The 54,638-nt window shown below is 68.8% G+C and carries 59 protein-coding genes (1 of these 59 running past the window's edge); 32 read left to right on the top strand and 27 right to left on the bottom strand.

Translation table 11 applies throughout. The features are described from left to right. The 6 genes from AO398_RS15760 to polA all read left to right on the top strand — a co-directional run. Positions 1-920 carry the 3' portion of a putative DNA modification/repair radical SAM protein gene (locus AO398_RS15760; protein WP_058193063.1) on the top strand. 292 nt of this gene lie to the left of the window's left edge, so only the last 920 of its 1,212 coding nucleotides appear in the window; its start codon lies beyond the left edge, outside the window; the stop codon is at positions 918-920. Between the two features lie 143 nt (positions 921-1,063). Then, positions 1,064-2,536 (top strand): UdgX family uracil-DNA binding protein, encoded by a 1,473-nt coding sequence (locus AO398_RS15755; RefSeq protein WP_201025779.1) that lies wholly within the window; start codon positions 1,064-1,066, stop codon positions 2,534-2,536. Between the two features lie 85 nt (positions 2,537-2,621). Further along, positions 2,622-2,918 (top strand): nucleotidyltransferase domain-containing protein, encoded by a 297-nt coding sequence (locus AO398_RS15750; protein ID WP_058193062.1) that lies wholly within the window; start codon positions 2,622-2,624, stop codon positions 2,916-2,918. After that, positions 2,899-3,120, top strand: coding sequence for a HepT-like ribonuclease domain-containing protein (locus AO398_RS29820; protein ID WP_348272363.1), 222 nt, complete (start codon positions 2,899-2,901; stop codon positions 3,118-3,120). Before AO398_RS15750 ends, AO398_RS29820 begins: the two co-directional genes overlap by 20 nt. After that, positions 3,105-3,257, top strand: coding sequence for a HepT-like ribonuclease domain-containing protein (locus AO398_RS29815; protein ID WP_243958798.1), 153 nt, complete (start codon positions 3,105-3,107; stop codon positions 3,255-3,257). The genes AO398_RS29820 and AO398_RS29815 overlap by 16 nt, the downstream gene beginning before the upstream one ends. Before the next feature lie 22 nt (positions 3,258-3,279). Next, on the top strand, positions 3,280-6,420 hold the full coding sequence (gene polA, locus AO398_RS15740) for a DNA polymerase I (RefSeq protein ID WP_058193061.1): 3,141 nt from the start codon (positions 3,280-3,282) through the stop codon (positions 6,418-6,420). On the opposite strand, the gene AO398_RS15735 is transcribed toward polA, so the two are convergent. Beyond that, positions 6,317-6,979, bottom strand: coding sequence for a GrpB family protein (locus AO398_RS15735; protein ID WP_058193060.1), 663 nt, complete (start codon positions 6,977-6,979; stop codon positions 6,317-6,319). The genes polA and AO398_RS15735 overlap by 104 nt on opposite strands. A gap of 95 nt (positions 6,980-7,074) precedes the next feature. Here AO398_RS15735 and AO398_RS15730 point away from each other — a divergent pair, with 95 nt between their 5' ends. Both AO398_RS15730 and AO398_RS15725 read left to right on the top strand, forming a co-directional pair. Beyond that, a complete protein-coding gene (locus AO398_RS15730; RefSeq protein WP_058193059.1) occupies positions 7,075-9,162 on the top strand; it encodes a PAS domain-containing sensor histidine kinase in 2,088 nt (695 codons plus the stop codon). A gap of 55 nt (positions 9,163-9,217) precedes the next feature. After that, positions 9,218-10,189, top strand: coding sequence for an NADPH:quinone oxidoreductase family protein (locus tag AO398_RS15725; RefSeq protein WP_058193058.1), 972 nt, complete (start codon positions 9,218-9,220; stop codon positions 10,187-10,189). Between the two features lie 75 nt (positions 10,190-10,264). Here the strand turns inward: AO398_RS15725 and AO398_RS15720 are convergent, their stop codons facing one another. Together AO398_RS15720 and AO398_RS15715 are read right to left on the bottom strand one after the other, a co-directional pair. Continuing rightward, entirely contained in the window at positions 10,265-11,278 is a 1,014-nt protein-coding gene (locus tag AO398_RS15720) for an adenosine kinase (protein WP_058193057.1), read from the bottom strand. Positions 11,279-11,475: 197 nt separating this feature from the next. Further along, positions 11,476-12,885 (bottom strand): MFS transporter, encoded by a 1,410-nt coding sequence (locus tag AO398_RS15715; RefSeq protein WP_058193056.1) that lies wholly within the window; start codon positions 12,883-12,885, stop codon positions 11,476-11,478. Positions 12,886-13,045: 160 nt separating this feature from the next. On the opposite strand from AO398_RS15715, the gene AO398_RS15710 reads away from it, so the two are divergent. Both AO398_RS15710 and AO398_RS15705 read left to right on the top strand, forming a co-directional pair. After that, the gene (locus AO398_RS15710) at positions 13,046-13,369 is read left to right on the top strand and encodes a type II toxin-antitoxin system RelE/ParE family toxin (protein ID WP_058193055.1); all 324 of its coding nucleotides are present in this window, start codon (positions 13,046-13,048) and stop codon (positions 13,367-13,369) included. Next, complete coding sequence (locus tag AO398_RS15705) at positions 13,369-13,686, top strand: hypothetical protein (RefSeq protein WP_058193054.1); 318 nt, start codon at positions 13,369-13,371, stop codon at positions 13,684-13,686. Before AO398_RS15710 ends, AO398_RS15705 begins: the two co-directional genes overlap by 1 nt. A gap of 13 nt (positions 13,687-13,699) precedes the next feature. On the opposite strand, the gene AO398_RS15700 is transcribed toward AO398_RS15705, so the two are convergent. The 4 genes from AO398_RS15700 to AO398_RS15685 form a co-directional block, all read right to left on the bottom strand. Continuing rightward, positions 13,700-14,629 carry a glutaminase gene (locus AO398_RS15700; protein ID WP_058193053.1) on the bottom strand — a complete coding sequence of 310 codons (930 nt, stop codon included), beginning with the start codon at positions 14,627-14,629 and terminating at the stop codon, positions 13,700-13,702. 24 nt (positions 14,630-14,653) lie between these two features. After that, positions 14,654-16,423: an ABC transporter ATP-binding protein gene (locus AO398_RS15695; protein ID WP_058193077.1), complete on the bottom strand. Its 1,770-nt coding sequence runs from the start codon at positions 16,421-16,423 to the stop codon at positions 14,654-14,656. Between the two features lie 203 nt (positions 16,424-16,626). Further along, on the bottom strand, positions 16,627-17,997 hold the full coding sequence (locus AO398_RS15690) for an MFS transporter (protein ID WP_201025778.1): 1,371 nt from the start codon (positions 17,995-17,997) through the stop codon (positions 16,627-16,629). Then, positions 17,994-18,743 carry a PRC-barrel domain-containing protein gene (locus AO398_RS15685; protein ID WP_058193052.1) on the bottom strand — a complete coding sequence of 250 codons (750 nt, stop codon included), beginning with the start codon at positions 18,741-18,743 and terminating at the stop codon, positions 17,994-17,996. Before AO398_RS15685 ends, AO398_RS15690 begins: the two co-directional genes overlap by 4 nt. 320 nt (positions 18,744-19,063) lie before the next feature. Here AO398_RS15685 and AO398_RS15680 point away from each other — a divergent pair, with 320 nt between their 5' ends. Beyond that, positions 19,064-19,465, top strand: a complete 402-nt coding sequence (locus tag AO398_RS15680) for a hypothetical protein (RefSeq protein ID WP_058193051.1) — start codon at positions 19,064-19,066, stop codon at positions 19,463-19,465. A 58-nt stretch (positions 19,466-19,523) separates the two neighbouring features. Here the strand turns inward: AO398_RS15680 and AO398_RS15675 are convergent, their stop codons facing one another. Together AO398_RS15675 and AO398_RS15670 are read right to left on the bottom strand one after the other, a co-directional pair. Beyond that, positions 19,524-19,958, bottom strand: a complete 435-nt coding sequence (locus AO398_RS15675; protein ID WP_058193050.1) for a PRC-barrel domain-containing protein — start codon at positions 19,956-19,958, stop codon at positions 19,524-19,526. 85 nt (positions 19,959-20,043) lie between these two features. Next, positions 20,044-20,529 carry a DUF2721 domain-containing protein gene (locus tag AO398_RS15670; protein ID WP_058193049.1) on the bottom strand — a complete coding sequence of 162 codons (486 nt, stop codon included), beginning with the start codon at positions 20,527-20,529 and terminating at the stop codon, positions 20,044-20,046. Between the two features lie 415 nt (positions 20,530-20,944). Here AO398_RS15670 and AO398_RS15665 point away from each other — a divergent pair, with 415 nt between their 5' ends. Beyond that, on the top strand, positions 20,945-21,304 hold the full coding sequence (locus AO398_RS15665) for an SWIB/MDM2 domain-containing protein (RefSeq protein ID WP_058193048.1): 360 nt from the start codon (positions 20,945-20,947) through the stop codon (positions 21,302-21,304). 98 nt (positions 21,305-21,402) lie between these two features. On the opposite strand, the gene AO398_RS15660 is transcribed toward AO398_RS15665, so the two are convergent. The 5 genes from AO398_RS15660 to AO398_RS15640 form a co-directional block, all read right to left on the bottom strand. Beyond that, entirely contained in the window at positions 21,403-22,200 is a 798-nt protein-coding gene (locus AO398_RS15660) for an SDR family NAD(P)-dependent oxidoreductase (protein ID WP_058193047.1), read from the bottom strand. A gap of 85 nt (positions 22,201-22,285) precedes the next feature. Beyond that, positions 22,286-23,680 carry an MFS transporter gene (locus AO398_RS15655; RefSeq protein WP_058193046.1) on the bottom strand — a complete coding sequence of 465 codons (1,395 nt, stop codon included), beginning with the start codon at positions 23,678-23,680 and terminating at the stop codon, positions 22,286-22,288. Between the two features lie 162 nt (positions 23,681-23,842). After that, a complete protein-coding gene (locus tag AO398_RS15650) occupies positions 23,843-25,189 on the bottom strand; it encodes a hybrid sensor histidine kinase/response regulator (protein ID WP_058193045.1) in 1,347 nt (448 codons plus the stop codon). Continuing rightward, positions 25,186-26,403 (bottom strand): FIST N-terminal domain-containing protein, encoded by a 1,218-nt coding sequence (locus tag AO398_RS15645; RefSeq protein ID WP_058193044.1) that lies wholly within the window; start codon positions 26,401-26,403, stop codon positions 25,186-25,188. The genes AO398_RS15650 and AO398_RS15645 overlap by 4 nt, the downstream gene beginning before the upstream one ends. A gap of 148 nt (positions 26,404-26,551) precedes the next feature. Beyond that, positions 26,552-27,133: a c-type cytochrome, methanol metabolism-related gene (locus tag AO398_RS15640; protein ID WP_058193043.1), complete on the bottom strand. Its 582-nt coding sequence runs from the start codon at positions 27,131-27,133 to the stop codon at positions 26,552-26,554. Positions 27,134-27,394: 261 nt separating this feature from the next. Here AO398_RS15640 and AO398_RS15635 point away from each other — a divergent pair, with 261 nt between their 5' ends. Both AO398_RS15635 and AO398_RS15630 read left to right on the top strand, forming a co-directional pair. Then, positions 27,395-28,087 (top strand): transglutaminase-like cysteine peptidase, encoded by a 693-nt coding sequence (locus tag AO398_RS15635; RefSeq protein WP_201025777.1) that lies wholly within the window; start codon positions 27,395-27,397, stop codon positions 28,085-28,087. Positions 28,088-28,255: 168 nt separating this feature from the next. Further along, the gene (locus tag AO398_RS15630) at positions 28,256-28,573 is read left to right on the top strand and encodes a hypothetical protein (RefSeq protein WP_058193042.1); all 318 of its coding nucleotides are present in this window, start codon (positions 28,256-28,258) and stop codon (positions 28,571-28,573) included. A 52-nt stretch (positions 28,574-28,625) separates the two neighbouring features. Here AO398_RS15630 and AO398_RS28350 read toward each other — a convergent pair whose 3' ends face one another. Further along, positions 28,626-29,123 carry a hypothetical protein gene (locus AO398_RS28350; protein ID WP_152997537.1) on the bottom strand — a complete coding sequence of 166 codons (498 nt, stop codon included), beginning with the start codon at positions 29,121-29,123 and terminating at the stop codon, positions 28,626-28,628. Positions 29,124-29,302: 179 nt separating this feature from the next. Between AO398_RS28350 and AO398_RS15625 the strand changes: the two genes are divergently transcribed. Further along, on the top strand, positions 29,303-29,803 hold the full coding sequence (locus AO398_RS15625; protein WP_058193041.1) for a DUF1203 domain-containing protein: 501 nt from the start codon (positions 29,303-29,305) through the stop codon (positions 29,801-29,803). Here the strand turns inward: AO398_RS15625 and AO398_RS15620 are convergent. From AO398_RS15620 to AO398_RS15605, 4 genes are read right to left on the bottom strand one after another with little or no spacing between them, the layout of a single operon-like run. After that, on the bottom strand, positions 29,781-30,251 hold the full coding sequence (locus AO398_RS15620) for a low molecular weight phosphatase family protein (protein WP_058193040.1): 471 nt from the start codon (positions 30,249-30,251) through the stop codon (positions 29,781-29,783). The genes AO398_RS15625 and AO398_RS15620 overlap by 23 nt on opposite strands. A gap of 24 nt (positions 30,252-30,275) precedes the next feature. Continuing rightward, a complete protein-coding gene (locus AO398_RS15615; protein WP_058193039.1) occupies positions 30,276-30,758 on the bottom strand; it encodes a UPF0262 family protein in 483 nt (160 codons plus the stop codon). Between the two features lie 10 nt (positions 30,759-30,768). Further along, positions 30,769-32,064: a histidinol dehydrogenase gene (gene hisD, locus AO398_RS15610; RefSeq protein ID WP_058193038.1), complete on the bottom strand. Its 1,296-nt coding sequence runs from the start codon at positions 32,062-32,064 to the stop codon at positions 30,769-30,771. A 19-nt stretch (positions 32,065-32,083) separates the two neighbouring features. After that, a complete protein-coding gene (locus AO398_RS15605) occupies positions 32,084-32,530 on the bottom strand; it encodes a DUF2948 family protein (protein ID WP_058193037.1) in 447 nt (148 codons plus the stop codon). Positions 32,531-32,843: 313 nt separating this feature from the next. On the opposite strand from AO398_RS15605, the gene AO398_RS15600 reads away from it, so the two are divergent. Further along, positions 32,844-33,272 (top strand): hypothetical protein, encoded by a 429-nt coding sequence (locus AO398_RS15600; RefSeq protein WP_244498791.1) that lies wholly within the window; start codon positions 32,844-32,846, stop codon positions 33,270-33,272. A 6-nt stretch (positions 33,273-33,278) separates the two neighbouring features. On the opposite strand, the gene murA is transcribed toward AO398_RS15600, so the two are convergent. Next, positions 33,279-34,568: a UDP-N-acetylglucosamine 1-carboxyvinyltransferase gene (gene murA / locus AO398_RS15595; RefSeq protein WP_058193073.1), complete on the bottom strand. Its 1,290-nt coding sequence runs from the start codon at positions 34,566-34,568 to the stop codon at positions 33,279-33,281. 85 nt (positions 34,569-34,653) lie between these two features. After that, on the bottom strand, positions 34,654-34,833 hold the full coding sequence (locus AO398_RS29425; RefSeq protein ID WP_058193036.1) for a hypothetical protein: 180 nt from the start codon (positions 34,831-34,833) through the stop codon (positions 34,654-34,656). Between the two features lie 334 nt (positions 34,834-35,167). Between AO398_RS29425 and hemA the strand changes: the two genes are divergently transcribed. The 8 genes from hemA (at position 35,168) to AO398_RS15555 (ending at position 42,190) form a co-directional block, all read left to right on the top strand. Further along, the gene (hemA, locus tag AO398_RS15585) at positions 35,168-36,448 is read left to right on the top strand and encodes a 5-aminolevulinate synthase (RefSeq protein WP_058193072.1); all 1,281 of its coding nucleotides are present in this window, start codon (positions 35,168-35,170) and stop codon (positions 36,446-36,448) included. A 361-nt stretch (positions 36,449-36,809) separates the two neighbouring features. Then, positions 36,810-37,607, top strand: a complete 798-nt coding sequence (locus AO398_RS15580; RefSeq protein ID WP_058193035.1) for an inositol monophosphatase family protein — start codon at positions 36,810-36,812, stop codon at positions 37,605-37,607. Positions 37,608-37,688: 81 nt separating this feature from the next. Continuing rightward, positions 37,689-38,234, top strand: a complete 546-nt coding sequence (locus AO398_RS15575; RefSeq protein WP_058193034.1) for an adenine phosphoribosyltransferase — start codon at positions 37,689-37,691, stop codon at positions 38,232-38,234. A 169-nt stretch (positions 38,235-38,403) separates the two neighbouring features. After that, entirely contained in the window at positions 38,404-38,538 is a 135-nt protein-coding gene (rpmH, locus tag AO398_RS27550; RefSeq protein ID WP_082643292.1) for a 50S ribosomal protein L34, read from the top strand. A 138-nt stretch (positions 38,539-38,676) separates the two neighbouring features. Then, complete coding sequence (gene rnpA, locus AO398_RS15570; protein ID WP_058193033.1) at positions 38,677-39,288, top strand: ribonuclease P protein component; 612 nt, start codon at positions 38,677-38,679, stop codon at positions 39,286-39,288. After that, complete coding sequence (gene yidC, locus AO398_RS15565; RefSeq protein ID WP_058193032.1) at positions 39,278-41,137, top strand: membrane protein insertase YidC; 1,860 nt, start codon at positions 39,278-39,280, stop codon at positions 41,135-41,137. The genes rnpA and yidC overlap by 11 nt, the downstream gene beginning before the upstream one ends. 22 nt (positions 41,138-41,159) lie before the next feature. Next, complete coding sequence (gene yihA, locus AO398_RS15560; RefSeq protein WP_058193031.1) at positions 41,160-41,813, top strand: ribosome biogenesis GTP-binding protein YihA/YsxC; 654 nt, start codon at positions 41,160-41,162, stop codon at positions 41,811-41,813. After that, positions 41,810-42,190 (top strand): DUF423 domain-containing protein, encoded by a 381-nt coding sequence (locus AO398_RS15555; RefSeq protein ID WP_058193030.1) that lies wholly within the window; start codon positions 41,810-41,812, stop codon positions 42,188-42,190. The genes yihA and AO398_RS15555 overlap by 4 nt, the downstream gene beginning before the upstream one ends. Before the next feature lie 46 nt (positions 42,191-42,236). Here AO398_RS15555 and AO398_RS15550 read toward each other — a convergent pair whose 3' ends face one another. The 3 genes from AO398_RS15550 to AO398_RS15540 form a co-directional block, all read right to left on the bottom strand. Beyond that, positions 42,237-42,914, bottom strand: a complete 678-nt coding sequence (locus tag AO398_RS15550; RefSeq protein WP_058193029.1) for a metallophosphoesterase family protein — start codon at positions 42,912-42,914, stop codon at positions 42,237-42,239. Positions 42,915-42,965: 51 nt separating this feature from the next. Beyond that, on the bottom strand, positions 42,966-43,613 hold the full coding sequence (locus AO398_RS15545; protein WP_058193071.1) for an RraA family protein: 648 nt from the start codon (positions 43,611-43,613) through the stop codon (positions 42,966-42,968). Positions 43,614-43,737: 124 nt separating this feature from the next. Further along, a complete protein-coding gene (locus AO398_RS15540) occupies positions 43,738-44,232 on the bottom strand; it encodes a pilus assembly protein N-terminal domain-containing protein (RefSeq protein ID WP_058193028.1) in 495 nt (164 codons plus the stop codon). A 299-nt stretch (positions 44,233-44,531) separates the two neighbouring features. Between AO398_RS15540 and AO398_RS15535 the strand changes: the two genes are divergently transcribed. The 3 genes from AO398_RS15535 to AO398_RS15525 all read left to right on the top strand — a co-directional run bounded on the left by AO398_RS15535 (position 44,532) and on the right by AO398_RS15525 (position 46,227). After that, positions 44,532-44,696, top strand: coding sequence for a Flp family type IVb pilin (locus AO398_RS15535; protein WP_058193027.1), 165 nt, complete (start codon positions 44,532-44,534; stop codon positions 44,694-44,696). A gap of 147 nt (positions 44,697-44,843) precedes the next feature. Continuing rightward, the gene (locus AO398_RS15530; protein WP_058193070.1) at positions 44,844-45,386 is read left to right on the top strand and encodes a prepilin peptidase; all 543 of its coding nucleotides are present in this window, start codon (positions 44,844-44,846) and stop codon (positions 45,384-45,386) included. A 94-nt stretch (positions 45,387-45,480) separates the two neighbouring features. After that, positions 45,481-46,227 carry a SprT family zinc-dependent metalloprotease gene (locus tag AO398_RS15525; RefSeq protein ID WP_058193026.1) on the top strand — a complete coding sequence of 249 codons (747 nt, stop codon included), beginning with the start codon at positions 45,481-45,483 and terminating at the stop codon, positions 46,225-46,227. Positions 46,228-46,252: 25 nt separating this feature from the next. Here the strand turns inward: AO398_RS15525 and AO398_RS15520 are convergent, their stop codons facing one another. Continuing rightward, positions 46,253-46,627, bottom strand: coding sequence for a hypothetical protein (locus AO398_RS15520; RefSeq protein WP_058193025.1), 375 nt, complete (start codon positions 46,625-46,627; stop codon positions 46,253-46,255). 224 nt (positions 46,628-46,851) lie between these two features. Here AO398_RS15520 and AO398_RS15515 point away from each other — a divergent pair, with 224 nt between their 5' ends. The 4 genes from AO398_RS15515 (at position 46,852) to AO398_RS15500 (ending at position 51,682) form a co-directional block, all read left to right on the top strand. Further along, entirely contained in the window at positions 46,852-47,358 is a 507-nt protein-coding gene (locus AO398_RS15515; RefSeq protein WP_058193024.1) for an invasion associated locus B family protein, read from the top strand. A gap of 23 nt (positions 47,359-47,381) precedes the next feature. Continuing rightward, the gene (locus AO398_RS15510; protein WP_058193069.1) at positions 47,382-48,014 is read left to right on the top strand and encodes a hypothetical protein; all 633 of its coding nucleotides are present in this window, start codon (positions 47,382-47,384) and stop codon (positions 48,012-48,014) included. 154 nt (positions 48,015-48,168) lie between these two features. After that, positions 48,169-50,049: a glycosyltransferase gene (locus AO398_RS15505; RefSeq protein WP_201025776.1), complete on the top strand. Its 1,881-nt coding sequence runs from the start codon at positions 48,169-48,171 to the stop codon at positions 50,047-50,049. A gap of 10 nt (positions 50,050-50,059) precedes the next feature. Further along, positions 50,060-51,682 (top strand): glycosyltransferase, encoded by a 1,623-nt coding sequence (locus tag AO398_RS15500; RefSeq protein WP_058193023.1) that lies wholly within the window; start codon positions 50,060-50,062, stop codon positions 51,680-51,682. Positions 51,683-51,688: 6 nt separating this feature from the next. Here AO398_RS15500 and purC read toward each other — a convergent pair whose 3' ends face one another. Together purC and nth are read right to left on the bottom strand one after the other, a co-directional pair. Next, positions 51,689-52,483: a phosphoribosylaminoimidazolesuccinocarboxamide synthase gene (gene purC / locus AO398_RS15495; protein WP_082643291.1), complete on the bottom strand. Its 795-nt coding sequence runs from the start codon at positions 52,481-52,483 to the stop codon at positions 51,689-51,691. A gap of 210 nt (positions 52,484-52,693) precedes the next feature. Continuing rightward, positions 52,694-53,485: an endonuclease III gene (gene nth / locus AO398_RS15490; protein WP_244498790.1), complete on the bottom strand. Its 792-nt coding sequence runs from the start codon at positions 53,483-53,485 to the stop codon at positions 52,694-52,696. A 20-nt stretch (positions 53,486-53,505) separates the two neighbouring features. Between nth and AO398_RS15485 the strand changes: the two genes are divergently transcribed. Continuing rightward, positions 53,506-54,027, top strand: coding sequence for a DUF2244 domain-containing protein (locus AO398_RS15485; protein ID WP_058193021.1), 522 nt, complete (start codon positions 53,506-53,508; stop codon positions 54,025-54,027). Positions 54,028-54,638 lie beyond the last annotated feature (611 nt).

The following is a 54,638-nucleotide window of genomic DNA, read 5'->3' as shown; positions in this document are numbered from 1 at the left end:
ATTTCTACCGGCGCAACTACATCGAAGGCCTGTTCCTGTCGTCCGGCATCATCAAGTCGCCGGACCACACGATGGAGCTTCTGACCCGGGTGGCGAAGTCGCTTCGGCGCGACCATGGATTTGCCGGCTACATCCATCTGAAGTCGATCCCGGAGGCGAGCCCCTGGCTGATCGAGGAGGCCGGCCTCTATGCCGACCGGCTCTCGATCAATGTCGAGCTGCCGACCGAGGCGAGCCTGGAGCGGCTAGCCCCCGAGAAGGATGGCGCCGCGATCCAGAACGCGATGGCGCAGATCGGCGAGCGCATCGTCGAGGCCAAGGCCGAGAAGCGGCGCTTCTCGCCGGCCGGGCACTCGACCCAGGTGATCGTCGGCGCCGACGCCACCACCGACGAGGCCCTGATCCGCAAGAGCGCGCATCTCTACGGCAGCGTCGGGCTGAAGCGGGTCTATTACTCGGCTTTCAGCCCGATCCCGGACGGGTCGGCGATCCTGCCGCCGAAGCCGCCACCGCTCCAGCGGGAGCACCGTCTGTACCAGGCCGACTGGCTGCTGCGGTATTACGAATTCACCCCAGATGAGGTCGCCGACGCCTCCGAAGGGGGTATGCTCGCCCTCGATATCGACCCGAAGCTCGCCTGGGCGCTCAAGCACCGCGAGAAGTTTCCCGTGGACGTGAACAAGGCGGACCGGGAGTGGCTCCTGCGTGTACCGGGCCTCGGGGCCAAGGCCGTAGACAAGATCATCAAGGCGCGCCGCCATGCGACCCTGCGCCTCGACGATGTCGCTCGGCTGACCTCCGGGCTGAAGCGCGCCCGCCCGTTCCTGATCGCAGCCGACCATCGCCCGGTCGGGCTCACCGACCGCCTCGACCTGCGCGAACGCCTCGTCGAGCCGGTCCGGCAGCTGAGCCTGTTCTGATGAGCGGCCTCCGTGCATTCCCTCCCCCCTCTGCGGGGGAGGGTGGCCCGCGAAGCGGGTCGGGAGAGGGGAGCGACGGTGCCGTACAGGGCGCGGCGGGAGATTTATCCACCAACGTCGCGCTGCCCCTCTCCCGACCCTCGCTGACGCGAGGCCCACCCTCCCCCGCAGAGGGGGGAGGGAATGCGCGCCGACTGCAGAGTATTCTTCTGCGTCCGGGCGCCGATCTCGCGGGCTTCCGCGATGCCGCGCGCCGGCTCGTGGCGCTGAGCGTGCCGCCCGAGGCGATCACGTGGTCGGTGACGGAGTCGCCCGGCCTGTTCGGTGCCGAGCCGGTTCAGGCTGAAAGCGCGCCGCTCGCCCTGCCCAGAGCAGTCGCCAGCCTGATCCCCCAGGTGATCCCGCATCGCGATCCCGAGCGCTACGGCCTGCTCTACGCCCTGATCTGGCGGGTCTGCCACGGCGAGCGGCATTTGATGGAGGTCGGCAGCGATCCCCTGGTCCACCGCCTGCACCGGATGGCGAAGGCGATCGGGCGCGACCTGCACAAGATGCACGCCTTCCTGCGCTTCCGCCGCGCCGAGGATTCGGGCGGCGAGCATTTCGTGGCCTGGTTCGAGCCCGATCACCACATCCTGGAGGCGGCCGCGCCGTTCTTCGTCGCCCGCTTCCGCGGCATGCGCTGGTCGATCCTGACCCCCGACGGGTCGGCGCATTGGGATACCGACACCCTGACCTACGGGCCGCCGGGAGACCGGGCGGCTTTGCCCGAGGGCGACGGCTTCGAGGCCGGCTGGCAGACCTATTACGAGAGCACCTTCAACCCGGCCCGAACCAATCTGAAGGCCATGCGGGCGGAGATGCCCAAAAAATACTGGCGCAACATGCCCGAGACCGCCGCGATCCCCGCCGCCGCCCGGGCGGCGGCCGGACGGACCGAAGCCATGATCGAGAGGGAGCCGACCTTGCCCACACGCCGCGAACCCGCCCGCGCCGTCGCAGCCATGGCCGACCAGGACCCGAAGACCCTCGACGCGTTGAACGCGATCATCAAGCGGACCGAGCCGCTGGTGCCGGGCGCCACGCAGGCGGTCCTCGGCGAGGGGCCGGTCGGTGCCACCATCGCCTTCGTCGGCGAGCAACCGGGCGACCAGGAAGACCGGCAGGGCCGGCCTTTCGTGGGGCCCGCGGGGCAGCTACTCTCGCGAGCCATGACGGAGGCCGGGGTCGATCGCGGCGCAAGCTACCTCACGAACGCGGTGAAGCATTTCAAGTTCGAGGAGCGGGGCAAGCGTCGCATCCACCAGAAGCCCACGGCCGGCGAAGTCAGCCACTATCGCTGGTGGCTCGACCGGGAGCTCGACTTCGTGGCCCCGAAACTGGTGGTCGCGCTGGGCGCCACAGCGGTGCTGGCGCTGACCGGCAAGGCGGTCCCGATCACCCGGGCGCGCGGCCCGTTCCGGTTCGACCGGCTCGACAACCGCTTCCAGGGCTTCATCACCGTCCACCCGTCCTACCTGCTGCGCCTGCCCGACGAGGCGAAGGCGGAGGCCTACGCGGCCTTCGTGGACGACCTGCGCCGGGTGGCGGAGCTCGGGCGCGAACTGGCTGCCTGATCGGCATCCGGTTGAGAATTGCGCGCTCTCTTTTTGGCGCTGGCGGGGTGTTCAGTGCGGGAGCGTTCCGCATTAGCGTGATCGGATGGACAGTCAGGCCGCCCTTGCGATCTTGCGCGCCAATGAGGCCGAGCTGCGCCGCCGCGGCGTCCGGCATGCGGCCCTGTTCGGCTCCGTCGCCCGCGGCGAGGCCCGGGCCGACAGCGATCTCGACGTGATGATCGAGATCGACGCCCCTGTGGTGGGCGGCGTCTACGGGTATGTCGGGCTGTGCCGCTTCATCGGCGACCTGTTCCCGATCCGCGTCGATGTCGCCAATCGCGCGAGCTTGAAGGACCGGATCCCGGAGCGGGCCGAGCGCGATGCCCTTGTTGCCTTCTGAGCGCGACCGCGCCGCCTGCTCGGATATCGTCGCTAACGCACAGCGGGCCGTCGCCTTCGTGGCTGGGTTCACGTTTCCAACCTTCGCGGCTGACGAGCGGACCCACTATGCCGTCGTGCGCTGCCTGGAGATCATCTCGGAAGCGAGCCGCCGGCTGAGCGCTGCCGCGAAGGCCCGACTCCCGATGTGCCGTGGCGACTGATCGCGGGGGCGGGCAACGTCTACCGGCACGGCTACGACAGCGTGACCCTGGACATCGTCTGGCTCACCGTCCACGACGAATTGCCCGTTCTCGTCGCGGCCTGCCGTGCCGAGGTCGACCGCGTGCCCGAGCCCTGATCGCCCCGAGACGCCTGCGCCCATGACCGTCGAGACCGCCGCTGCAAGTCCCAAGAAGGTCGGCCCGGGCGATCAGGTGATCCTGGTCGACGGCTCCTCGTTCATCTTCCGGGCCTATTTCCAGTCGATCAACCAGGACCAGAAGTACAATTCGCGTCCCTCGGACGGGCTGCCCACCGGCGCCGTGCGGCTGTTCTGCACGAAGATCGCCCAGTTCATCCAGGAGGGCGCGGCCGGCATCATGCCGACCCATCTCGGCATCATCTTCGACAAGTCCGAGGGCTCGTTCCGCAAGGAGATGTTCCCGGACTACAAGGGCCATCGCCCCGACGCGCCGGACGACCTCAAGCGCCAGATGCCGCTGATGCGCGACGCCGTGCGGGCCTTCGGCCTGCACGCGGTGGAGCTGGTGCGCTACGAGGCGGACGACCTGATCGCCACCTACACGCGGCAGGCGGAGGCAAGGGGCGCGGGCGTCATCATCGTCTCGTCCGACAAGGACCTGATGCAGCTCGTCGGGCCGCTTGTGCGGTTCTACGACTTCGAATCCGGCGCCAAGGGCAAGGCCGGCTACCGGCCCGAGCGCAATCTCGATGTCGAGGCGATCATCGCCAAGTGGGAGGGGCTGCAGCCCAACCAGATCGGCGACGCGCTGGCGCTGATCGGCGACACCTCCGACAACGTCCCGGGTGTGCCCGGCATCGGCCTGAAGACCGCCGCGGCGCTCATCAAGGAGTTCGGCAGCCTCGAGGCGCTGCTGGAGCGGGCCGGCGAGATCAAGCAGCCCAAGCGCCGGGAGACCCTGCTGGCCAATGTCGAGCAGGCCAAGCTGTCGCGCAAGCTGGTGGCCCTGGTGGAGGACGTGCCGGTCCCGGTCGACCTGGATGACCTGCGCGTCCCCGAGCCCGACCCGCAAAAGCTCGTCGGCTTCCTCAAGGCGATGGAGTTCAACACCCTGACGCGCCGCATCGCCCAGATGCTGCATGTCGACCCCGAGGCGGTGAAGCCGGATCCATCGCTGCTGCCGGGCGCGAAGTCCCAAGGCGCCGGCGGCAGCGACGCGGTGCCGTTCTTCGGCGATTCCGTGCCGCCGGACCCGGAGACCGCGGCGGCGGGGGCCGAGCGGCCGCCGGGCGCCGCCCCGCCCGAGGGGGGCGAGGTCGATCCCTTCGCCGATCTCGACCTGCCGGACGCGCCGGCCAAGCCCCGGGCGCCGATCGAGGCGACGCCGGGCAACGTGGTGGCCGCCCGGGCCGCGGAAGCTGTCGCGCCGTTCGATACGGCCGCTTACGAGACCGTCGCGTCCCTGGAGCAGCTCGACGCCTGGATCGCCGAGGCCGAGGAGGCCGGTGTGGTCGCGGTCGATACCGAGACCGACGCGCTCGACGCCCACAAGGCCGGGCTCGTCGGCGTCTCACTGGCCACCGCCACCGGCCGGGCCTGCTACATCCCGCTGGCCCATATCCAGGCCGCGAAGGTGCAGGCCGATTCCACCGACCTGTTCGGCGAGGGCGCGGCGGCCTCCGATGTGGCCGAGCCGGTGCCCGGCCAGATCCCGCTCAAGGATGCCATTGCCCGGCTGAAGCCGCTCCTCGAGAACCCGGGGGTGCTGAAGGTCGGCCAGAACCTGAAATACGATTGGGTCGTGCTCGCCCGCTACGGCATCGAGATCGCGCCGTTCGACGACACGATGCTGATTTCCTACGTGCTCGATGCCGGCAAGGGCGGCCACGGTATGGACGAACTGGCCCGGCGCCATCTCGGCCACCAGCCGATCACGTTCTCCGATGTCGCCGGCACCGGCCGCAATAAGGTCAGCTTCGACCGGGTGGCGATCGACAAGGCCACGGCCTACGCGGCCGAGGATGCGGACGTGACCCTGCGCCTGTGGCGGATGATGAAGCCGCGCCTCGTCGCCGAGCATCGGGTCGCCGTCTATGAGACCCTGGAGCGGCCACTCCTGCCAGTGATCGCCCGCATGGAGCAGCGCGGCATCCGGGTCGACCGCGAAATGCTGAGCCGGCTCTCGGGCGATTTCTCGCAGATCCTGGTCCGCCTGGAGGAGGAGATCCAGGAGGATGCCGGCGAGAAATTTTCGGTGGGCTCGCCTAAGCAGATCGGCGACATTCTGTTCGGGAAGATGGGCCTGCCGGGGGCGAAGAAGACGCCCTCCGGCCAGTGGGCGACGCCCGCGACCCTGCTCGAAGAACTGGCCCAGGCCGGGCATGAACTGCCGAAAAAGATCCTGGAGTGGCGCCAGCTCTCGAAGCTGAAATCCACCTACACGGATTCACTCCAGACCCATGCCGACCGGGAGACCGCCCGGGTCCACACCTCGTTCTCGTTGGCGGCGACGACCACGGGGCGCCTGTCCTCTTCAGAGCCGAACCTGCAAAACATCCCGATCCGCACCGAGGAGGGGCGTCGCATCCGGCGCGCCTTCGTGGCTGCGCCGGGCAACCGGCTGATCTCGGCGGATTACTCGCAGATCGAGTTGCGGCTGCTGGCCCACATGGCCGACATCCCGGAGCTGCGCAAAGCGTTCGAGGACGGGATCGACATCCACGCGGCGACCGCCGCGTCGATGTTCGGCGTGCCGCTCAAGGACATGACGCCCGATCTGCGGCGCCGGGCCAAGACGATCAATTTCGGCATCATCTACGGCATCTCGGCCTTTGGTCTGGCCGACCGGCTCGGTATCGGCCGGGAAGAGGCCTCGGCGTTCATCAAGCAGTATTTCGAGCAGTTCCCGGGCATCCGCGACTACATCGACACCACCAAGAAGATCTGCCGGGACAAGGGCTACGTCACGACCCTGTTCGGCCGGGTCTGCCACTACCCGCAGATCCGCTCCAACAACCCCTCCGAGCGCGCCAGCGTCGAGCGACAGGCGATCAACGCCCCGATCCAGGGCTCGGCCGCCGACATCATCCGCCGGGCCATGACCCGGATCGAGGGGGCGCTCACCGCCAAGAAGCTCAAGGTCAGCATGCTGCTGCAGGTCCACGACGAGCTGGTCTTCGAGGCCGCCGAGGACGAGGTCGACCGGGCGATCCCGATCATCCGCGGCGTGATGGAGGAGGCGCCGGCGCCGGCTCTGACGCTCCGGGTGCCGCTGGTGGTGGAGGCCAACGCGGCGGGGAATTGGCAGGAGGCGCACTGACGGCGTCCGTTGGCCTACGCCCGGCCGTCTGACTGCCGTCCTGCGACGGCGATGGCGGTGACGCCCGGGATCGCAGGACATCGCTGATGAAGGCGTCCTTGGCGGCGCGATAGAGCGTCATCGGGTGATCGTGGTGAGCGCGCTTCAGGGTATTGTAGCGGTCCACCAGTTCGGGATCGGCGCGCAGGTTCGCAGCGAAACGGTGGAAAACATCGATGGGGCCGTCTTTGACGGTCAGCTGGATCCCGAGATGCGGCGTCCGGCCGGCATCCTCGAACGCCGCGAAGCTATCGGTGCGGACTGACCCCTCGTTGCGTGTGAAGCGTGCCGCGAGGCAACGTTCAGCCGCAGCGAAATCCGCGCCCTCGACCCGCACGACGATATCGAGATCCCCCTTGGTCAAGCAGCCCGGTATGGCCGTGGCGCCGACGTGCAGGATTTCCGCCGCGGGCGGCAGGATCGGCATGAGTGCGCGCCGGACCACCGCGAATAATTGGTCCGCAGCCGCGTGGGCCGCGTCATTGTCTTCGGTCAGATGGAAGTGCTGAGCGTGGATCATGTCCGTCAATCTTCAATTTACGCCTAGCAGCCTTGGAAGTACGGTCGAAGACGGTCATACGCGGCATCACCCATGATGCAGATCACCATCACCCCGTGACCGATCCCCTGGCCTTCCTCTCCGGCGGCGGCGAGGCCGCGCGGATGATCCGTGCGCGCGACTGGTCCAACCATCCGCTCGGCCCCCCAAAAGCCTGGCCGCCGGAGTTCCGCTCCGCCCTGTCGCTGGTGCTCAACTCGCCGGAATCGATGATCCTGGCCTGGGGGCCGGATCTCCATTTCTTCTTCAACGACACGTACTTCCCCCTGCTCGGGCCGCGGTTGCCCTGGGCTATGGGCGCGCGGTTCGACGAAGTCTGGGCCGATGGCTGGGTGCAGGCCAAGCCGATCATCGAGGCCGCCATGGACGGCCGGCCCGAGCGATTCATCGACCTGCCGTGGCGGCTCGACACCGATCGGGGCGCGCAGGACACGTGGTGGACCTTCTCGTATTCGCGGGTGCTCGATGCGGACGGCAAGGTCGCGGGCCTGTTCATCCTGACCAACGAGACCACCGGCCGGGTGCTGGCCGATGCCGCCCTCACGGAGAGCCAGGCCCGGCTGGAGACCGCGCTGACGGAGCTGCGCGACCTCAACGCTTCCCTGGCCCGGCAGGTCGAGGAGCGCACCGCCGACCGCAACGCCCTGTGGACGCTCTCCTCGGACATGATGCTGCGCTGCCTGTTCGACGGGACGATGACCGCCGTGAACCCGGCCTGGACGGAGGTTCTGGGCTGGCGTGCCGATGAACTCGTCGGCACCAACCTGATCAGCTTCGTCCATCCCGATGATCTCGACCGCACCATCGAGGGGGCCAAGCTGCTGGCACAGGGGCACAGCCACACGCGGTTCGACAACCGCTACCGCCACCGGGACGGCAGCTACCGCTGGATCACCTGGGCGGCTCGGCCCGGAGAGGGTGTCATCAACGCGGTGGGGCGCGACTTCACCGCCGAGCGCGAGCGCGCCGACGCCCTGGCGGCCGCCGAGGAGGCCCTGCGCCAGTCGCAGAAGATGGAGGCCGTCGGCCAGCTCACGGGCGGCATCGCCCACGACTTCAACAACCTGCTCGCCGGCATCTCGGGCTCGCTCGAGCTGATCCAAACCCGGCTGGCCCAGGGCCGGGTCATGGATGTCGACCGCTACATCAATGCCGCCCAGGGCGCCTCGAAGCGCGCCGCCGCGCTGACCCATCGGCTGCTCGCCTTCTCCCGCCGGCAGACCCTCGACCCGAAACCCACCGACGTGAACCGGCTGGTGGCCGGCCTGGAGGAGCTGATCCGGCGCACGGTCGGCCCCGCCGTGACGGTCGAGGTGGCGGCCGCCCCGGACCTCTGGCCGGCCCTGGTCGACCCACCGCAGCTCGAGAACGCCCTGCTCAATCTGTGCATCAACGCCCGGGATGCGATGCCTGAGGGCGGCCGAATCACGATCGAGACCGCCAACACCCGGCTCGACGCGCGTGAAGCTCGGCGCAAGGACATGCCGGCGGGGCAGTATCTCGTGCTGCGCGTCACCGATACCGGTACCGGCATGGCGCCGGAGATCGTCGGCAAGGTGTTCGAGCCGTTCTTCACCACGAAGCCGATCGGCCAGGGCACCGGCCTCGGCCTGTCGATGATCTACGGCTTCGCCCAGCAATCGGGCGGCCAGGTCCGGATCCTCTCCGAGGTCGGCCGGGGGACCGCCGTTTGCCTCTACCTGCCCCGCCACCGCGGCAGCGCGGTTGAGGAAGATCCGCACACCGCGGTCGGGGCGCCGGCCCGGGCGGCGCCGGGGGAGACCGTGCTGGTGGTCGACGACGAGCCGACCGTGCGCATGCTGGTCACCGAGGTGCTGGAGGATCTGGGCTACACGGCGATCGAGGCGGCCGACAGCGTCGCCGGCCTCAAGGTGCTGCAATCCGACGTGCGCATCGATCTGCTGGTGAGCGATGTCGGGCTGCCCGGCGGCATGAACGGACGCCAGATGGCCGAGGCTGGCCGGGCCACGCGCCCCGGCCTCAAGGTGCTGTTCATCACTGGCTACGCCGAGAACGCGGTGCTCGGCAACGGCCAGCTCGACCCCGGCATGCAGGTGATCACCAAGCCGTTCGTCGTCGAGGTGCTGGGGGCGCGCATCCGCGAGATGATCGGGACGGCTTGACCGCGCGGCCGGTCCGGGCCTGAACAGAGCGAAAGACACCAACCGGGAGGACAGGATGCGGGCGCTGCTGTGCACGAGGCTCGACGGGCCGGAGCACCTGGAGATCGTGGAAATCCCCGATCCGGTGCCGGGCCCGGGGCAAGCCGTGGTGCGGATCCGGCTCGCCGCCCTGAACTTCTTCGACACGCTGATCGTAGCCGGCAGCTACCAGGTGAAGCCGCCGCTGCCGTTCTCGCCGGGGGGTGAGGGCATCGGCGTGGTCGAGGCGCTGGGGGAGGGGGCCTCGGGCGTCGCCGTGGGCGACCGCGTGATCGTCCATGCCGGCCACGGCTGCTGCGCCGAGCTGATCGCCGTCGATGCCGGCAAGCTCACGGCGGTGCCGAAGGCGGTGCCGGACGCGCAGGCCGCGGGGCTCACCATCACGTACGGCACCTCGCTGCACGCGCTGGCCAACCGGGCGCGTATCCAGCCGGGCGAGTGGCTTGCGGTGCTGGGCGCCTCCGGGGGCGTCGGCCTCGCCGCGGTGGAACTCGGCCGGCTGATGGGGGCCCGGGTGATCGCCTGCGCCTCCTCGGAGGAGAAACTCGCGGTCGCTCGCGCCCACGGCGCCGAAGCCACCCTGGTCTACGACCCCACGACCCTGAAGGACGAGTTGCGCCGGATCAGCGGCGGCAGCACCAACGTGGTCTACGATGCGGTCGGCGGCGACTACGCCGAGCCGGCCCTGCGGGCCCTGGCCTGGCGCGGCCGCTACCTCGTCATCGGCTTCGCGGCCGGCGGCATCCCGCGCTTGCCGCTCAACCTGATGCTCCTGAAGGAGCTGGATGTGCAGGGCGTCCACTGGGGCGCCTTTCTGGAGCGCGAGCCGGAGACGCACCGGGCCGACCAGCGCCGGCTGCTGGCCTGGGTCGCCGAGGGCAAGCTCACCGCGCAGGTCCACGGCACCTATTCGCTCGCCGATTTCCCGGAGGCGTTCGGCCTGCTGACCCGCAGGGCGGCGGTGGGTAAGGTGCTTCTTCAGCCGTGATCCGGCAGGCCGCCGTTGAGAATGCTTCTGCGACTGCCAACCGGGTAGAGGGGCTGAGCGGCTTCGCGCGGCGCGTCAGAGCAGGCCGCGCTCCTTGGCCAGGCCGATGAGGTCGGCTTGGGGGCGTGCGCCGATATGCCGGATCACCTCGGCGGCCGCGAGGGTACCCAGGCGGGCGCTGGCGACGTTGTCGAGGCCGCGGGCATGGCCGGCGAGGAACCCGGCGGCGAACAGGTCGCCGGCCCCGGTCGTGTCCAGCACCTCGCGCACCGGGCTCGCCTCGACGGACCGGACCTCGCCGCCCTGCACCACCAGGGCGCCCTCCGACGAGCGGGTCACCAGGCCGAGCAGGTGCCGGCCGCGGGCGTTGCGCTCGTCGCGCAGGGCGGCCACGGCAGCCTCGGGATCGTCGGTCTGGTAGAGGCTCTGGAGCTCGCCGATATTAGCGAACAGGATATCGATGCTGCCGTCGCGCACCAGCCCCAGGAATTCGTCCCGGTAGCGGCCGACGCAGAACGCGTCCGACAGGGTCAGCGCCACCGCGTTGCCGGCCTGATGGGCGATCTGGACCGCCTTGCGGAACGCGTCCTTGGCGGCGGGCGGGTCCCACAGGTAGCCTTCGAGGTAGACCACCCGGGCCGAGGTGACGAGCGCCCGGTCCACGTCCTCGGGCTTCAGCCCCTGGCAGGCGCCGAGATAGGTGCTCATCGTGCGCTCGCCGTCCGGGGTCACCAGCACGAAGCAGCGGGCCGTGGCCGGCCCCTCGCTCGCCGGCGGCACCGTGAAGCCGACGCCCGTGGCCTTGAGGTCGTGGCCGAACAGGCCGCCCAGTTCGTCGTTCCGGACCTTGCCGATGAAGCCGGTCTGGGCGCCGAGCAGGGCCGCGCCCACCGCGGTGTTGGCCCCCGAGCCGCCCGAGACGATCGTGGCCGGGCCCATCGCGGCGAACAGCGTCTCCGCCCGCTCCTCGTCGATCAGCTGCATCGCGCCCTTGGTGACGCCCTGGGCGGCGAGGAAAGCGTCGTCCGTGCGGGCGATCACGTCGACGATGGCGTTGCCGAGCACGAGGAGATCGAGGGGTGTGGTCATCCGGGCGTCCTGATTCGCGTTTGCGCCGCTGTGACATCCACCTCGGATCGGATCAAGCCGCGGGCTCTGCGGGGGGCGGGAGATCGGCGAACAGCTCGGCCACGGACAGGCTCATTCCGGGCGGGGTCAGGTCGAGGGTGCGCTCGGTGTGACCATGAGCGGAGGCTAACACGATTCGACCGCGCGCGGAGCGTGTCTTACCCCGCGATCTTCTCCAGAGCCACGTCGCGGGTACGCGGTCCGAGAAGCCCGACCAGCGACCCGGCCGCCAGCATCGCCGCGGAGATGAACAGGAACACCCCTTGGGTGCCGGCCTCGCGCAGCACGAAGGCGATGACGAACCCCGTGAAGATCGCCGAGAAGCGGCTCCACGAATACACGAAGCCGACCGCGCGGGCCCGGATTCCGGTGGGGAACAGCTCGGCCTGATAGGCGTGGAAGCTGTAGGACATCACGTTGGAGGCGAGCGTCAGGCCGATCCCGAGCGCGACGATCACCGACACGTCCCGGGTCTGCGCGAAGGCCAGCCCGCAGGCGATGTAGACCAGCGCGGCGGCGACGATGACATGCTTGCGCTCGAACCGGTCGGCGATGGCGAGCCCGATCAGCGGTCCCACTGGGGCTGCCAGCGCGATCAGCGCCGTGTAGGCGAGGCTCGACGTGATGGTGATGCCCTGGGCCACCAGCAGGGTCGGCACCCAGTTGGCGAAGCCGTAGAAGCCCACCGTCTGGAACACGTTGAAGCCCGCCATCATCAGCGCCCGGCGCCGATAGGGCGGCACCCAGAGATCGCCGAACGCGCCGCGCCGCTGCACGGACTCCGGAGCGGCTGGCGTCGGCAGGGGGCGGCCGTACTCGGCGGCGACTTGGCCCTCGAGGCGCTGCAGAACCGCGTCGGCCTCCGCGAGCCGCCCGCGCTCGACCAGCCAGCGCGGACTCTCCGGCAGGCCGGCGCGCAGCCACCAGACCCCGATCGCCGCAACGGCGCCGATCAGCACCACCCAGCGCCAGCCGTCGATCCCCAGCGGCGCCGTCGGGATCAGCAGGTAGGACAGGAAGGCCACCACCGGCACGGCGGTAAAGCCGATGCCCTGGCACAGGGCGAAGGCGCGGCCGCGGATTGCCTTCGGCACCAATTCCGAGAGGTAGCTGCCGATGGTCACCATCTCGAGGCCGAGACCGATCCCGGCGATCAGCCGCCAGAGGTTCAGCCCGAACGCCTCGGTCTGGCAGGCCATCACGACGTTGGCGGCCGTGTAGGACAGGAGCGACCACGTGAAGATCGCCCGGCGGCCGAACCGGTCGGCGAGCCAGCCGCAGACCAGGGTGCCGATGAACAGCCCGGTGAACAGGGCCGCCACGAAGCTCGCCACGCCGCTGGCCCCGAACAGCCCGGGGGTCGTCGGCGTGAGGATCCCGGCCTTCACGAGGCCGGGGGCGACGTACCCGGTGAACAGCAGGTCGTAGAGTTCGAAGAAGAAGCCGAGGCCGAGCAGAGCCACGAAGCGCCAGACCGTGCGCGTTGGCGGCAGCCGGTCGAGGCGGGCCAGGATGGCGCCGCGCTCCAGGGCGGGTCCGTCAGGCTGCGCGATCCGTGTCGTCGCCATCCGCCCGCGCCTCCAGTACCCAGCCTTGTCACTTATGCGCTCGCCACTGCCTTGGAACTGTCACGCCTGCAAGGGTTCGTTGGTGCGCTTTCGTCGTAACCGCCCGCGAGTCGGGCCAGGATCCGCTGGCGAAGATGGTTCCTTATATGGTACCATTGGGATGAGGATCCGGGAATTCATCGATGAGCGTGGGCGGAGCCCCTTCGCCGAATGGTTCGACGCTCTGGACGCTCAGGCTGCTGCCAAGGTGACGGTCGCTCTCATGCGGATGGAACAGGGAAATCTGTCCAACACCAAATCGGTGGGCGGTGGGGTCGAGGAGTGCAGAATCGTCTGGGGACCGGGATACCGCCTCTACTTCGGACGGGACGGAGACACCCTGATCCTCCTGCTCTGCGGTGGAACCAGGCATCGGCAGCAGGACGATATCGGTGACGCCCGTGCACATTGGGCTGCATACAAACGGCTCAAGAAGGAGGGATGATGGCCCTGACGCGCAGCTTCAAGGAGACGGTGAAAGCCCGAGCCGAGCGCGATCCTGCCTTCCGTGCCGCACTCCTGACGGAGGCGGTCGAACTTTTCCTGGCGGGGGAGGTGGAAACGGGGAAGGCGCTTCTGCGTGACTGCGTCAATGCCACCGTCGGGTTCGAGCGCTTGGCGCAGGAGACGGGTTCGACCTCGAAGAGCCTGATGCGCATGCTCGGCCCGTCTGGCAACCCGACCGCCAGCAACCTGTTCGCGATCCTGCGCAGCGTCCAGAAGGCCGTGGGCGTGGATCTCGCGGTGACGGTGGCGCGCTGAGCCAGGGCGCTCCTCAGGCCCCGAACACCGACCAGCCCATGCGCTGGGTCAGGCGCTCCAATGCGACGCGGCCGAGATGGGAATTGCCTGCGGCGTCGAGGCCCGGCGACCAGACCGCGATCGAAGCCTTGCCCGGCGCCACCGCGAGGATGCTGCCGCCGACGCCGCTCTTGCCCGGCAGGCCGACCCGGTAGGCGAACTCGCCCGAGCCGTCGTAGTGGCCGCAGGTCAGCATGATGGCGTTGATGCGGCGCGCCCGCTCGGCCGATACGACGTTGTGACCGGTCGACGGGTTGCGGCCGTTATGGGCCAGGAACCGGCCCGCCATGGCCAGCTGCCGGCAGGTCATCGCGATGGCGCAGTGGTGGAAGTAGACGCCGAGCGTGTAGTCCACCGGGTTCTCGATAACGCCGAAGGACTTCATGTAGTTGGCGAGCGCGGTGTTGCGGAAGCCCGTGCGCTTCTCCGAGGCCGCCACCCGCTCGTCGATGGTGATGGTCGGATCCTGGGCCAGGAACTGCATGAACCGCAGGATCTCGCCCAGCGCCTCCCGGGGCTCGTGGCCGGAGAGGATCACGTCGGTCACCGCGATGGCCCCGGCATTGATGAACGGGTTGCGCGGCACCCCGCGCTCGCGCTCCAGCTGCACGATGGAATTGAACGGGTTGCCCGATGGCTCCCGCCCGACCCGCTTCCACAGTCGGTCGCCGACCATGCCGAGCGCCAGGGTGAGCGTGAACACCTTCGACACGCTCTGGATCGAGAACGGCGTGTCGCTGCCGCCGCCGGTCGTAACCTGGCCTTCGGCGTCGATCACCGCGATGCCGAACTGGTTCGGGTCCACGTGGGCGAGTTCGGGGATGTAGTTGGCCACCGCCCCCCGATCGGAGCGTTGCGCCATCTCCTCCGAGATCTCCCGGACGACGCTGTCGAGGTCGGGCACGGCCGGCTTACCCGGGCGCCTCGCTCAGGCGGCGGCCAGAGACATCGACATCGATTCCTTCTTCATCAACTCGCGGAAGAAGCCGTCGAGATGGGTCAGGTTGTCGGGCGAGCCATCCTGAATGATCCGGCCGCCTTCCAGCACCACGATCCGATCGAAATCCTGGAGCGTTGAGAGACGGTGGGCAATCGCGATGACGGTGCGGCCCTTCATTAGGTTCGCCAGAGCCTGACGGATCGCCTGCTCGGATTCCGCGTCGAGCGCCGAGGTCGCCTCGTCGAGCAGAAGGATCGGCGAGTTCTTCAGGATGGCACGGGCGATGGCGATGCGCTGGCGCTGGCCGCCCGAGAGCTTGACGCCGCGGTCGCCCACCATGGTGTCGAAGCCCTCCGGCAGGGCCTGGATGAACTCGGTGCAGCGCGCTGCCTCGGCCGCCTGCCAGACCTCCTCGTCGGTGGCCTCCGGCCGTCCGTAGCGGATGTTCTCACGCAAGCTGCGGTGGAACATCGACACGTCCTGCGGGACGACCGTGATCGCCTCGCGCAGGGATTCCTGGGTCACCCGCTCGATGGTCTGGCCGTTGATGCGGATCTCGCCGCTCTTCACGTCGTAGAAGCGCTGCAGCAGCGAGAACAGGGTCGACTTGCCGCCGCCCGACTTGCCGACGAGGCCGACCTTCTGGCCAGGCTCGAGCACCAAGTCGAAATCGGTGAAGACCGGGCGCCCGTCTGGATAGTTGAAGGCGACATGGTTGAACTCGATCTTCGCGCCCTGGCCGGTGAGGGGCTTCGCCTCCGGATGGTCGACGAGGTCGTGGGGTTGGAGCAGGGTGTGCAGGGCTTCGGCGAGGCGGGCGGTGTGCTGGGTCGCGTCGACCAGGGCCACCGCGAGGTCGCGGGTGGCTGCGAGGATGCGGATGCCCAGCGTGCAGACCAGCACCACCTGGCCATTGGTCGCCTGCCCGGCCTCCCACATCTGGATTGCCCAGTAGAGCAAGCCAAACACCGCCAGCACGGTGAGCACCGCGTGCACGATACGCAGCTTCTCGAGATAGAGCAGCGACGAGCGCCGGGCACGCATCTCGGTGGCGATGGTGCCTTCGAAGCGCTGGCCCTCGCGCTTGAAGCCCGAGAAGGCGCGCACGAGCGACATGTTGCCGACGAGGTCGACCATCTCGCCGTCCACCGAGGCGGCCTTCGCGGCGAAATCGTGGTGCAGCGGCTTGCCGGCCGCGGCCATCTTGAACATCAGCACGACCACGGCAGCGAACACGCCCGCTAGGATCGCCGCCATGGTGGTGTTGACGGTGGCGATGTAGGCGATCGACCCGAAGGCCGCGACGGTGGGCGGCATCACGTTGAACACGAACATGTTCTCGACCGTGAAGATCGCGTTCGAGGTCGCTGTGATGCGCGAGGCCAGGGTGCCGGGCTGCCGGTCGGAGAAGAAGGTCGGGGAATGGCCGGTCATGTGCCGGAACAGGTCCCGGCGGATGTCGCCGGTGACGCCCACGAAGGTGAAGGCCCCGGTCAGCGCCGCCACACGCCAGAGCATGTTGTCGGCCGCGATGAAGCCGATCAGGACGGCGAGCGCCCCCCAGACAACGGTGTTGCCCGGGCCTGGACCCTTGGTCAGCGCGTCGACCACGCCCTTGAGGGCATAGTCGGTCGAGACCGAGAACCCGACCGCGCCGAGCACGGAGATCAGGATCACCAGGTGGGGCACCCAGCGGCGCCAGAGGTATCGCCCGACGAAGGCGAACGGCCTCTCAGCGTATTGGTGCAGCTCTTCCATCGCGGTGACCATTCCGTATTCACGCGGCACTGGCTGGTGCGGGCTGAGGCGGAGTGCAACGCGGGCGCAGTCGGACCCGCAGCGGCAACGCGACAGCGTTGCCATATGTTGCACCGGCCCGCACCTCCCGCGCGCTTTTATCTGTCAAACCTGAACGCCGCTTGAGCGGCGCGGATACACGCAAGCGAATCTGGTGCCGCGGCTCACGCATCCTCCGCGGGCTGGCGCGTCTCAGGCATGATCAGCGCCACCAGCATGAAGGCCGCGAAGCCCATAAGGGCGAGCCCCAGGAAAGCGCTGTGGCTGCCCAGACGATCCGCCATGATCCCGGCGAGCGATGTGGAAAGGGCGGCACCCACGCCCATCGCGGTGCCGACCGCCCCGAGCGCCAGGTTGAAACGCCCCGTCCCCCGGGTGAGATCCGAGACCACGAGCGGAACCATCACGCCGAGCACCGAAGCGGAGATCCCGTCCAGCACTTGGATGGCGACGAGGCCATAAGGGTTGGTCGTATAGGCGAGCATCAGGCCACGCACGGGCAGGGCACCGAAGCCGAGGAGCAGCACCGGGTAGCGGCCGAAGCGTTCTGCGGCCCGCCCGACCGCGGGGGCGCTCACCGCGAGCACGGCCTGCGGGACCATGATGCAGGCGGCGATCAGGGCGGTGGCGGTCTCGCTCGCCCGCAAAGTCAGGACGCTGCCCACGAGTGGCAGCATGGCGGCGTTGGCGAGGAAGAACAGCACCATGCAGGCCGAGAAGCACAGGAGCCCGCGATTGGTCAGCAACGCCCGGATCCCGTCTTTCCCGGAGGCACGCGGTAATTGCGCGGGGGCCGGTTCCCTGAACACGTTGCCATCGATTTCCTCGGCGCGGATCCGCGTCAGCGCGATGATCGTCGGCACCACCAGGGCCGCCGTGAGATAGAACACGGCCCCGTTCGACAGATAGTAGCCGATGGCGCCCATGCCGGCGGCGCCGAGCGCGTTGCCGACTGCCGCGAAGCTCGCGTTGCGGCCGAGGCGCTCGCCCGCCCGGGCGCGGCCAACCAGCCCGATGCTGATCGCCGCAATCGCCGGGGTCAGCACGCAGCTCGCCCCCGAATGGACGGCCATCGCGAGTAGAACCACCGGGAAGCTCGGCCAAACCGCCAGCGCGAAGGCGCTTCCCGAGATGCCGATCACCGCAACCGCGGCCGCAAAGCGCTTCGAGCGCACCACATCGACGAAGCCACCGCCCGGCACCTGCCCCAGAAGGGCGACGAGACTCCCCACGGTCAGGGCGAAGCCAATATCGGACTGCGTCCACTTCGCTTGCGAGAAGTAGACGGCCAGGAACGGTCCGAACCCGGTTTGCAGGTTGGCCACGAAGAACGCGAAGGCGTCGAGGCCGTGGCGGCTCACCGCCGATACCGTTCGGTCCAAAGGCGCGACCTCCGCGGCGGCCCGAGCCGGTTCGCGCGCGGCCTCGGCCGACGGATCCTTCAGGGGGACGGGTCGCCACCGCGGATCCTGTCGGGACACCTCGCGCTCGCGGGGCGAAACGGCGGGTCTTGCCTTCGATCGGGCCACCGTCACTTATCCGGAGCCTTTTCCGGAGGGGTGGCGGGGAGCGGGGTGGCCGGCACCGGATTGGCAGCTCCCGTTGCAGTAGGGAGGGGCATCGGAGCGGCGGCGGGTGCGGGCGCAGCAGGGGGGGCGGCCGGCGTTGCCGCGGTCGTCGCCTGGTCGGCTTCGGGCGTGGCGGCGGCGGGACTGGCCGGGCCCAGCACGACGATCGGCTCGCCGGCTTTGTATTCGGGTGACACGCGGACCTGGTTGCGGCTCAGCGCGACGGACAGCTTGCGCTCCTTGTTGCCGTCGGGGGTGAAGCGCAGGGCCCGCCAGTCCACGGCAATCTTACGGGTGCCCACGCCCAGGAAACCGCCGAAATCGATGATCGCCGCCCGGGGATGCCCATCCTTGTCGATGATGATGTCGATCACCCGGCCCAACTCGTCGCCGCCGGCGCTGCGTACGCTGCGACCGAGCAGGCTCTCGTAATCCTGGGTGTCGAGGACGGTAGCCGGGGTCCCCTGCTGCTGCGCAACCGTCGGGGCGCCCGGCGTCGCGGTCGTGGATGGCGCCGGCATGGGCGCCGGCATGGGTGCCGTTACCGGGGGCGTCGTCACCGAGGGCGCATTCGGCGTCACCTGAGCGTTGGGCGCGCTTTGCACGGGCGGGCTCGGCGGCGGCGTCTGTCCGGATGTGCCATCGCCCCCATGGGCCGGGGCCTGCGCCGCCACGCCAGATGCCCACAGGGCGAGCGTCACGGCCGCGATCATCCGGTTGGTTCTGAACACGCTACGTCCTCTAAGGAAGAGCCGGGCCGAGCCGACGGGCCGGCAGCACCTGGACCGGATCCGCCAGATTCGGGCCCGCCGCCGGCGAGACCCCGCCTGCGAACGCCACCCTGCCGCCGGACCTGGGCGAAGTTATGGATCGTCGCAGGCAGTCCGCAAGTTCCACGCCGCTGTGGTGGGGGCGCCCGCGCCCGACGCTGTCGCGCATGTGTCTGGTTTTCGCCGCAACCCCAGCGTAGACAGCCGACGATAAACCCCTGCGAGCTGCGGAGACCACCGCGGCCACTTGCGAGGACCACACGATGTCGACCCTCACCTCGTCGGGATGCGCTGCTGCGCGTGGCCTCGCGCTCGGTGCCGCCCTCGTCGGCCTGGTGGCCGGCTGTCAGGCGCTGGGTGGCGGTGGCGGCGTGATGCCGGAAACGGACGTCGGCCTGCCGCCGTCACTGCGCGGCTCCCTGCCCAACCGCGAGGCTCGCAACGCCGCGGTCGATGCCGACGGCCAGCCGCTCCAGACCGCACCGACGAAGCAACTCGCGATCCCCAGGAGCGCAGGCGGCGCGACGCAGTCGGCCAGTGCCGGCGAGCGCCGGATTCGGCGCGAGGATATCGAGGGCGGCAACGCGTCCAGCGGCGGCGGTAGCAACTCGATGGGGCCGATGCTCTCGCCCGGTGGTAGCGTCGGCCTCGGCGGGAAGTTCTAAGGGGTCTATTCCTCTCACCGTGGAACGGGAGAGGAGAAATGCTCACGACGCGGCCGCCTCATATCGTCGGCGCGCGCACCCCGTAATAATCCTCGATCGTCCCGCGATAGTTTGGATCGGCAAAGGCGTCTTCACCCGGGCCGTGGCTCGGGGCGCCGGCGAGATTACCGGGATCGATATCGACCACGTAGCCGCCGAGTTCGGTGCTGTAGGTCAGCGCTTTCCAGGGCAACGGGTGATGGTCCTCGCCGAGCCCCAGGAACCCCCCGAAGGCGAGGACCGCATAGGCGACCTGTCCGGTGACCTTGTCGACCATGAAGTTGTGGACGGCTCCGAGGTGCTTCCCCTCGCGATCGTAGACAGCCGTACCCTCGACCTTGTTCGAGGCGATCAGGCGGGCCGTCTCTTCGATGGCGATCCCCTCGCCGGTGGGATCGAGCTCCAGGGAACCCGTCTTCCTTACGGGACGCTCGGTGGGCAGATCCGTCGGCATGGTGACTCCCGGGTTACGCAAACCAGGCCAGACGTCCCTCCGACCCTGCTGACTAAACGTCCGAGCGGACCTGGGTTCCGCGGTGTCAGAGATCCACGAGCATTCCGGCATTGGCCCGGCGCTGGTTGATCCGGTCCCGGACCGACCGGCTGGCCAGCAGCATCTCGAAGCCGAAGGCGATGAGCGCGCAGAGCGTGCATAGGATCGCGGCCCCGAACAAGCCGAACAGGAGGCTCGCCACCGTACTGTCGCGCAGGGCTCCGACAAACAGCGTCAGCACCGAGCCACAGGTTGCCACGCCCCCGAGCGCGGCCAGGAACACGGCTGCGTCGAGCGCCAGCGAGCGCGTGTGCAGCCGGTCGAGGCGTTGGCCCAGAATGATCCGCTCGGCCTCGTCGGCGCCGGCCAGCAGCGTCGAGACCCGCTCGGCCTGATCCGAGACCCGGGCGAGCCGGGCGCCGAACACGTTGAGCAGCGTCGCAACGCCGGACAGGAGAAAGACCGGGCTCAGCGCTACCTGAACAACGTGGGCGGTACTGTCCAAAGTGGTCGGTGTGATGGGATCGATCATGGTCCCAGCAGATGGGCCGGGCGGCTCTGCGCGGCAATCCCGACCGCACTCAGACCAACTGGCGGCCGCTTTTCAGGCCGGGCTCAGCCGGTTCGGCTTGGATACCGAGACCAAGACCGAGCACGAGCCCGGTGGCGAGCAACAGCGCGAGCGCGAGAGCCGGGGTAAACATGACTGTACTGTTGGACCCAGGCGTTAAGAGCAGGTTTCGAGCGGGCGGATCCGCCGAATTGTTCTTCGTCGCGGTGCAAATCGGCCGGTTCCGGTGTGGATTTCCGCGCCTGCCCTGTGGATGAGGCCCCCGTGAAGGCGATTTCCCCTTGGAACGGCGGCAGCACCGCTTAGTTGCTGCTATGCTGGCTCGGCCGTGGGGCGCTCATGCCCCGGCCTGCGGCCCGAGAACCGGAGGAAGTTTATGGCCACGAAGACCGAGAAGGCTGCGCCGAAGGCGGCCAAGACCACGAAGGCTGACGAGCCGAAGGCCGCCAAGGCCGCGCCCGCGAAGACCGCCAAGCCCGCCGCCGGTGCCAAGCCGAACGCCCTGCAGCAGCCGCTGAAGCCCTCCGCCGATCTCGGCGCGATCGTTGGCACCAATCCGCTGCCCCGCGGCGAGGTGGTCAGCAAGGTGTGGGACTACATCAAGAAGCACAACCTGCAGAATCCCGAGAATAAGCGCGAGATTTTGGCCGACGACAAGCTCAAGAAGGTCTTTGGCAAGGACAAGTGCTCCATGTTCGAGATGAACAAGCATCTCGCGGCGCACTTGAAGTCTTGATCAGCTAGAACCGTGTCCGGCACGACAGCCGGACCGGTGGCTCGCGATCAAACGGGGCCCGGTCGCCCCGATCTGGTGACCGTCTTACCCGAGGCGGTCTACGCGAGACCTTGAAGAACACCGCCATCCACCCGCAGCGCAGCGCCCGTCGTGGCGCTCGCTGCCGGGCTGCAGAGATAGGCGACGAGATTCGCGACCTCCTCCACCGTCGCCAGACGCTTGATCAGCGACGACGGGCGATGCTCGGCCACGAAAGCCCGGCCCATCGCGTCGAGGTCGGCATCGGCCGCCCCTCCGGCCATCTGCTTCATGAACTCCGCAACGCCCTCCGACAGGGTTGGCCCGGGCAGCACGCTGTTGACCGTTACGCCGCTGCCGGCGACCGTCTGGGCGAGGCCGCGGGAGATCGCGAGCTGTGCGGTCTTTGTCATGCCGTAATGGACCATCTCGGTCGGCGTGTTGAGGCCGGACTCGCTGGAGATGAAGATCACGCGGCCCCAGCCGCGCTCGGCCATGGCCGGCGTATAGGAGCGGGACAGGCGGACGCCGCTCATCACGTTCACCTCGTAGAAGCGCTGCCAATCCGCGTCCGGGATTTCGAAGAACGGTTTCGGCTCGAAGATCCCGGTGTTGTTCACGAGGATGTCGACCGTCGGCAGCGCCCGGGTGAGGGCGTCGACCCCTTCCGCGGTCGCTACGTCACCCGGCGCCGCAAAGACTCGTCCGGCTTTGGTCTCGCCGCGCAGCTTGGTTAGCGCCGCCTCGACCCGTTCGGCGGTGCGGCCGTTGATGCCGACCTCGGCGCCGAGAGCACAGAGTTCCTTGGCGATGGCGTAGCCGATGCCGCCGGTCGAGCCGGTGACGAGGGCCTTCTTGCCGGTGAGGTCGAGGTCCATGGGCGGAGACTCCGGGGCGTGGAACGCGCGAATGCGGATCTCGGTCCAACGCGTGCCATGCCGGTCGGTGGCATGCCCGCCCTGCCTAACCGCCCTTACCCCGCCGCAGGACGCTGGCGCAGCCGCCGATCGCAGCGAGGGCCACCGCGCAGGAGAGCGACAGGGTCACGGCACGCTCAGGCCCAAGCCCGTGGGTCAGTCCGAAAATCACCGCCACGAGGGCGGCGCCGAGCGATTGGCCTGTGAGGCGGGCCGTCGATTGCATCCCGCTCGCGCCGCCGGCGCGCTCCCGCGGCGCCGAGGTGACGATCACCTTGTTGTTGGGCGACTGGAACAGGCCGAAGCCGAGGCCGCACAGGGTCAGCCGCCAGACGATGTCGAGGGTGGCGGGCGCCTCGGGCAACAGCGTCACGCAGACGAGGCCGGCGGCCAACATGGCAAGGCCAATGCCGCCAAGGAGGCCCGGCGGGTAGCGGTCGGCCAGGCGCCCCGAGATCGGGGCCATGGCAGCCACCGCGATCGGCCAGGGTGTGAGCAGGAAGCCGGTCTTGGTGCTGGAGAGGTGCAGAACATCCTGGAAATAGAAGGGCAGCGCGACGTAGGACACCATCTGGGCGCAGAACGAGGCCACCGAGGTCGCCATCGATAGGGCGAAGGCGGGGATCCGCAGCAGGTCCACCGGCAGCAGCGGAGCGGGTAGCCGGATCTGGCGTCGCACGAACACGGTGCCGATCACCACGGCGCCGATGAGTTCAGCGACGGCGACCGGTTGGCCCTCCGGGTCGCCCAGCCCGTCGATGCCGATGATCAGCAGGCCGAAGGTCAGCGCGTTGAGCACGGCGCTCACCCAGTCGAAGCGCCGCCCGCTCGTCGGCGTCACCGGCAGGGTGTGTGTCGCTACCGCCAGGGCCAAGAGTCCCACCGGGATGTTGACCAGGAACAGCCACGGCCAGGTCGCCACCGACAGGATCGCGGCCGCCACCGTCGGCCCCGCCGCCGAGGCCACCGCCACGACCAGGGCCACGTTGGCGACGCCCTGGCCGATCATACGGTGCGGATAGATGAATCGGACGAAGCCAATATTGACGCTCATGATCGCCGCGGCGCCGAGCCCCTGGACGATGCGTCCGACGATCAGCAAGGACAGGCTCGGCGCCACAGCGCAGGCCAGCGAAGCGGCCACGAACACCACGAGCCCGGGCAGGTAGACCCGCCGGAAGCCGAAGATGTCGCCCAGCGACGCGAAGGGCAGCAGGCTCGCCGTCACGGCGATCTGGTAGGCATTGACCACGAAGATCGCGTCGGCCGGCTTGACCGCGAGGTCCTTCGCCATGACGGGCAGCGCCACGTTGACGATGGCCCCGTCGAGGACCGCCATGGTCATGGCCAGCCCGATCGCCGCCATCGCCAGGACGCGCTCCCGCGGCGGGAGGCCGTCATGCTGGACGGGGGCGCCTGTACCGGCCGGGACCTGCGCCATGCTCGCGCGCTCCTGCGGCGTCCCGGAGGGCCGGCGACGTCGATTGCGTGGGACGATCCGGGCGTGGGACGCACCGCGGATGCCGGCTTCCTCTTGCGCAGGCGCGGCACAGCGTCGAGGGCTGCGGCGTGTCCTATGTCACGGCGCGGACGGGATTGTTCGTCAGGCGAGCATGTAGGTCAGGAGCGAGCGCAGCTGCGCCGGCTTGATCGGCTTGTGGACTAATTCGGCGCCGGCCTCCGCCACCCGCGCCTCGATCGCTCCGGAATGGTCGGCGGTGGTGACGATCGCGGGGAGCGGGCGCGCAGATCGTCCGCGGAGATAGGCCGCCACATCGAGGCCACAGGCGCCGTCGTCAAGATGGTAGTCGAGCAGCAGGATATCGGGCGGGACGGCCCCGGCTTCCATCGCCGTCTGTACACCGGCGAGATCGCGAAAGGTCGAGACCCGGGCATCCCAATTCTGCAGCAGGCGGGCCATCGCGTCGGCCGTGGACGCGTCGTTCTCGACCACGAGGACATGGGCGCCCGAGAGTCGGGTCGCCACCGGGGCAGGGGGCGCCGTGGCGGCCGGGACCTGGCTCAGCGGTAGGCCCAGGGTGACCCGGGTGCCGTGGCCGGGCCGGGATGCCAGGGTGAGGGGATGGTTAAGGGCCTGAGCCATGCGGCGGACGATCGATAGGCCAAGGCCGAGGCCCGGCTCCTCCGCGGTGCCGGTCCGGGCGCCGCCCCGGAAAAACTCTTCGAAAACGAGATCGCGCTCGTCGGCGGCGATGCCGCAGCCGGTATCCGTGACGTCGATCCGGATCCCATCAGCGCGGCGGCGTGCCGCCAGCACGATGCCGCCGGTCGTCGTGTATCGAATGGCGTTCGAGACCAGGTTCTGGATGATGCGCTGAAGCAGCATCACGTCGCTGGTGACCGTGAGATCCGGGCACCGGACCGCCAGCCTGAGGCCTTTGCGCTCGGCGAACGGCTTGAAGCTCTCCGCCAGCTCCGCCAGCAGGTTGGGCAGGAAAACCGGCTGGAGCTGCGGCCGGACAATACCGGCATCGAGCTTGGAGATGTCCAGCAGGGTCTTGATCAGATCCTCGATCGTCTGCAGGCCGCGCTCCACCTGACCCGCGATGGCGCGCGCCTCAGTGGGCAGCGGCAGGTCGTCCAGCGCCGAGATCGACAGGCGGGCGGCGTTGACCGGCTGCAGCAGGTCGTGGCTCGCCGCCGCCAGGAAACGGGTCTTGGAGCGATTGGCGGTCTCGGCCTCCTCCTTGGCCGCCGCCAGGGCTTCGTTGGAGCGCTCCAGGCGGTGCATCAGCCCGGTCAGCTCCTCGGTTCGGGTGCGGACGCGGCCCTCCAGCATGATCGCGGTCTGGAACAGGGAGTAGGCGCTGCCGCGCTGGTCCATGCTGCGCTCGACATGGGACATCAGTGCCGCATTGATCCGCTCCAGCTTCTCGATCCGCCGATGCAGGGATTCGTCGGTTTCGAGCCCGCTTGGGTGCAGGGTCATGACGCGACCGGCACGTCGCCGGACCCCGGTCCGACGGGCGCCCCCTTACCGATGGCGATGCCCGTGAAGGTCTGGTTGAGGTGCATGGCCCTGTATTGCTCGCCGAAGGTCTCGAAGCCGACGACGTTGTAGCGGCGATACAGATCGGCGATCCCATGGCCCACCTGCCGGCTCTCGGCATCGAGCCGGCGCAGGACGCATTCGAACCCGATGATGAGGTCGACGCCGCCTACCATCGTGTCGAGGCGCGCCAGCTCGTCCCGGGTGGAGGCGACGATGTCGCGCGGCTCGGCCAGGGTCAGCACCACACCCTCGTCGATGGCGCAGAAGAAGCTAAGCGACCCGTCCTCATTCATGCGGCGGATCGAGCGGCAAAAATACTCGCCGCCAACCTTCACGGCGAGCGGGGAGGCGGCGAAGCTCATCGGCGATAGGCCCTCGGGGTCGAGCCCGATCGCCATGGCGTATTCCCGCGCCGCCGGCTCGGCGTTCAGCTCGTGCACGGTGCGGCGCTCGCTGTCCGAGGCGGTGACCACGAACTTGGTTTGCGTCGGCTCGAAATTGTCGCTCTTGAAGATCTCGAACGGAAAATCGGTCTCGACCAGGACCAGCACCGCCGCCTTGCGGTGGATCCGGCCGCCGTGGAGCAGCACCGCGTCCCGAAAGCGCAGGTCGTCACCTGCTGAGCCGCCGACGATCGGGATGCCGTCGAGGGCCCAGGCGATGGCTGAGACGACGGTCTCCTCCGCGTTGGCGAGACCGTCGATCAGCGACAGTGCGAAGCGGCGGCCAGCAGAAGGCGCATCGGTCTCGCGGCACGGATCGATTGGATCGAGGGTTCGACGCAGGGCCCGCACGGCCGTGGCGGTCCGCTCGACATCGAGATGGTCGATGGCGTCGAGCACCGTCGACACGATGCGGAAGCGCTCGGCCGGGAAGGCGATGACCACGAGGCCGCGATCGAGGCCGCCCGCTGGGGCGATGCCTCCCGACATCGAGCAGCCGGCGACCGGAACGCCGGGAAATTGTGTCGCCAGGGTGCCGGCCAGGACCTCGGGATCATAGTCGGCCGAGAAGAACGCGACGATCTGGGACAGGGGCGGGGCGCCGATCGCCCGCGTGATGTCGAAGACCGCGTCGGAAGCCGAAGCCGCCTCCGTCCAGGCCGTCCAGATGCCGCACAGATTGCGGCGTCCTCCCGTCCCTCCAGCCACGTTTCACCCCCTGGCGCCTCCCCCTCGGCGAGTTTTGCACTCGCTCTTCAGAGTCTTGCCGAGAGTATGTCGTGCGCAACCGAGCGGCGCAACGGGGCGTCGCACCGCCCGCGGCGATGCGCTCGGACACGCAGAACGATGCCGGGCCTCACTTCATGCAGGCATCTTCCGCCTTCGTGAAGGCGGCGGGTTTCGGCTCGTGCTCGGCTGGCCGGTTGCGCCCGACCGCGCCGTCCGAGCGGGCGCGTAGGTAGGTGTAGATGTCCGGCATGTAGCACATGACGTTCCGGTTATCCCCGAAGGCCGGCATGACCAGCTCCTGCGAGGCGTTCACGTCCTTCTTACCGCCGGTGATGATGCCGGCGAAATGGGCGTAATCCATGCCCTTGAGCGCATCGACCAGGGACGGCGCATAGGTCGAACCCATGCCATCCGGGCCGTGACAGACGATGCAGTTGGCGTTGTACCGCAGATACCCGGACATGGTGTACCAATCGACCTTCTTGCCGCCGTCGGTGACGTGATAGGTCGGGTCGCCGTTCGCGTCGGTGTATTGACCGTCCTGGACCTTGGCCGGCTGGGTCGGGCCGTCGCTCTTGAGATTGGCGGGGCTCGTTTGCGGGGCTGACGACGGGGCCGGGTTCGCGGCTGAAGCCGGACCGGCCGCCAGGATTCCAATCACGAGTCCCGCGCGGGCGATTCCCGCGAACACATCTGTTGTGCACGGCATGAGCGTTCCTCCAGCCGCCTACGGGTGTTGATTTTGGGTGGCGGCGGTGTTCAACGGCGAACATCGCTTCCCAAGACCGTTGGAAATCTTCACGTTTTCGCGTGGAACGGGGGTACTGGGCGGCATCGGCGCCACAGGCCGGGATATTCCTCCGTCATCCGCGTTGCGCACAGCATTAACCTTTTGTTAATCCGCTGATTGCCGCCGGCCCCCCGGCGTGAGAGCTTTCGTTAACGAGAGCTTAACGGTTGGGTCACGGCGATGCGGTTCGCGGCTTCCAAGGTGCAGGGTTCGGTCGCCAACTCCGCGCCGCGTCGGGTTTCCCGCCGCCGTCGCGTCCTGGCCGGCTTTGCCTGGGCGGCTCTGTCCCTCGCCGGGCTCGGGGCCGGTGCGGTGCAGGCGCAGACCTTCGCGAGCCTGCCGTCTCCCCAGTTCGGAGCCGAGCCCCAAGGGGCGGCGCGGCCGATCGCGGCCTGGGTGACGTTCTGCCAATCCTACGCTGCGGAATGCGTGGTGGACCGGAGCGAGCCGGCCCGCATCAGCCTGACGCCGGCAATCTGGGCGACGATCGTCTCAGTGAACCGCCGGGTGAACAAGTCGGTCGAGCCGAAGACCGACATGGAGCATCTCCATGTCGCCGACCGCTGGGATCTGGCCGAGGACGGCATCGGCGATTGCGAGGATTTCCAGCTGCTCAAGCGCCATCTGCTGGCCGAGGCCGGCCTGCCCCGGCGGGCGATGCGCATGACCGTGGTGATCGACGAGAAGGGCGAGGGCCACGCGGTCCTGACCCTGATCACCGATCGCGGTGACATGGTCCTCGACAACAAGACGAACGCGATCGTGCCGTGGCACAAGACCGGCTACGTGTTCATCAAGCGCGAGAGCCAGGACATGACGGCCTGGGTGTCGCTCGGCGGCGTCACGTCGCCGGTCACCACTGCCAACCGCTGATCGCGCCAGCCCTGCCAGTTTCTGCAATCGAGCAGGCTAGTACGCCCGGACCAAGAAGATCACGGCCGCGTCTTTGCCCCGGGTAATCCCGGATGCATTCCAAGGCGGGCCTTAACGCTTCGCTAACCCTGTCGGCGTCACCCAGTCCCTGGACCGAGTGCCCGATCCATGCCCCCTGCTTCCCTCGCATCCCTCTCGCTAGTCGCAGCGACGCTGCTCGTCGCAACACCGGCGCATGCGGGCAGCGAAGCCGAGATGCACCACGAGCGCTGGCGCGACTGCCTCAGTCGCACTTTCCGGATTGAGGCCGTGCTCACCGCTCCCGATCTTGCCGCTGATGCCGCCTTCCGAGCCTGCAGAAGCGTCGAGGAGGCCTATCTCGCGGCCCTGGCAAGTTCCCCGCTCCTCGACGATGACGATATTGCCCGCGCCCGGCCGCTTCTCGCCGGCCGCATCCGAGCCTGGCTGGTCGGCAGCCGTGGGTAAGCCAAGGGCGTAACCGGACTGGGCGATCAGGGTTCGAGAGGAATCTGACGCCTCATATTCCGCACGCGCAGCACGACCGAACATTGGCGATCCTCTGCGTCGGCGTGCCGTAACCTGGGCGAGTCACACCGTAATTCGTCCAGTGCGTGATCCATTGCTTGAGATAGTAGCGTCCATTGGGGGCATCGGCGAGCTGGTGCGCCGCCCAGCAATCCGCCAATCGATCCGATGTCGTTCGGATCGCCAGAAGACCGTATTCGTGAACGACGTAAAAATGGCTGGCATCCTTGACCTGCGAATCGACCAGATCCGCTCGGGCTTGGCACAGGAACAGGCCTTCGGTCTTGGCAGAGGCGACGTTTCCTGAGGTTTGCGAGCAGTCGTGGGTGACGGCAACATTCAACAGGCCGCCGACGGGGCTCCACTGCGCAGCTGCCGGGGTACAATAAAAGGCTAGGGCCGCAGTAATTATTGTAAACAATCGTAAATTGAGCATCGGAATTTCCCGAAAGAAAGTGGTTGATGCGGCATCTACAACAGGGAACGCCACGCGCTAAACCTTGCAGGGCGCCGAACGTTAGGCAGTCGTTACATCAAGGGGTGAAGTGTTTGGAGCGCCGCGGTCGGCGGTGACCTTCTCCGCGGCGCCAACGAAGGAGAATCGACAGCAAGGAACGGGTCGTTTTCCCTTGGCCGGGGCGGCAGGATGCCTGCGACAGGGGGAGCCGTATGACCCGATATCGCTGCGTTCCGATCGCCGACGCCGTCGTGGAGCGTTTCCGCCAAAGCGGCCGCGACGATTTCGACAACCCACTCCGGCGGATCACGGCGACCGGGACGGGCGGATTTCCCTGCCGCCGCTGCCTGTGCTGCGCCGAGCCGGGGGAGCCGATGCTGCTCGGATCCTACGATCTCGGGCGTCCGCGCGGCATCTACTGGACCCCGAGCCCAGTTTTTTTGCACGCGCAGCCCTGCCCCAGCTTCGACGCGCTAAACGTCGTCGCCCCGATCATTCGCGCCAACAGTCTTGTGTCGGTGCGGGCCTACGATGCGGAGGATCTGTGCCTCTACGATCTCGGCCATGTCTGCCCCGGCGCGGAGGTCGATACGGCGCTGCTGCGCGCCCTCGACGATCCACGTACCGCCTTCGTCAATGTCCACACCGCGCGGCCGGGCTGCCTACTGTCGCGCGTGGAGCGTATGACCGCTACGTCTTCAGCCGCGCCTTGATTCGCTTGGTGAGCCCGTCGCGCACGTCCCGGTAGGCATCCAGGCGCTGCTCGCGGGAGGCGTCCTGCAGCAGCGTCGGGTCCGGTGTCGGCCAGTATTCGACATCGGCTGCGAGCGTGTGGGTGAGGTCGAGGGCCCGGTGGTGGGCCTCCGGCGAGAGCGTGATGATCAGATCGAAATTCAGGCCCTCCCAGTCCTCCAACTCCTCGATGGTGCGGGGTCGGTGCCGGGTCGCATCGATGCCAATTTCGTCGAGCGCCGCGACCATGAACGGGTCGGTGGGCTCGCCCGAGCGAACGCCGGCTGATTGCACGTAGGTCGACCTGCCGAAATAGGCCCGCGCGATCGCCTCGGCCGCGGCCGAGCGCACGGCGTTGAAGTTGCACATGAACAGGACCGACTGCACCCGCCGCTTCTTCGGGGTGGTCTCGGGGAAAGGCTCAGCCATCGCCGCTCGGGGCCGGTAGGCGCCCTAGCCTTTCCAGTGCAGGGCGAAGATCAGGGTGAACAGGCGACGCGCGGTGTCGTGGTCGAGATCGACCTTGCCGTCGAGGCGCTGCTTGAGCGTGTCGGACGCCTCGTTGTGCAGGCCGCGCCGGCCCATATCGATCGCCTCGATCTGCGACGGCGAGGCGGTGCGGATCGCGTTGTAGTAGCTCTCGCAGATCATTTCGTAGTCACGGATCACCCGCCGGAACGGCGTCAGCGACAGGAGATGCGTCATCACCGGCTCGCCCTCCACGGTGCTGATCGCGAAGGACAGCTTGTTCTCTACGAGCCCCAGCGTGAGCGCATAGGGGCCCTCCCGGCCCGGGATGGTGAAGCAATTGTCCTCCAGGATGTCGAACAGCGCGATCGCCCGCTCGTGTTCCTGATCCGGATTGCCACGGGCGATGGACGCCTCGTCCAGGCTCACCTTCGCGAGGCGGTTCGGCCCGCGTTGCTTTTCGGCCATCCCCAAGACCTCACAGGTTCAACCGGATCGCGACGGAGCGGGCGTGACCCTCCAGACCCTCCGACCGGCCGAGCGTTATCGCCGCCGGGCCGAGCGCCCGCAAGCTCTCCGGGGTGCAGGCGAGGATCGTCGTCCGCTTCATGAAATCCAGGACGCCGAGGCCGGAGGAGAACCGCGCCGAGCGGGCGGTGGGCAAGACATGGTTCGGGCCGCCGACATAGTCGCCGATCGCCTCGGGCGTGTGCGACCCCAAGAAGATCGCGCCGGCATTGCGGATCCGGGCCGCGAGCGCCTCGGCGTCCTGCGTCTCGATCTCGAGATGCTCGGGGGCGAGCCGGTCGACCAGCGGCACTGCCTCGTCGAAATCCCGCACCCGGATGATCGCGCCGTAGTCGCGCCAACTCGCCCGGGCAATCTCGGCCCGGGGCAGGGTGGTCAGTGCGCGCTCGACGGCGGCTTCCGCCGCCTCGGCCAGCTCGGCGCTGTCGGTGATCAGCACCGATTGAGCGGCGGTGTCGTGCTCGGCCTGGGCGAGGAGATCGGCGGCGATCCAGTCCGGGTTGGCGTGGCCGTCGGCCAGGATCAGCACCTCGGAGGGTCCGGCGATCATGTCGATGCCGACTTGGCCGAACACCCGGCGCTTGGCCGCTGCCACCCAGGCATTGCCCGGGCCGACGATCTTGGCGACCGGCGCGATGCTGGCGGTCCCGTAGGCCAGCGCCGCCACCGCCTGGGCGCCTCCGACCCGGTAGACCTCGTGGACCCCGGAGAGGCGGGCGGCCGCGAGCACGAGGGGGTTGAGGGTGTTGTCCGGCGTCGGCACCACCATGACGATCCGCGGCACCCCCGCCACCCGGGCCGGCACCGCGTTCATCAGGACCGAGGAGGGGTAGCTCGCTGTGCCGCCGGGCACGTAGAGGCCGACCGATTCCAGCGCCGTCCAGCGCCAGCCGGCGGTGACGCCGAGCGCGTCGGTCGCCCGGTGATCCTGCGGCTTCTGCTGCGCGTGGAACGCCTCGATCCGCTCGGCGGCGAGGCGCAGGGCGTCGAGGGCCTCGGCCGGGCAGGCCGCCACGGCCGCGTCGATCGCGCCCTCGGTGATCCGCAGGGCGTCGGCCGAAAAATCCGCACCCAGCCGGTCGAAGCGCCGGGTGAACTCGACCAGGGCGGCGTCGCCGCGGGTCACAACCTCGTGGATGATGCCCCGCACCGCCTCGTCGACATCCTCGGCGATCTCGCGCTTGGCGGTGAGCAGCCGCGCGAAGTCGGCGGCGAAGTTCGGAGCTTGGCTGTCGAGCCGGACCATCGGATGTCTTTCGTCTGTCTCAGGCCACCGGGCCGGGCGCGGTCGTAACATCGAGTTCGTGGCCGGGGCGGGCGACCGCCTCCCAGACCGGGCCGAGATCCTTCATCCGGACCTCGATGCACTCGACCTCCAGGCGCACCGCGCCGCCGCCGGAGAAGACCATGTCGATATGGCCGGACGGCGCGTCGGTCGCCTCGAAGGTGAGGGCGAGCAGGCTCATCGGCATCGCGTCGCCCGGCGCCAGGCCGCGGGTCTTCACGCGCAGGACGCGCTCGACATGCACACCTGCCAGCCGCCGACGCGGCGGGACGTCCGGCGTCCAGTCGAAGCGCCGAACGACCATCAGGAAGCGCTGCTCACCCGCCAGGTAGGTCAGATCCTCCGGACGCAGGATCGCATCCTGGAGATGCGCGGAGATCACGGTCAGGTCTTCGGTATCGAGGGCGGCGAGCTTGAGCAGCTCCATGAAAGGATCCTCGGGGATAGCTGGGCGCGGGCGAAGCGGGACGGCGGCGGCCTCGCAGCAAGCCGTAGGTAGCGGCCCGACCCCGCTCGGGCAACGGCCGGGGCCGGGATGGCGGTCTTCAGCGGCGGTTCATCCGGACGGCGCCCGTGCATACGCCGCCGGAGTGGGCACCGGGCCGGCGCAAGCCAGCGCGCGCAAACAAGGCCTCGAGCCGTTCCCTGTCGCTACCGCGCGATCGAGAACAGCCCAAGACCGACCGCGCGTCATCAGAAAGGCCGGCCGGACGACCGAGGTGACGATTCGAGGCAGGACGATGATGGTGAAACGGATCCCGCTGGCGGCTTTGGCCGCTCTGACCCTGGCACCCCTGATTGTCGCTCCGGTGTGCGCGCAGGTCGGCCCGGACGCAGACGTCTACATCTATGGCCGCCCCGGGCCGGACCGCTACGAGTACGACCGTCGGCGCCGACCGCCGCCCCCCCCCCCCCCGGACGATGATTGGCCCCGCCGGCCTCCGCCCCCGCCGCCGCCCTATGACGATTACGACCGCCCGCGTCGGCGGCCGCCTCCGCCGCCCCTGGACGACGATGACGATCGGCCCCGCTTCGACCGGCGCTGGCGCAGCGGCAGCCTGTGCGTCACCGCCCGGGGCGATTGCCCGACGCCTCCCGCCCCAGACAACGCGCCCTGCGGCTGCGAGATACCGGGCTTCGGTTACAAGCGCGGGCAGATTGAGGGCTGAGGCTCCCTACGCCCGCACACGCTCGATCTGCGCGCCGCAGCGCCCGAGCTTGGCCTCCAGAGCCTCGAAGCCGCGATCGAGATGGTAGACCCGGTTGATCTGGGTCTCGCCCTCGGCGGCGAGGCCGGCGATCACCAGGGAGACCGAGGCGCGCAGGTCGGTCGCCATCACTGGCGCACCCTTGAGCCGCTCGACGCCCTCGACGATGGCGAGGTCACCCTCGAGCCGGATCTTCGCGCCGAGGCGGGCCAGCTCCTGCACGTGCATGAACCGGTTCTCGAAGATCGTCTCGCGGATATGCGACTGGCCCTTGGCGAGCGTCATCAGCGCCATGAACTGCGCCTGAAGGTCGGTCGGGAAGCCCGGGAACGGGTCGGTGGTCACGTCGACCGCCGCGATGCCGGCACCGTTGCGGCGCACACGGATGCCGCCCTCGACCTGACTGATCTCGACGCCCGTGGTCGACAGAACGTCGAGCGCCGAATGCAGCAATTCGGCCCGGGTGTCCTTGAGGATCACGTCACCGCCGGTCATCGCCACCGCCATGGCGTAGGTGCCGGTCTCGATCCGGTCGGGAAGGACCTCGTGGCGCGCACCGTTCAGCCGTGCGACGCCCTCGATCTCGATCCGGGGCGTGCCGGCGCCACGAATCTTGGCGCCCATCTTGTTCAGGCATTCGGCGAGGTCGACCACCTCGGGCTCCCGGGCGGCGTTCTCGATCACCGTGGTACCGTAGGCGAGCGCCGCCGCCATCAGGGCGACATGCGTGCCACCGACTGTGACCTTGGGGAAATTGATTTCGGCCCCGCGCAGGCCGTTCTTGGTCTTGGCGACCACGTAGCCGGCGTCGATCTCGATCTCGGCCCCGAGCCGCTCCAAGGCCATGATCAGTAGGTCCACCGGCCGGGTCCCGATGGCGCAGCCGCCCGGCAGCGACACCTTGGCTTCACCGAACCGGGCAAGCAGCGGCGCCACCACCCAGAAGCTCGCCCGCATGGTCGAGACCAGGTCGTAGGGGGCGGTGGTGTCGATGACGTTCGAGGCGGTCAGCCGGATCGTCTGGCCGGTCTCGGTGGTCTGCCCGGGGCGCTTGCCGACGACCATGTGGTCGACGCCGTGATTGCCGAGGATCCGGGTCAGAGCGGAGATGTCGGCCAGCCGGGGGACGTTGATCAGCTCCAGCGTCTCGCCAGTGAGCAGGCTCGCGATCATCAGCGGCAGCGCCGCGTTCTTGGCGCCCGAGATCGGGATCACGCCGTTGAGGGGCGCGCCGCCGGTGATGTGAATGCGGTCCATCATATGTCCTCAGGCGGCGCACCTCCCTGGCGCGCGGCCGGCCGTTCTCCTGGTGGACGCCGCGGCGCCCAGGCTTGGCCGTCTCCTATAGACCGGATTTGTCGGAATCTGGACCGCGGGAATCAGGTGCATGCGGATCCGATCCGTTCGCCTCCGGCGCCGATCCGGCCTCCGCACGTCCGCGGCCTTGCGCCTTGCGACGGCGCAGATTCTCCCGGAGCGCCACCTTCAGGCGCTCGGCACGCACGTCTTTGCTCTCGCTCATCGCGCGACCCTTCGTCGCCGCAGGCTTGAGGTGTGCCCTTCGGCGTCAGGGCAGGCCATTCGGCAGGAAGACAGGCAGGTGCTCAAGGATCTCGCGCCGTGTTCGGATGGGTTGGCAGCGTCCACGAGGCTAGCGAGTTCGTCGCCGCCTCTCAACGGGCGCAGGGCAGAGATGTCGGAACCTTACCTTGAACCAGTTCCAGATCCGCGCGTATCTTGCGCCTCTCACGCGAAGGACTGGACCGAGGCCGTACCTCGATCGCGGGACTTGGGTGCCGCGATGGTACCGCCCGCACGGCCGAACACGCGAAGGACGCTCGATGACCGTCACCCGGATGCCCAGCACGGTGCTCGCCCAAGCGGGCTCGACGCGCGCCGGATCTGGCTATGAGCGGTACTTCCGGGGCGCCCTGGACCAGCTTCATGGCGAGCGCCGCTACCGCGTCTTCGCCGATATCGAGCGCATCTCCGGCCGGTTTCCAACCGCCAAGTGGCGTAAGCCCGACGGCAAGACCACCGAGATCACCGTGTGGTGCTCCAACGATTATCTCGGCATGGGCCAGCACAAGGAGGTGGTGTCCGCGATGACCGACACCGCCGCGCGCTGCGGCGTCGGAGCGGGTGGCACACGCAACATCGCCGGCAACAACTCGCCGCTGGTCGACCTGGAGCGCGAACTCGCCGACCTGCACGGCAAGGAGGCCGGGCTTGTCTTCACCTCGGGCTACGTCTCGAACCAGGCCGGCATCTCGACGATCGCCAAGCTGATCCCGAATTGTCTGATCCTGTCCGACGCCTTCAATCACAACTCGATGATCGAGGGCGTCCGCCATTCCGGCTGCGAGAAGAAGATCTTTCGTCACAACGACCTCCAGCACCTGGAGGAACTGCTCCGCGCGGCCGGCGACCGGCCGAAGCTGATCGTGTTCGAGTCTGTCTACTCGATGGATGGCGACGTCGCGCCGATCGGCAAGATCTGTGACCTCGCCGACGCCTACGGGGCCATGACCTATCTCGACGAGGTCCATGCGGTCGGCCTCTACGGCCCCCGCGGCGGCGGCATCGCCGAGCGCGACGGCGTGATGCATCGGGTCGACGTGATCGAGGGCACCCTCGCCAAGGGGTTCGGCTGCGTTGGGGGCTACATCACCGCCTCGGCGGCGATCAGGGACGCGGTGCGCAGCTTCGCCCCGGGCTTCATCTTCACGACCGCCCTGCCGCCGGCGGTGGCCGCGGCCGCCCGGGCCTCGGTGCGCTACCTGAAGCGCTCGAACGCCGAGCGCGAGGCGCACCAAGCCCAGGCTGCCGCCACCAAGGCGGCGCTCACCGAGGCCGGCCTGCCGGTGCTGGAAACCGAGACCCACATCGTTCCCGTGATGGTCGGCGACGCGGAGCTGTGCAAAGCCGCGGCTGACCACCTGCTCGAGCGCCACGCCATCTACATCCAGCCGATCAACTACCCGACGGTTCCGCGTGGTACCGAGCGCCTGCGGATCACGCCCTCGCCGTTCCACGACGCGGCTCATATCGCCCGCCTCTCCGCTGCCCTGGCGGAGACCTGGGAGACCCTGGACCTTCCGCGGGCCGGCACGGTGTTCGTCGAGGCGGCGGAATAGGGGTTTCGCGGTCGCCCTCTGCGGTTGGAACCACGCGCCTCTCCTGGCCCCTGTGTGAGGTAGGGCGGCCCGCCAAGCGGGTCGGGATAGAGAAGCGGGGCGCGGCTTTATGCTGCCGTCCGCACGGTTGCTCCACCCCTTGATCTAAACGCTGGCTCCTTTCTCCGGACTTGGCCTGACGGCTGGCGCACCTTCCCCTCGCAAAGGAGGAAGGGATGACGGGTGTGGTTTTCGATCGGCCTTCTACGCAAGGGGGCGTTCCAGGATCTCCAATCCCCGCCATCCCCCCGGCAGGCTCGTCTTTTCCGGTGCCGACCTGTAACCACGGCGCCAACCTCCATCCCCGAAAAGTCCCGGACCAATGATCTCCTCCCCGCTCATGACCGTGATGGTTGATGCCGTGCGCAAGGCTGCCCGCGGCCTGCGCCGTGATTTCGGCGAGGTCGAGAACCTCCAGGTCTCGCGGAAGGGCCCGGGCGATTTCGTCTCCGCAGCGGACCGGAAGGCCGAGGAGACCCTGCGTGACGCCCTCATGAAGGCGCGCCCCGGCTACAGCCTGGTGCTGGAGGAGAACGGGATCATCGAGGGGACCGACAAGAGCCACACCTGGCACGTCGACCCGCTCGACGGCACCTCGAATTTCCTGCACGGCGTGCCGCATTTCGCGATTTCGGTCGGTCTCGAGCGCGAGGGCCAGATCGTGGCCGGCGTCATCTTCGACCCGATCAAGGACGAGCTGTTCGTCGCCGAGCGCGGCAAGGGCGCCTATCTCAACAACCGTCGCCTGCGGGTTTCCGGCCGACAGGACATGGCCGACGCGCTCATGGGCTACGGCACGCCCTATCTCGGCCGCGGCAGCCATCCGCGCCTGCTGCGCGAACTGGGCGCCGTGATGGCGATGGCCGGCGGCACGCGGCGGATGGGCTCGGCGGCCCTCGATCTAGCCTATGTCGCCTGCGGGCGCCTCGACGGCTACTGGGAACGCGATCTCCAGACCTACGATTTCGCCGCGGGCGTGATCCTGGTGCGCGAGGCCGGCGGCTACGTTACGTCGGCAGACGGTGCGGCCGAGCCGCTGGCTGCCCGCTCGGTGGCCTCGGGCAACGAGGTGCTGCACCGGGAGTTGCTCGCCCTCCTCAAGAAGGTCCAGGCGGCCTGAGTCGCTCCAAGCGCTTCGAAACTGGTCAGGGGACGGGGCTTCTGCTTTAAGCGCGCCGTCCCCCACGGAAGGCCCGAACCCATGGAAGCCCGCCGCCACGTCGCGCTGAAGGAATCGATCCGCTCGATTCCCGACTACCCGAAGCCCGGCATCATCTTCCGCGATATCACCACGCTGCTCAGCGACCCGCGCGCCTTCCGGCGGGCGGTGGATGCGCTGGTCCATCCCTATGCCGGGGGGCGAATCGATCAGGTGGCCGGCATCGAGGCGCGGGGCTTCATCCTGGGCGGGGCGATCGCGCACCAGCTGTCCTGCGGGTTCGTGCCGATCCGCAAGAAGGGCAAGCTGCCCCACACGACCGTCTCGATGGCCTACGCGCTCGAATACGGCACCGACGAGATCGAGATCCACGTCGATGCCGTGAAGCCCGGCGACAAGGTCCTGCTGGTCGACGACCTGATCGCCACGGGCGGCACCGCCACCGCCGCGGTCAACCTGCTCCAGAAGATCGGCGCCGAGATCGTGGCGGCCTGCTTCGTCATCGACCTGCCGGAGATCGGCGGGGCGCAGCGCCTGCGCGACATGGGCGTCGAGGTCCGCGCGTTGATGCAGTTCGAGGGTCATTGAGGGGCCGCGAAATGTTGACTTCGCGGGACCCATCCGCCATAAGCCCGCCACTCGCGACGTGGCGCCCCGCCTGGGCGCCCTTCGTGTTTGCAGACAACCAGGACGCGTGAAGGTCGGGTGCGGCATCAGCCGCCCGCGAGCGCGCCACGACCTTTGAAGGCTCTGTGCCATGAAGAGAACTTATCAGCCGAGCAGGCTCGTCCGTAAGCGTCGCCACGGTTTCCGTGCGCGCATGGCCACCGCCGGTGGTCGCAAGGTGATCGCGCGCCGTCGCGCCCACGGCCGCAAGAAGCTGTCGGCCTGATCCGGCGGATCCTCGCCGGCGCGGCCCTGCTCAGGCAGCCGCCCTGCGAGGCGTGAGCATGATGCGGAAACGTGGAACCCGGTTTTCCGAACGCGTCATGCGGCACACACAATGAGATCGGCCGGGATCGAACCATCGATGGCGACGATCGAGCGGCTGAAAAAGCGGCCTGACTTTCTGGCGACAGCCGAAGGCCGCCGCTTTCATACCGAGCGCATGACTGCCCAGGGCCGGCTGCGGGATCCGCAAGCCGCGGAGGGCCTTCGGCTCGGTTTCACGATCACGAAGCGCGTCGGCCATGCGGTCGAACGCAACCGCATCCGGCGGCGCCTGCGCGCGGCCGTCAGCTTGGTTGCGTCCGATCTCCCGGGCGAGCTGACCAGGCTCTCCGCCGACATCGTGCTGATCGCCCGGCGCCCGGCCCTGACTGCGCCTTTCGAGGCCCTAGCCGAGGATCTGCGCCGCGCCATCCCGGCGGTGACGCGTCCGGCCGCGCCGCGGCCGCCCGGCCATCGCCCCGGCGGCAAATCCGGCAGCAAGTCTGGCGGCCGGCCGTTCAAATCCACACCTCTTCAGCGCGATGCGGGCCATAATCCCGCACAGCCTGCGGTCTCCGGCGACGCGGATTGCGATCCGAAGCGGGGCGCTGCCAGAGGTCTCCAAGTCACGGAAGCGCGCCAGCCCGATAGGGCCGGCGCCGCTCCTGTTGCCACTCCGAACGCGTGCGGCGGTGTCCCCGATGGGCAATGACAAGACGAACATGTTCGTGGCCATCGGCCTGTCGCTGCTGGTGCTGCTCGGGTGGCAGTACTTCGTGGCCGGTCCCCGGGTGGAGCAGCAACGCCTGATCGAGGCGCAGAACAAGGCCGCGCAACAGCAGCAGCAACCGCCGGGCGTGACCCCGGATGGCGTTCCGTCGCCCTCGCCCAAGGAGGGCGGGCCAGCAGCCCCGGTGCCCGGCACGGTTCCCGGCCAGGGCGGCCCGGTCTCGCGTGAGGCGGCGCTGACCCGCTCGCCGCGCATCCGCATCGAGACCCCGGCGCTCAGCGGCTCGATCGCCTTGAAGGGCGGCCGCGTCGACGACGTGTCGCTCAAGAACTACCACGAGACGGTGGACCCGAAGAGCCCGGAGATCGTGCTGTTCTCCCCGGCCGGCAGCGAGACGCCGTACTACGCCGAGTTCGGCTGGGTCGGTGCCAATGCCGGACCGCTGCCCGGCAGCGAGACCCTCTGGACCAGCGACGGCAAGACCCTCTCCCCTGGCATGCCCGTGACCCTGACCTGGGACAACGGCGCCGGCCTCGTCTTCAAGCGGATCATCGCGGTCGACGACAAGTACATGTTCACGGTCCGCGAGGAGGTCGAAAACAAGGGCTCGGGCGCGGTCACGCTCTACCCGTACAGCCTCGTCTCCCGCTGGGGTAAGCCACACACCCAGGGCTACTACGTCCTTCACGAGGGCATGATCGGCTATCTTGGCAACGAGGGCCTGCAGGAATTCACCTACGACAAGCTCGCCAAGGAGGGCGCCTATGGCGGCGCCAACACCAAGGGCAAGGCCTGGAACGGCGTGACCGGCGGCTTCGTCGGCATCACCGACAAGTATTGGGCGGCGGCCGTGATGCCCGCCGACCAGGACGCGCCCTATACCGGCGCCTTCACCGACCGCACCGACGGCGCCACCAACGTCTACCAGGCGAGCGTCCGCGGTGACGCCGTGAACCTGGCCGCAGGTGGCTCGGCGACCACGACCCAGCGCCTGTTCGCCGGCGCCAAGGAAGTGAACCTGATCAACAACTACGAGAAGGACCTCGGCATCAAGCACTTCGATCTGATGATCGATTGGGGCTGGTTCTTCTTCATCACCAAGCCGATGTTCCGGGCGCTGGACTTCTTCTTCCATCTGTTCGGCAATTTCGGCGTCTCGATCCTGGTGGTGACCTTCTGCCTGAAGCTTCTGTTCCTGCCGATCGCCAACCGCTCCTACGTCTCGATGGCCAAGATGAAGGCCGTGCAGCCCGAGATGGCCGCCATCCGGGAGCGGTACAAGGACGACCGCATGAAGCAGCAGCAGGCCACGATGGAGCTGTACAAGAAGGAGAAGATCAATCCGGTCGCCGGCTGCTGGCCGGTACTGATCCAGATCCCGGTCTTCTTCGCGCTCTACAAGGTCCTGTTCATCACCATCGAGATGCGGCATGCGCCGTTCTTCGGCTGGATCCACGATCTCGCCGCGCCGGATCCGACGAGCATCGTGAACCTGTTCGGCCTTCTGCCGTTCCCTGCGCCGGACTTCGTTCATCTCGGCGTCTGGCCGCTGATCATGGGCGTGACCATGTTCGTGCAGATGAAGATGAACCCCGCGCCGCCGGACCCGGTCCAGGCGCAGATCTTCACCTTCATGCCGATCGTGTTCACCTTCATGCTGGGCTCGTTCCCGGCGGGCCTGGTGATCTACTGGGCCTGGAACAACACCCTGTCGGTGATCCAGCAATACGTCATCATGCGTCGCAACGGCGTGAAGGTGGAACTGTGGGACAACCTGCGGACCACATTCCGGCGCGGCGGCACCAAGGCAGCAGCCACCACCAAGGGTTGACCGAGGGCGGGTAAGGAAAGCCGTGACCGAGACCAACGACGACGCGGCCGACCTCTTGGAGGCCGGCCGCCTTTTGTTTGCCGGCGCCGCCGACTTCTACGCGGCTGCCCAGGTGCTCGACCGGATTCCGCCCATGGAGGGCGTGGAGATCGCCTTCGCGGGGCGTTCGAATGTCGGCAAGTCGAGCCTGATCAACGCGCTCACCGGTCGCAACACACTGGCGCGCACGTCGCACACGCCGGGGCGGACCCAGCAGCTCAACTTCTTCCGGATCGGCGACCGCCTGTCGCTGGTCGACATGCCGGGCTACGGTTACGCGGCGGTGGAGAAGGCCAAGGTCGAGGCCTGGACCAACCTGATCCATGCCTACCTGAAAGGCCGGGCCAACCTCGCCCGGGTGTTCATGCTGATCGACGCCCGCCACGGCTTCAAGTCGATCGACACCGACGTGCTCGACGGCCTCGACAAGGCCGCGGTGAGCTATCAGGTGGTGCTCACCAAGGCCGATTCCCTGAAGAAGGGCGAAGTCGCGAGCCGAATCGCCGGCATCCAGGCGGGGCTGGCCAAGCGGCCGGCGGCCTTCCCGCAGGTGATCCTCACCTCCAGCCGGGACGATCTCGGCGTGCCCGAGCTGCGCGCGGCTGTCGCCAAGCTTCTGGTCGAGCGCGGCGCGTGAGGTTTTTTGGGATCGACCGCGCGCTGGTGGCGCTCGCCTGCCTCGCCGGGCTGCTCGGCGTCGCGCTCAGCGCCGCGGCGGCGCACATTCCCGGGGCGGATTCGCTCAAGACCGCGGCGCAATTTCTCCTGTTCCACGCTCCCGCGATCCTAGCCCTTGCAGGGTTCGCCGCCGCCGGCCTGGCCCGACCGGGCCTGATGCGGCTGGCGTCTGGCCTCCTCGTCCTCGGCCTGATCCTGTTCTGCGGCGACCTGTCGATGCGAGCCTGGTTGCAGCACCCGCTCTTCCCGATGGCCGCGCCCATCGGCGGCTTCGCCCTGATGGGGGGCTGGTTCGCCGGGATCCTGGGCGCTCTCGTGCCGGTGCGCCGCGTCTAGCGCATCGTCCTGTTGTGAAAGCCGTCTCACCTACCGGGACGATGCGCTAGCTCTTGGTCCGAGCCTGTAAAAACTCAAGCGCCGGCCCCTGCGCGTCGGAGAAGACCCCGGCGGTGAGCGCGCCGCCATAGACCGCGGCGGTGTCGAGGTTGGTCCGGAACCGGCGGACCTCCGGGCGGCCGTCGCGCTGGGGCGTGTGGCCGTGAACTACGTGCCGGCCGAAATCGTGATCCCCCTCGAGGAACGGTTCCCGGATCCAGAGGCGGTCATGCGCGTCCGAGTCCGGCGCGGCCGTGCCCGGAGGGAGGCCGGCATGGACGTACCAGCGGGCCGCGTCCTCGTGCAGGGTCGGCAGCGCCTCGATCCAGTCGAGGGTGTCCCGTGGCAGGCCGCCGAGATCCCGCGCACCGAACGAGTCGAGCGTCTCCTCGCCGCCATGATAGAGCCAGTGCCGCGCGGCGTCCGGCGTCAGCAGCGCGTCGAGCAGCATGCGCTCGTGATTGCCCATCAGGCAGGTGACGCGCTCGGGCTCGGCCCAGTGCAGGCGGCTGAGGGTTCGCAGCACCGCCGCGCTGTCGGGGCCGCGGTCGATATAGTCGCCCAGGAACACCAGCCGGTGGGCGCGGTCCCCGGCATGGACGGCGATCCGCTCCAGCAGGCTGTCGAGCAGGTCGGCGCAACCGTGAATGTCGCCGATGGCGTAGGTGAGGGTCTGGGAGTCCATGCGGCATCGTCCACGGGCGGCGCCCGATCCGCAAGGCGTCCCGCTGGATCCTCAGCCCTTCGCCTCTCGGGCGTAGCGGCCGTCGTATTGGCCGGCCCGGATCAGCGCCAGCACCTCGGCCTCCCGGGCCGCCTGCGCGCGTACGGCTTCGATCAAGCGCGACGCGAGTGCGGGCGGGAACGTCACCACGCCATCGGCGTCGCCCACCACGACGTCGCCTGGGTTCACCGTCCAGCCGCCGATGCTGACCGGCACATTGATCGCGCCGGGCCCGGTCTTGAACGGTCCACGGGGCGTCGCAGCGCGGCCGTAGCAGGGGAAGTCCGACGCGGCGAAGGCATCGGTATCGCGCACGGCCCCGTCGATCACGAAGCCGGCCACACCCCGGCTCTCGGCGATCGCCTTCATGATGTCGCCGACCAGCGCCCGGCTGGTGTCGCCGCCGCCATCGACCACGATCACATCTCCGCGACGGACCTGCTCCAAGGCCTGGTGGATCGCGAGGTTGTCGCCGGCCCGCACCCGCACCGTGAAAGCCGTGCCGAGCAGCCGGCCGCGCCGGTGGAAGGCGCGCAGGCCGAGCAGGACCGGCATCCGGTCGAGGCAATCGCTGATCGTCGCGGTGGAAACGTCCTCGAATGCGGAGAGCACATCGGGATCGACGGCGGGCGGCGGCGGATTGTGCGTGACGGCAGGCATCGGCGAGGAACCTCCCTGACGGCGGGCCGGGCGGGATTCGTCCGATCGAGCCAGAGATGGATCCTGCCCCAGGATCAGCCCGATGTCGCGGTCCCGATCCGGCGGTCGATGGGGCGGCGCCGGCTCAGTGATCCGCGGCTTGGGGGCCTGCCGCACCGGCGCCGGTGGCGAGCTTGCGGCGTGCATCGGCCTGGCCGGTGGTCGTGCCGAAGTAGTTCGCCGAGTCGCCGAGCTGAACCGCCGGCTGGCAGTTCGGCGTGCAGGACAGTGATTCCCGATCCAGGCCGCGCTGCACCGTGATGGTCGAGTCCCGCGATGCCTCGACCCGGATCATCGTTTCGGCGATCAGGCTGCCGCCTGTATCGAGCGCGATCAGGTTGGTCGAGCCGAAGCTCTTGCCGGTCAGCACCAGCACGCCGTTCTTCTGCGGTGTGACCTCGGCGATGATCGGGTTGCCGACGATGACGGTCGCGGTCCGCTCCGGCAGGCGGATCACCTTGGCATTGTCCACCAGCACGGTGACGATGGGCAGCGGCTCGGGTTGGGCGGCCGCGACCGCGGTCCCCGTCAGCAAGAAGACGAGGCCGGCTCGGGCCCCATTCGACAGGGTGCGGCGCATCGGGTTTCTCGGAAGCAGCTGGCGCCTGCGCGTGGCGACGCCTGAAGCCTCAGCGGTAATCCGGGATCGGTGAAGGAACCGCTAAGCATGAGATAGCAGCGCCAATGCTCGGCAGTGGTGAAACCGATCTTTCACTAAGCTCGGAGCGGTTCGGGTCCGAACTTTGATCGAAGCGCGATTTAACCGAATTTCAAGGCGTATCCGACACTCTGCAAAGGCCGCCGATCGAGACGTAGAAATCTTCGTCGGTCATCTCACAACGTCCACGCTACCAGTTCTTGATCGAAGGATCGCCTCTTATGAAGACCCTGTTCTCGCGCTTCGCCTCGGACGAGTCCGGCGCCACCGCGATCGAGTACGGCATGATCGCCGCCCTGATCGCCGTCGTCATCATCGGTGCGCTGAAGACCGTCGGCACCTCGCTCACCGCCAAGTTCAGCGCGATCGCCGGCAACCTGAACTGATCGGGTTCTCGAAGCGGTCAGGATCTGCGGCAGGTTCGAGGCTCCATCGCTCCCGCGATGGGGTCTCGGCCGGCCGGATCCACCGCTCGGCAGCGGCCTCGATCCCGAGCCGCTTCCCCGTCGAGCATGGATAAGGTTGGTCCCGAGATGGTTGGCGCAGGATCGGCGATTGCAAGCCTCGGCACGGCGGGTTTCGGCCTGTTGGTGCTGTTCCCATTCCTGATGGCCTACGCGGCGGCGAGCGACCTGCTGACGATGCTGATCCCAAACCGGATCTCGTTGGCCCTCGTTGCGGGATTCACCCTGCTCGCCGTGACCGGCCCGATGAGCTGGTCCGAGATCGGGTTTCACCTCGGCGCCGGAGCCGTCGTCCTGGCCGTCACTTTCACGCTGTTCGCCTTCGGGGTGATCGGCGGTGGCGATGCCAAGCTGGCTGCCGCCACGGCGCTGTGGCTCGGCTTCGACGGGTTGGGCGATTACCTCCTTGTGGCGTCGATCTTCGGTGGGGCGCTGACCCTGGCGATCCTGGCGGCCCGCTCCTATCCGCTGCCGCAGCGCGTCGCGCGCCTGCCGTTTGCGCTGCATCTTCATGACGCCAAGACCGGTATCCCCTACGGGATCGCCCTGGCCGCGGCGGCCCTGCTTGTGATGCCCGAGACCGAGGTCTGGGCCCGGGCGCTCGCCGGCTGACGCGGCCGCGCGTCGCGAAGCTGCATGCCAGAACGGCCACGATTCCCACGGTCAAGATCTGGAGCGCCGGTTCCGGGCCGGCTAGAACGAGACCATGTCGTTCGCGCTGCTGCGTCGTCCCGATCCCGACCACCTTGAGGTCCAGCACGAGGGAGCCAGCCTCCAGATCGCGCTGCGCCGTCGCCCCACTGCGCGCCGGATCACCCTGCGGGTCTCGGCCGCCACCGGCGAGGTCGTGATCACGTTGCCGAGCCGCACCGCGGTGAACACCGCCCAGCGCTTCGCCGCGAGTCACGCCGGCTGGATCGCGGCGCGCTTCGCCCGCGTACCCGAGCGCATCCTGTTCGCGCCCGACGCGATCCTGCCGCTGCGCGGCGCGCCGCACCGCGTGCATCTGCGCGACACGCGCAGTGGCGCGGTGCGCGTGGAGGCCGGGGTGGGGGAGGGACAGGGGGAGCCGGTCATCTCGGTGTCCTGCGAGACCGCGCATGTCCCGCGCCGGATCCGGGACTACCTCACCCGCGAGGCGCGGCGGGATCTCGCGGAGGCTGTGGAGCGCTATGTGCCGCTGCTGGGCCAGCGGCCTTTGCGCATCACCCTGCGGGATACCCGCAGCCGGTGGGGCTCCTGCACGGCGCGGGGCGAGCTGAATTTCTCATGGCGCCTGATCCTGGCGCCCCCGATGGTGCTCGATTACCTCGTCGCCCACGAGATGGCGCATCTGCGCGAGATGAACCACTCGGCCCGGTACTGGGCGCTGCTGCACGGTCTCTGCCCGAATGTCGACGCGGCCGAGGCGTGGCTGAAGCGCAACGGCACCAGCCTGCACCGCTACGGCTGACCGGGCAGGGTTCGGCCCGTCCCGCTCAACCCTTGGCGCGCAGCACCTTCTGGCGCGTCACGGCCTCGCCCGGCCAGACCGGCCGGGGATCGACTTGGCCGGGCTCCAACGTGCGGGGGGCCACGCTGTCGCAGACCTCGCGCTGGCGGATGATCACCGGATTTCCGAAGGCGTCACGGCGGCGGACGAGACCGCCCTCCCGGCAATAGCCGGCGATCGCGGCCTGGCCGTTGCGTCCGCCATACGGATTCACGGCCACCGGCGGGTGCTCGACGATCAGCGTGTCGGAGTGGTTGAGGGAGTGTTCCACATACGTGGTCTCGCCGACCGGAAGCGACTGCGCCCCGGCCTGCGCGAGGGTGGCCATCAAGCAGGCGGCCGAGAGGGCGGACAGGCGCATCACAGCTTCGGGATCCTGCGCTGGAGGAAAAGCTCCCTTCATTTAGGCCGTTCTGCAACCCCCGGGTAGCGTCCAGGCGCAACACCGGAGCCGGCATCGCTTGACAGCGCAGGGCCGGCCATGGTCGGAACACCCCCGATTTTACGGCCCCGCCGGTCCTCGGCGGTGGCGTTCCGAAGGGTTCGGTGGTGCCGCTTCACGCGAGGCTCGATCGTTTTCGGCGCGTGGTCCGGCGCGTCGCGCTGCCGGTGTCCCTCGCCCTCACCGCACTGGGGCTCGCCGGCGGGGGGCCGGCTGCCGCCCAGGGCATGGTGCGCAAGACCTTCGACGACTGGCAGCTGCGCTGCGAGACGCCGGCCGGCGCCAAGGCCGAGCAATGCGCGCTGGTGCAGTACCTGGCCGCGGAGGACCGCCCCAACCTCACCCTCGTGGTGATCGTGCTGAAGACCGCCGACAACCGCGGCTATCTGCTGCGCGTGGTGGCGCCGCTGGGCGTGCTCCTCCCCTCCGGCCTCGGCCTGAAGATCGACCAGACCGATGTCGGCCGGGCCGGCTTCGTGCGCTGCCTCACCACCGGTTGCGTCGCCGAGGTGGTGATGGATGACGGTTTGATCCGCCAGTTCAAGGGCGGCACGCAGGCGACCTTCATCGTGTTCCAGACACCCGAGGAGGGCGTCGGCATTCCGCTCTCGATGAAAGGCTTCGCGGCCGGGTTCGACAGCTTGAAATGACGATGCCGCTCGGGAGCCGTGCGATGATCGGAGGTCGTGACTTGGTCCTGGGCCTGTGTGGCCTGATCCTCGCCGGGTCGCTGTCGGCCGGGCCGGCGCGCGCGGAGGAGGGCAACGTCCTCTCCAACCTGTTCAAGTTCGGCGGTACGACGGTGCCGCCGTCGCAGAACCAGAGCCTCGATCCGCCCTACTGCCCGCCGGTCGAGGTGGCCGAGAACGGCGCGGCGTACCGCGTCCTCGCCGGGAGCGACGTGCGCACCCAGTTCTCGGTCGGCCGGCTGGCCCGGGAATGCGCCCGCCGCCAGGACGGTTCGGTGACCGTGAAGGTCGGTGTCGAGGCGAATGTCCTTCTCGGGCCGAAGGGCGCTCCCGGTCGGTTCGATGTGCCGGTGACGATCCAGATCCTCCACGAGGGCAAGGTGGTCGCGAGCCGTGTCGAGCATTCCACCGTGGTGGTCGCCCCCGGGGAAGCGCAGGGCTTCACCACCATCGTCGCCGAGGCGCTGACGGTGCCCGCGGCTGTCGCCGAGGATTATGACATCACCGTCGGTGTCGGCAGCGGCAAGGGCGCCGGCGGGAAGACCGCCCAGAAGGCGCGGCGCAGGAAGCCGGCGGTGGCCGCGGAGCCCGCCAGCGGAGGCGACGCTGCCCAGTGATGCCGCGGCGCGTCTCGTCGATCCGACTCCGCTGACGGGAACAGCCGGACACGCTGCCTGGCTCGGCCGCGCGACGCGGTTCCGCCTCGAGCCGACCGACGATCCCGTTTTCGATCGCCGCCTCGTCCTGCCCGACCACCCGGTCGGCTGGCTCGTGCTGAGCTATGCCGGCGATCCGGGCGCACCGCCGCGCCGGCCGATCCTGCGGGTTCTCCGTGGGGCCGAGGGCACCCCGCAGGATTTCATCCTGCCGGGTGCGGCGCAGGGGGCCGCCCATTGGCTCGGCCTGATCCCCCCGGATGCCCGGGAGATCCGCCTGTCGGCCGGCCCCGGCTTAGTGCTGGAGCGGGTTGGGGCCCGGCGGGAGGTTTCGGTGCTGGCCCAATGCCTGCTGCGCCGGCCCTGGCGCTGCGTCGCGGCTCTCTACGAACGCGCCCGCGGATCCGAGCGGCGCTACCGCGATACGCTGCGTGGCGCCTGCGCGGTGACGCCCCTGCGCCACTACCGATTCTGGGCGGCATCGCGGAATCGCCCGATCCGGATCGTCCCGAGCGATCTGCGGATCCGCTGCCTCGTCCTCGCCCGATCCGGCGAGGAAGCCCTGCTCGCCGCGACGCTCGATGCCCTCGACGCGCAGGGCCATTCTGCCCGGACCATCGCGGTCGCCTGGGCCGATGCGCTCCCCGCCTTGCCGGATCGCCGTGCCGAGCACCGGCGCTGGGATGGTCAGGCGCCTCCCGCCGCGCTGATCGCCGGGGCCGACGCCCTGTGCCTGCTCCGGGCCGGCGACATTCCGGCTCCCGACGCGCTGGCGTTGCTGGCCCCAGCCCTGGCGGAGGCGGATCTCGCCTATGGCGACGCGCTCGGCCCCGACGACCGGCCCCGGCTCAAGCCGGATTGGAGCCCGGATCTCGCGCTGGCGACCGGCTATGTCGGCCGCGCCGCGCTGTTCTCCCGTGCCCTGCTCGCGCGGCTGCCTGCCGAACCGGTCGGGCCGATGGCCGAGGCGATCCTGGCGATCGAGACCGCCGCGATTTTGGCCGGTGCACGCGGCGCCCATGTCGCGCGCGTCCTCGCCCGCACCACCGGCGACTGTCTCGACCCACCAGCCCGGGCGCAGGCGCTCGACGCGCGCCTCAAGGCTTCGGCGGCCCCGATCGGGGCGATGCTCCGCAACGGCGCCGTCCAGTTGGACTGGACGCTGCCGCATCCCGCCCCGAAGGCCAGCATCGTGATCCCGTCGCGGGACCGCCTCGACCTGATCGCGCGGGTCTGCCGGGGCGTGCTGCACGAAACGGACTACCCGGATCTGGAGCTGATCATCGTCGATAACGGCTCCACCGATCCGGCCGTGCTGGCGCATTACGAAGCGCTGCGCCGGGACCCGCGGGTCCGCATCCTGATCGATCCGCGTCCGTTCAACTTCGCCGCCATGGTCAATGACGGCGTCGCCGCCGCCACCGGCGCGGTGGTGGTGCTGCTCAACAACGACGTGGCGGTGCTGGAGCCCGGCTGGCTCGACGCCATGGTCCGCCAGGCGATCCGGCCCGAGGTCGGCGCTGTGGGCGCAAAGCTCCTCTACGCGAACGGCACCCTGCAGCATGCCGGGGTCGTGGTCGGCCTCGGCGGACGGGCGGGCCACATCCTGCGCCGCCGCCCCGGCGACACGCCGGGCCATCTCGGCCGCCTGCGCGTGGCCCACGAGGTCTCGGCCGTGACCGCCGCCTGCCTCGCCGTCGCCCGGGACAAGTATCTCGCGGTCGGCGGCTTCGACGCCGAGGCCTTCCCGGTGGATTTCAACGACGTCGATTTCTGTCTGCGCCTCACTGCGGCCGGCTGGAAGACGGTCTGGACCCCGGCCGCGACGCTGGCCCATCTCGAATCCGTCAGCCGGGGCCCCTCGGTCGGCGCCAAGCGCGCCCGCTTCGAGCAAGAGGCCGCCCGGTTCTCCGAGCGCTGGCGCGATGTGATCCGCCACGATCCGTACTACCATCCCGCCCTGTCGCTCACGACCTTCGGCGAGGATCTCGAATGACGCGACGCCGATGACGGAGCCTGTGGTGGGCCTCGCGCAGATGCTGCAACTCGGGATCCCGCGTCGCCCCCGGCACGCGCTGCCGGGCGTGCTGCGTGCGCTCCTGGGCCGACCCCGGGCGACGGTCGAGATCCTGGCGGCGCGGCTCCAGGGGAAACGCCTCCGATCTCGCCAGAAGCTGGCGGCCCTGATCGGCATCGACCACCGGCTCGCTCTGCCGCCAAAAATCCTCGACGGATTCCCGACGGCGCCGGGCGGGCCGGGCGACGGCTTCCGGCTGTTCGGTGGCGGTCTTCTCGTCGCCGGCGCGGCCGCCCGCATCGCCGACGCCTTCGCGGCCGATCCCGAACTTCAGGCCATCTACGGCGACGCGCTGATCCAGGACCATCCGCGCGGTCCGGTCCGGCCCTTGCTGCCACCGGCCTTCGATCCCGAGCTGCTGGCGGCGGTCGATTACCTCGCGCCCCTGCTGGCCTGCCGGCCGGGAGCCCTGGCGCCGGAAACCCAGCCGAACGGCCCCGCCGACGCCGCGTTCCAGATCGCCGAGCGTCACGGCGCCTCCGCGATCGGCCACCTCCCCGAGATCCTGACGATCCGGCGTGGCGATCCGGTCGACCCTGTGTCGTCGGCAGGGGAGGGGGGGCGCAACCGCCATCGCGACGCCTTGCGCCGCCATCTCGACCGGACAGGCCGGGCTGGAAGCCGCATCATGGCGGGCGAGGGCGGCTTGCTGCAGGTCGAGCACCCGTTGCCCGATCCGCGGCCGCTGGTGAGCGTGATCGTGCGGCTCCGCGATCGCCTCGACCTGCTCCGCCCCTGTCTCGACAGCCTCGCCGCCAGCACCGATTGGCCGAACCTCGAGATCCTGGTCTGCGATAACGACAGCCGTGAGCCGGAGACGCTGGCCTTCCTCAAGACCCTGGAGCGAGAGGGGAGGGGGGGCGTCGTGCCCTGTCCCGGGCCGTTCAATTTCGCCGCCATGAACAACGCCGCCGCCGCCCGCGCCCGCGGGGCACTGCTGGTCTTCGTCAACAACGACGTCGAGGCGTTCCGGCCCGACTGGCTGGCCCGGATGGCCCGGGAGGCTTTGCGCCCGGAGATCGGCGCGGTCGGCGTGAAGCTCCTCGATGGCGAGGGGCGGATCCAGCACGGCGGCATCGTGCTCGGCACCGGCGGCTTGGTCACCCATGCGCACCGCCATTTCCCCGCGGATGCGCCGGGCTACCTGGCGGGCCTGCGCGCCACCCATGCGGTCTCGGCGGTCACCGCCGCCTGCCTGATGGTGGAGGCCAAGAAATTCCATTCGGTCGGCGGTTTCGACGATGCCGTCTTCGCGGTCGATTTCAACGATGTCGACCTGTGCCTGCGCCTGAACGCGGCCGGCCTCCGCACGCTGCTGGTGCCGGGGGCCGTGCTGCACCATCGCGAATCGGCGAGCCGCCGCTGGACGCCGGAGGCCCGCGCCCGCCACGAGCGCGAGATCGCGGCGCTCAAAAGGCGATGGGGGCCGCTGCTGGCGCAGGACCCCCATTATCACCCGGGCTTCGACCCGGACCTCTCGACCCACGCACGTCTGCGCGCGGGTTTTTGGGAAGCGGCAGGACCGGCGATGGTGCGCCGGACGCCCGCCTGAGCGGTCCTACTGGACCAGGCGCGGGCCGCCGGTCTGAACCTTCTCGTTCTCCGACATGATCCCGAGCCGCTTGGCGACTTCCGTGTAGGCCTCGATCAGGCCGCCGAGATCCTTGCGGAACCGGTCCTTGTCGAGCTTGTCCGAGGACTTGATGTCCCACAGCCGGCAGGAATCCGGGGAGATCTCGTCGGCCACGACGATGCGCATCATGTCGCCTTCCCACAGGCGGCCGGTCTCGATCTTGAAGTCCACGAGCCGGATGCCGACGCCCAGGAAGAGGCCCGACAGGAAGTCGTTGACGCGGATCGCCAGCGCCATAATGTCGTCGATCTCCTGGGGCGTCGCCCAGCCGAACGCCGTGATGTGCTCTTCCGAGACCATCGGATCGTTGAGCGCATCGTTCTTGTAGTAGAATTCGATGATCGAGCGCGGCAGCTGGGTGCCTTCCTCCAGGCCCAGCCGCGTCGCCAGCGAGCCCGCCGCGACGTTGCGCACCACCACCTCGAGCGGGATGATCTCGACCTCCCGGATCAGCTGCTCGCGCATGTTCAGCCGGCGGATGAAGTGCGTCGGCACGCCGATATCGTTGAGGTGCTGGAACACGAATTCCGAGATCCGGTTGTTCAGCACGCCCTTGCCGTCGATGATCTCGTGCTTCTTCGCGTTGAAGGCCGTGGCGTCATCCTTGAAGTGCTGGATGAGCGTCCCGGGCTCGGGCCCCTCGTAGAGGACCTTCGCCTTGCCCTCGTAGATGCGACGGCGGCGGTTCATAGGCGTGTACCGTGGTTTGAGGAAGTCCATGGGCCGAGGCTCCTGATGCGCGACGAGTGTGAGGAATCCGCGGCGCGGCGACCGGATGCGAAGGTCGGGCAACCGGACGGCCTCTGCCCGAGGGCCCGGCTACTGCCCCTGAAACTAGCCGAACCGGGCTTCCAGCACAACGCGTTAGCCCGCAGGGCGGGATTGCGGGCGCGGGTCCGGACGTGCCTCCGAGCCCGACGCCTCACCCGATCACGCGGCGGTCTTCGCCGGGTATCGGCAGAGATCCGCGATGAGGCAGCGGGGGCATTCGGGCTTGCGCGCCTTGCAGGTGTAGCGCCCGTGCAGGATCAGCCAGTGATGGGCGTGCAGGCGGTAGGGCTCCGGCACGATCGCCTCCAGGCCCGCCTGAACCTTGTCGGTGGTGGACCCGACGAACAGAGGGATCCGATTCGAGACCCGGAAGATATGGGTATCGACCGCGATCCGCGGCACCTGGAAGGCGATGTTCAATACGACGCTGGCTGTCTTCGCGCCCACTCCGGGTAGCACCTGGAGCGCCTCCAGGCTCGCGGGCACCGCACCGCCGTGTTGCTCGACCAGGATGCGCGAGAGCGCGATGACGTTCTTGGCCTTGGTGTTGAACAACCCGATCGTGCGGATGTAGCTGCGGACATTCTCCTCGCCGAGCGCCAGCATCGTCTCCGGGGTGTCGGCGACCGCGAAGAGCGGGCCGGTGGCGAGGTTGACGCCGCGATCGGTCGCCTGGGCCGATAGGACCACGGCGACGAGAAGGGTGAACGGGTTCACATAGTGCAACTCGCCCTTCGGCTCGGGCTCGGCCGCGTGGAAGCGCCGGAAGATCTCGGTGAGTGTCCCCGCATCCACGGCCTCGGGCGCGGTCTCGACAGGGGCGGTCGAGGCCGGTGTGATCCAGCCGCCGAGCTGCCCGGAGGCCACGCCTTTCACGGATCCGACGGCGCCGCCTGCGGCACGCGGTCGAGGCACGTTCTTTACCGGAGGCGGAGTCTTTCTGGCGGGCATCCGCGCGTTATATGGATCGCATGGCGAGCGGCAATCCTTCTGTCCATCCCTACGGGCTCGATCCGGATACGATCGACCGGCCGGTCTTCTCGGCCACCATCCGGCCGCATCAATCCCTGAGCCGCCTCGGCTTTCGCGTCGTGATGACCGGGTGCTGCCTGGTCTCGCTCACCGTCTCGGTCTGGGCTTGGCGGATGGGGTTCTGGCCGGTCGCCGGTTTCTTCGGCCTCGACATGCTGGCGATCTACGCGGCCTTGAAGGTCAGCTTTCGGCGCGGGCGGTCCTTCGAGGAGGTGATGATCTCCCAGCTCGAGATCCTGCTCGCCCGGGTCAGCCATAAGGGCGTGCGGCACGAATGGCGGTTCAATCCGCTCTGGACCAAGATCGTGACCGTGGAGGACGACGAGTACGGCCTGCAGCGCGTCACTCTGGTCTCTCGGCGCCAGCAGGCGCTCGTCGCGCGCGATGCCGATCCGGATGAGCGCGCCCGCATCGCCCACGGGCTCGGGCAGGCTCTGGCTCAGGTCAAGAAGGGCTACTGAGCGCGTTAGGGGGCTGTCGTAGGCCCGTCATGCGATTGCGCGAGAAAAAACGATCGCACCGCACAAACCCGGTTGACGGGCCCGGGGCGCCTGCGTATACCCCTGTTCATCGGCGCCGGCCGCGGAAGTGGACCGGGCGCTGAGGCATCTTCTGACAGGATCGGCGATTGGCCGGCGGGTTTGCCGGGCGATAGTCTGTTTTTGTCCGATGCTGGCTTCGGGGTCGGGTTCGCTTCGGCGGGTTCGGCAGCGGGGTTGACAGGGGGATCGGCGGGCTCTAGACGCCCTCCACCGCTGAGGCGGCCGACCGGATGGTCGGGCCGGTATCACGGTTCTCCCAGTCGGACAAGCGGGTGATCGGGGTTTTGGCCCGGATCGTCGTTCTGTCGATGGCGGGCCGGTCACCGGTTCGCCTGGGTCTTTGACATTGTTGGATTTGAGGAAGGGAGACGCGGACGGCGTTTGTCCTTGCGGTCGGAGCTTTGGCTTCGACAAGTGAGAGACTAGTGCCGATCGTCGGATCTCTTTTTGAGCTCACCGATTTCGTCGCGCTGTGAAGCGCTGCGGGATCGATTGTGAGGCTCCGTCTGAGAATTACGTGATCGGCCAGA

Source organism: Methylobacterium sp. GXS13, from assembly GCF_001455965.1.
Taxonomy (GTDB): Bacteria; Pseudomonadota; Alphaproteobacteria; order Rhizobiales; family Beijerinckiaceae; genus Methylobacterium.
Note: the sequence above shows the minus strand (reverse complement) of the source record. Positions and strands in the feature narration are given on the sequence as shown.

Excerpts from the sequence above, each read along its gene's own strand:
- AO398_RS15750 (WP_058193062.1), top strand. The coding sequence starts at position 2,622 with ATGGACAGTCAGGCCGCCCTTGCGATCTTGCGCGCCAATGAGGCCGAG.
- AO398_RS29820 (WP_348272363.1), top strand. The coding sequence starts at position 2,899 with ATGCCCTTGTTGCCTTCTGAGCGCGACCGCGCCGCCTGCTCGGATATC.
- polA (WP_058193061.1), top strand. The coding sequence starts at position 3,280 with ATGACCGTCGAGACCGCCGCTGCAAGTCCCAAGAAGGTCGGCCCGGGC.
- AO398_RS15735 (WP_058193060.1), bottom strand. The coding sequence starts at position 6,979 with ATGATCCACGCTCAGCACTTCCATCTGACCGAAGACAATGACGCGGCC.
- AO398_RS15725 (WP_058193058.1), top strand. The coding sequence starts at position 9,218 with ATGCGGGCGCTGCTGTGCACGAGGCTCGACGGGCCGGAGCACCTGGAG.
- AO398_RS15720 (WP_058193057.1), bottom strand. The coding sequence starts at position 11,278 with ATGACCACACCCCTCGATCTCCTCGTGCTCGGCAACGCCATCGTCGAC.
- AO398_RS15715 (WP_058193056.1), bottom strand. The coding sequence starts at position 12,885 with ATGGCGACGACACGGATCGCGCAGCCTGACGGACCCGCCCTGGAGCGC.
- AO398_RS15710 (WP_058193055.1), top strand. The coding sequence starts at position 13,046 with ATGAGGATCCGGGAATTCATCGATGAGCGTGGGCGGAGCCCCTTCGCC.
- AO398_RS15705 (WP_058193054.1), top strand. The coding sequence starts at position 13,369 with ATGGCCCTGACGCGCAGCTTCAAGGAGACGGTGAAAGCCCGAGCCGAG.
- AO398_RS15695 (WP_058193077.1), bottom strand. The coding sequence starts at position 16,423 with ATGGAAGAGCTGCACCAATACGCTGAGAGGCCGTTCGCCTTCGTCGGG.
- AO398_RS15685 (WP_058193052.1), bottom strand. The coding sequence starts at position 18,743 with ATGATCGCGGCCGTGACGCTCGCCCTGTGGGCATCTGGCGTGGCGGCG.
- AO398_RS15680 (WP_058193051.1), top strand. The coding sequence starts at position 19,064 with ATGTCGACCCTCACCTCGTCGGGATGCGCTGCTGCGCGTGGCCTCGCG.
- AO398_RS15675 (WP_058193050.1), bottom strand. The coding sequence starts at position 19,958 with ATGCCGACGGATCTGCCCACCGAGCGTCCCGTAAGGAAGACGGGTTCC.
- AO398_RS15670 (WP_058193049.1), bottom strand. The coding sequence starts at position 20,529 with ATGATCGATCCCATCACACCGACCACTTTGGACAGTACCGCCCACGTT.
- AO398_RS15665 (WP_058193048.1), top strand. The coding sequence starts at position 20,945 with ATGGCCACGAAGACCGAGAAGGCTGCGCCGAAGGCGGCCAAGACCACG.
- AO398_RS15660 (WP_058193047.1), bottom strand. The coding sequence starts at position 22,200 with ATGGACCTCGACCTCACCGGCAAGAAGGCCCTCGTCACCGGCTCGACC.
- AO398_RS15655 (WP_058193046.1), bottom strand. The coding sequence starts at position 23,680 with ATGGCGCAGGTCCCGGCCGGTACAGGCGCCCCCGTCCAGCATGACGGC.
- AO398_RS15650 (WP_058193045.1), bottom strand. The coding sequence starts at position 25,189 with ATGACCCTGCACCCAAGCGGGCTCGAAACCGACGAATCCCTGCATCGG.
- AO398_RS15640 (WP_058193043.1), bottom strand. The coding sequence starts at position 27,133 with ATGCCGTGCACAACAGATGTGTTCGCGGGAATCGCCCGCGCGGGACTC.
- AO398_RS15635 (WP_201025777.1), top strand. The coding sequence starts at position 27,395 with ATGCGGTTCGCGGCTTCCAAGGTGCAGGGTTCGGTCGCCAACTCCGCG.
- AO398_RS15630 (WP_058193042.1), top strand. The coding sequence starts at position 28,256 with ATGCCCCCTGCTTCCCTCGCATCCCTCTCGCTAGTCGCAGCGACGCTG.
- AO398_RS15625 (WP_058193041.1), top strand. The coding sequence starts at position 29,303 with ATGACCCGATATCGCTGCGTTCCGATCGCCGACGCCGTCGTGGAGCGT.
- AO398_RS15620 (WP_058193040.1), bottom strand. The coding sequence starts at position 30,251 with ATGGCTGAGCCTTTCCCCGAGACCACCCCGAAGAAGCGGCGGGTGCAG.
- AO398_RS15615 (WP_058193039.1), bottom strand. The coding sequence starts at position 30,758 with ATGGCCGAAAAGCAACGCGGGCCGAACCGCCTCGCGAAGGTGAGCCTG.
- hisD (WP_058193038.1), bottom strand. The coding sequence starts at position 32,064 with ATGGTCCGGCTCGACAGCCAAGCTCCGAACTTCGCCGCCGACTTCGCG.
- AO398_RS15605 (WP_058193037.1), bottom strand. The coding sequence starts at position 32,530 with ATGGAGCTGCTCAAGCTCGCCGCCCTCGATACCGAAGACCTGACCGTG.
- AO398_RS15600 (WP_244498791.1), top strand. The coding sequence starts at position 32,844 with ATGATGGTGAAACGGATCCCGCTGGCGGCTTTGGCCGCTCTGACCCTG.
- murA (WP_058193073.1), bottom strand. The coding sequence starts at position 34,568 with ATGGACCGCATTCACATCACCGGCGGCGCGCCCCTCAACGGCGTGATC.
- AO398_RS29425 (WP_058193036.1), bottom strand. The coding sequence starts at position 34,833 with ATGAGCGAGAGCAAAGACGTGCGTGCCGAGCGCCTGAAGGTGGCGCTC.
- hemA (WP_058193072.1), top strand. The coding sequence starts at position 35,168 with ATGCCCAGCACGGTGCTCGCCCAAGCGGGCTCGACGCGCGCCGGATCT.
- AO398_RS15580 (WP_058193035.1), top strand. The coding sequence starts at position 36,810 with ATGATCTCCTCCCCGCTCATGACCGTGATGGTTGATGCCGTGCGCAAG.
- AO398_RS15575 (WP_058193034.1), top strand. The coding sequence starts at position 37,689 with ATGGAAGCCCGCCGCCACGTCGCGCTGAAGGAATCGATCCGCTCGATT.
- rpmH (WP_082643292.1), top strand. The coding sequence starts at position 38,404 with ATGAAGAGAACTTATCAGCCGAGCAGGCTCGTCCGTAAGCGTCGCCAC.
- rnpA (WP_058193033.1), top strand. The coding sequence starts at position 38,677 with ATGGCGACGATCGAGCGGCTGAAAAAGCGGCCTGACTTTCTGGCGACA.
- yidC (WP_058193032.1), top strand. The coding sequence starts at position 39,278 with ATGGGCAATGACAAGACGAACATGTTCGTGGCCATCGGCCTGTCGCTG.
- AO398_RS15550 (WP_058193029.1), bottom strand. The coding sequence starts at position 42,914 with ATGGACTCCCAGACCCTCACCTACGCCATCGGCGACATTCACGGTTGC.
- AO398_RS15545 (WP_058193071.1), bottom strand. The coding sequence starts at position 43,613 with ATGCCTGCCGTCACGCACAATCCGCCGCCGCCCGCCGTCGATCCCGAT.
- AO398_RS15540 (WP_058193028.1), bottom strand. The coding sequence starts at position 44,232 with ATGCGCCGCACCCTGTCGAATGGGGCCCGAGCCGGCCTCGTCTTCTTG.
- AO398_RS15535 (WP_058193027.1), top strand. The coding sequence starts at position 44,532 with ATGAAGACCCTGTTCTCGCGCTTCGCCTCGGACGAGTCCGGCGCCACC.
- AO398_RS15530 (WP_058193070.1), top strand. The coding sequence starts at position 44,844 with ATGGTTGGCGCAGGATCGGCGATTGCAAGCCTCGGCACGGCGGGTTTC.
- AO398_RS15525 (WP_058193026.1), top strand. The coding sequence starts at position 45,481 with ATGTCGTTCGCGCTGCTGCGTCGTCCCGATCCCGACCACCTTGAGGTC.
- AO398_RS15520 (WP_058193025.1), bottom strand. The coding sequence starts at position 46,627 with ATGCGCCTGTCCGCCCTCTCGGCCGCCTGCTTGATGGCCACCCTCGCG.
- AO398_RS15510 (WP_058193069.1), top strand. The coding sequence starts at position 47,382 with ATGATCGGAGGTCGTGACTTGGTCCTGGGCCTGTGTGGCCTGATCCTC.
- AO398_RS15500 (WP_058193023.1), top strand. The coding sequence starts at position 50,060 with ATGACGGAGCCTGTGGTGGGCCTCGCGCAGATGCTGCAACTCGGGATC.
- purC (WP_082643291.1), bottom strand. The coding sequence starts at position 52,483 with ATGGACTTCCTCAAACCACGGTACACGCCTATGAACCGCCGCCGTCGC.
- nth (WP_244498790.1), bottom strand. The coding sequence starts at position 53,485 with ATGCCCGCCAGAAAGACTCCGCCTCCGGTAAAGAACGTGCCTCGACCG.
- AO398_RS15485 (WP_058193021.1), top strand. The coding sequence starts at position 53,506 with ATGGCGAGCGGCAATCCTTCTGTCCATCCCTACGGGCTCGATCCGGAT.